A 57,671-nucleotide genomic window follows, 5' to 3' on the forward strand; every position below is an offset into this window, starting at 1 on the left:
GAAATGGAACTAAAATTAAAAGGATTTTTTAACAAAGCGGCCTAATAAAATTAGTCACAAAATTACTAGGAAGTCCAAATTTAATTAACTTTGTTAGATAACCAGAATCAGATGATACTATGTCTATGAATAATATTCCGAGTGTAGACCTTTCAGATTTTTTATCTAAAGACTCTAAACGCAAAGAAAAGTTTGTTAACGAAATTGGTAAAGCTTATGAAGAAATAGGTTTTGTCTCTTTAAAAAACCATTTTCTAAACGATGATCTTGTGGATGAACTTTATAAAGAAGTGAAAGCTTTTTTTGATCTCTCTATAGAGGAAAAGGAAAAGTATGAAATAGAAGGACTTGGCGGACAAAGAGGTTACATCTCCTTCGGAAAAGAACATGCCAAAGGAAAGAAAGAAGGAGATTTAAAAGAGTTTTGGCACTTTGGACAAGAACCTTCAGACGATGCTAATCTAACCGAAAACTATCCAAAAAACATTCATGTGGAAGAGTTAATGGACTTTAACAAAACAGGAATGGAAGCCTATAGAATGATAGAGAAAACCGGTATTTATGTACTCAGGGCGCTTGCTTTATACATTGGGCTAGAAGAACATTATTTTGACCATTGGGCAAGTAATGGAAACAGTATTTTAAGACCTATTCACTACCCTCCTATTACTGAAGAACCTAAAGGGGCGGTAAGAGCTGGGGCTCACGGCGATATTAATTTGATTACTTTATTAATGGGAGCTTCTTCTGGAGGTTTACAAGTGTTAAGAAAAGACGGAGAGTGGATTGATGCCATCCCAGCAGAAGACGAATTGGTGATTAATGTAGGTGACATGCTAGAGAGACTCACCAACAATAAATTAAAATCTACCATACACCGTGTAGCAAATCCGCCAAAAGAACAATGGGGTAAGCCTCGCTATTCTATACCATTTTTTCTACATCCTCGAAGTGAAATGAAATTAAATTGTTTAGAAGAATGTATCGATGAAGAAAACCCTAAACACTATGAAGATATTACGGCAGGTGAGTTTTTACACCAGCGTTTGGTGGAAATTGGTTTAATTAAAGAAGATAAAGCTTAATATTTATGGACTTAAAAGATCAATTAAAAGACCTGTTTCCCGATCACGAAACCAGTGAGGTTGAAACCAACGAGGAAGAAGACCAAGAAATTTGGTTACAAGATGATCCTCTTATATGTAAGTATGAGAAAAGAAAAGGGAAAGCCAATACCATCATTGAAGGCTATACTGGTGCCGATAGTGATTTTAAAATATTAGCAAAAGAGCTTAAAACTACACTTGGCGTTGGAGGATCCTCCAAAAATGAACAAATTATTATTCAGGGCGATTACCGGTCTGAAATCATGGATATTTTAAAAGAAAAAGGCTTTCAAGTAAAGCGTGTAGGTGGATAAGCGCGAGTGTTTACATATCATCAATGGAGATAGTGCCTTAACATCCTTAGAGAATTTAAACCTTGACGGAAAAATATTCGTTTGGAGAGAGATGCTTTGTGAAGGTCCTACCCATAAATACGTAAATTCTTCAGCGTTTAAAGAAGCACGTTCAAAATTTTTGTCTGATTATTATGATATTCCACCAGAGGAGTACGAAGATAAATTTTTAAACCAGTTTTCTATTTTTGAAGAACAGCAGTTTTCTGAAGTATATCTATGGTTTGAATATGATTTATTTTGCCACATTAATATGTTGGCTGCCATTCAGTTTTTATCAGAATTAGAAATTGATATTCCTATCTATTTAATTTGCAGCGGAAGAATTAAGGGAGAAAGTAAATTAAAAGGTTTAGCCGAATTAACTTCGGAAGAATTTAAAACAGCTTATGAAAATCGGGTTCTCCTTAATGAGGATGACATTGAACTTGCGCAATACATTTGGACGATTTACAACGAGAAAAATCCTAAGAGAATAGCTCCGCACATTAGCAAAAGTTCAAATTTCGAATACTTGTCTAATTGTTTAAGAGCTCATTTAGAACGCTTTCCCAATTCAGAAACAGGCTTAAATGCCCTAGAAGGAAACCTCTTACATTTAATAGAAAACAATGAAATTACCAGTATTAACCAATGGTTGGGCTATAGTTTACAATACCAAGGTTATTATGGATATGGCGATATGCAGATGCAAAAGATTCTAGATAAACTTACTTTTTTCACCACCTTAGAAAATAATAGACTCACTCTGAATGAAAAGGGAAAAGCCGTCATAGATCAAAGCGAAAATTTTTATAGAGAGATGAAAGACGACATGCTTTATGGAGCGGCCTATAAATACGATTTTCTTTACGATAAAGAATCTCACACGCTTTTAAAATTATAATACATGATTAAAGAATCAGAACTTATTTTAAATGCAGATGGTAGCGTTTACCACTTGAATTTAAAGCCAGAAAATATATCACACCTTATCATCACTGTTGGTGATCCAGATCGTATTGATAGCATTACCAAACATTTTGATTCGGTTGAATTTAAAACACAAAAAAGAGAGTTTCAAACCCAAACGGGAACCTACAAAAACAAAAGAATTACCGTGGTTTCTACGGGAATAGGAACCGATAATATTGATATTGTTTTTAATGAGCTTGACGCTTTAGCTAATATCGATCTAAAAAATAGGGAAGTAAAAGAAGAACACCAGCAGCTTACATTTGTAAGAATTGGGACTTCTGGATCTATACAGAAAGAGATTCCCGTAGATGCGTTTTTAGCTTCAGAAAAAGCGATTGGATTTGACGGACTCCTCTACTATTACCAAAGTGATGCTTTCTTAGAAAAAGAATTTGCAGAAAATCTTCATCAGCATTTAAGCTTACATCCGCATAAAGCAAAACCTTATGTAGTGAGTGCCGATCCAACACTTTTAGATCATTTTTCTCAAGATGACCGCGTTTTTAAAGGAGTTACAGGAACCAATGTAGGTTTTTATGCGCCGCAAGGACGTGTATTGAGAGCCGCTTTACAAGATCCTAATTTTATAGACCAATTGACGACTTTTACATACAAGGACTATAAAATCACCAATCTAGAGATGGAAACCAGCGGTATTTACGGTTTATCAAAACTTTTAGGACATAGAGCACTTTCTATGAATGCGATTATCGCCAATAGAGAAACTGGTGATTTTAGTCAGGATTCCTTGAAAGCTGTAGAGCAACTCATTCTTTATACGCTCGATAAAATTACCTCTTTATAAGACTTTTATTTAACAGAACTTTAGCCGACCAAGCTGCTCGTAATTTGTAGTTTTAACAAAATTATACTTCATGCTAGATCCAGAATTTAATCACTTAAAACACAGAGACCTTGATTGGTTAAATTTTAATAAACGTGTTTTACAAGAAGCGGATGATAGCGACAATCCAGTATATGAAAGGTTGAAATTCTTGGCTATTTTCTCTTCCAATCTAGATGAATATTTTAGAGTAAGAGTCTCGCAGCTTAGGCAGATTAAGAGAATTAAGAAGAGTCTTCGTAAAAAATTAGCCTTAAGACCTTCTAAGAAAGTTAAAGAAATTCTTCGAGAAGTTTCTCTGCAACAGCAAGAGTTTGGGGCTATCTTTCATGATCAGATTATTCCTGAATTAGCTAAAAACAACATTCACCTCATTAATGATGAGGATTTTACCAAGAAACAACAAAAAGAAGTAGATGAATTCTACCATGAAAATATTGAAAGCTACCTAGAGCCACAAATTGTGGACTTTGAAAAAGAGAAACGTATTTTTATAGAAAACAATACCATCTATTACTTTGTTACTTTTAAAGGAAGCAAAAAAGTGGCCTTTGTCAATATTCCTTTAAATGACCACGGGCGCTTTTATACTTTTAAGGAGACAGGAGATTTCTACATTACGTTTATCGATGACATTATTCGCTATAAAATGCCTTCTGTTTTTTCTAAGGAAGAGATTACAGGCATTTATGAAATAAAAATGTCTAGAGATGCAGAACTGTATATCGATGATCAATACGACGGAGTTTTAGCCGAAAAAATCTACGATTCGCTTGCGCAAAGAACCGACGGCCAGCCTACTCGTCTACTCTACGATGCAGATATGCCCAAAGACTTTCAGAAGAAATTGAGAAAGCATTTAGGCTTAGGAAAAATAGACATGATGCCTGGAGGAAGGTATCATAATTTTAGTGACTTTTTTAGTTTTCCAAATCCGGGCCATAATAAAGATCTAGTTTATGAAGCTTTAAAGCCTATTCCACATAGAGAATTAGAAAATTCTGATAACTATTTTGATTCCATTAGAGGGAAAGACATGCTGGTGCATTTTCCTTATATGTCATTTTCATACGTAGAAAAATTTATTAAAAAAGCAGCGAATGACCCTGATGTTTCCGCTATTAAAATATCTTTTTATCGCGTAGCAGATGAGTCAAATTTGACCACTTCCCTACTAAAAGCTTTAAAAAACGGAAAAGAAGTCACTGTTTTTATTGAAGCCAAAGCGCGCTTTGATGAAGAAAATAATATCACTTGGGGCAGAAAATTTGAAGAGAAAGGAGCAAAAGTGATTTATAGCTATCCTAAGATTAAAGTTCACTCTAAAGTATTTTTTGTAGAGCGTACAGAGAACGGAGAAAAACTTAGGTATGCATATATAGGAACAGGGAATTTTAACAGTGAAACCAGTAAGATTTACTGCGATCACGGGTTATTTACCGCCAGCAAAAAAATCACTAAAGAGCTAGAACGTGTTTTTAAAGTCTTAGAAGGTGATCTTATTATTCCAAGAGCAAAAAACTTATTAATTTCCCCTTTCAATACCAGAAGAGATTTCACCAAACTAATTTTGCAAGAAATAGATTATGCAAAAGAAGGTTTAGAGGCTAAGATCACGGCCAAAATGAATAGTCTCGAAGATCCTGAAATCATCAATCTCTTATATAAAGCGAGTCAAAGCGGTGTAAAAGTAAGGTTGATTATTAGAGGATTTACGTGTTTAACTGCTGGAATGCCAAAGATTAGCGAGAATATTTATATTACCAGTATTATCGATCGTTTTTTAGAACACGGGCGTATTTACCTCTTTCATAATAAAGGAGAGGAAAAAATGTATTTTGGGAGCGCAGATTGGATGACCCGGAATTTAGACCGACGAATTGAAGTTTTAGCACCCGTGATGCAAGAACATGTTTTTAATGAATTAAAAGATATTCTTGAAATACAATTAAACGATAATCAAAAAGCAAGAATACAAGATGCTTCCGAAGAAAATAAGTATGTAAAGCCTAAAGCGGGAGAAGAAAAGATTAGATCTCAGTATAAAATTTATGAATATTTAAAAGAAAAACATACCGCATGAAATCAATAAAAGTTGGTGGAGTACCAGAACATTTTAATTATCCCTGGCACATTTGTATGAGAAAAGGTCTATTTAAACACCAAGGTTTAGATGTCACTTGGAAAGACTTTGACGGAGGCACGGGAGAATTGAGCAGAGCCTTACACGATAAAGACATTGACGTAGCCTTAGTCTTAACAGAAGGTATTATCAAAGAAATTGAAGATGGAGCTCCGTTTAAAATATTGCAAGAATACATCGCGTCCCCTCTTATTTGGGGGATTCACGTGGCGGCAAATTCGAGCTATCAGCATATGAACGATTTAGAGAAAACCACTTCTGCCATTAGCAGGTATGGATCTGGTTCTCATCTCATGACCTATGTCAATGCTAAAAATCAGCAATGGGATCCTAAAAATTTAAAGTTTGAAGTGGTGAAAAATCTAGAGGGTGCTGTAGAAGCTCTACCAAAAGATGATGCCCAATATTTTATGTGGGAACATTTTACCACCAAACCTTTAGTAGATCAGGGTACGTTTAGAAGAATTGCAGATTGCCCAACCCCTTGGCCTTGTTTTGTGATTGTAAGTACTGATGAATTTATAGCCAATCATGCAGCAGAATTAAAAGAAATGCTACAAGTGATCAATAGCGTTTCTAAAGATTTTAAAGAGATTCCTAGGATTAGTCGTCTTCTTGCAGAAAGATACCAACAAAATGAAGAAGATATTTTAAAATGGTTAGACTTAACGGAATGGAGTCAAAAGCAAATCAGTTCAAAAGAAGTTCTAACGGTTCAAAACCAATTGCAGGACTTGAGTTTAATCACGCAAAAATCTGATTTTGAAGATATTTGTCAATCCTTAATTTAAATAAAACGCCGTTAAACCTATTTTTTTACTGAAAATAATAAAATAAACGCAACCTTTGCAACCTTTTTACATCTACAGAATAAAGGACGTAATTATGTTTGTATTTTTAATTGTTTTATTGAGTCTTCTTATTATCAATTTGGCCTTGTTTTTATTCAGTAGAAATAAAACCGAAACGGTGAATACCGATGACTACAAAGTGGAGTAATCACCAGGTTACGGGTGCCTTTCCTAGTTTTTTTAAGATGGCATTGGTTTTACTAAAGTGTTTATTTCCGAACCAATATCCTCTATTTGCACTCAATGGCGAAGGATGTCCCGAAGTTAAAACATCATGTTTGGACGTGTCAATCAATTTTATTTTCTTTTTAGCGAATCCTCCCCATAGTAAAAAAACAACATGCTCTTTGTTTTCTGAAATCGTCGAAATAACTTGATCTGTAAATTTCTCCCATCCTTGTTTTTGATGACTTCCCGCTTCGTGTGCTTTTACCGTTAATGTTGCATTTAGCAACAATACGCCCTGATTGGCCCAACGTTCTAGATTTCCAGTGTTAGGAAAAGGGAGTTTTAAATCTTGTTCTATTTCTTTAAAAATATTAATTAAAGAAGGGGGCATCTTTATATTATCCTGTACCGAAAAGCACAACCCATTGGCCTGCCCGGCACCGTGATAAGGATCTTGTCCCAAAATTACTACTTTTAAATCCTTAAAATCACAATACTCGAAAGCCGCAAAAATAGCATCTGCTTTAGGGTAGCACGTATCATTTTTATAGGCTGTTTTCACAAAAGAAACCAAGTTTTTAAAATAAACTTTATCAAATTCATCATTTAATTGATTTTTCCAAGCCTTAGGAATATTTACCTTCATAAAATTATCGTTAAATTTGCCCAACTACGAAAGTAGAAAATTGCTATGATAAAAATTACAGAAAAGACCCTAAAAGATTTAGAATTTACAACCGTTTGTAGTCAAGTGGAAGAATATTGCCTCACCTATATAGGCAAAGAAAAAGCGCTGCACTTAACCCCTTTTTCTTCCAAAGAGGAAGTTATTTTTTCCTTACATCAAACGCAAGAATACCTTTCCTCTGACTTACAAGAGGCTAAAATCCCTAACCACGGCTTTGATCCTATTGCTAATGAAATCAAATTCTTAGCCATAGAGAACACCACTTTAGAGCTTCTGGGGTTTCGGCGCATTTCTTCTATTTCACAGACAACCAATTCTCATATTTTATTTTTTAAGAAGTATAAAGAGATCTATCCTACCTTATTTAAAACTACGCAAGAGGTAGAATTCACCAAGGAGATTGTTGAAAATATAGAGTTAGTAATCGATAAGTTTGGAGAAATTAAAGACAATGCCTCTCCCCTTTTACAAAGTGTCCGCCGGTCCATCAATAGCGTGCGTTCACAGATCAACTCTAGTTTTGTAAGCGATTTATCTAAATATCAAGGCTACGGTTACTTAGACGAAATCAAAGAATCTGTCGTAGATAACATACGGGTTTTGGCGGTTAATGCGATGTATCGGAAGAAAGTAAAAGGTTCTATTCTAGGAACTTCAAAAACCGGAAGCATTATTTATATGCAGCCCGAAAAAACACTAAAATATGCGCGAGAACTCAACAACCTAGAATATGAAGAGAAAGAGGAAGTCAATCGTATTTTAAAACAACTCACCGAAATCATTAGACCTTACCGCGAATTGTTGATCGATTATCAAAATCTTTTGAGTGATATCGATCTTATTTCCGCTAAGACAAAATATGGGAAGTCTATGAATGCGGTGTTGCCAAAACTCAGCGATGATAAAGAACTAGACCTTAGAGATGCTTATCATCCGGTTTTATATTTAAATAATAAAAAGAAAAATCAGAAAACCTATCCGCAAAGCATTAAGCTGGCCAAAGACAATCGCATTATTGTCATTTCTGGTCCTAATGCAGGAGGGAAAAGTATTACCTTAAAAACTGTTGGATTATTGCAAGTGATGTTGCAGGCAGGTTTATTGATTCCTGTTCATGAATACTCAAGAGTTTGTTTTTTCAACAAGATTCTAACCGATATTGGCGACAATCAAAGTATTGAAAATCATTTAAGTACTTACTCCTATCGATTAAAAAATATGAAGCATTTCTTAAGGAAATGCGATGATAAAACCCTTTTCTTAATCGATGAGTTTGGTACCGGTAGTGATCCAGAATTAGGTGGCGCTTTGGCGGAAACCTTTCTCGAAGTATTCTACGAAAAAGAATCTTTCGGAATTATCACCACTCACTACGCTAACCTAAAAAAGATGGCGCAGGAAACGGAAGCCATTAGCAATGCCAATATGTTGTTTGATTCTCAGACTTTAGAACCTTTATTTAAGTTGCATCTAGGGGAAGCTGGTAGCTCTTTTACCTTTGAGGTCGCTCAAAAAAATGGAATTCCTTACAGTTTAATCAATCGCTCTAAAAAGAAAGTAGAGCGAGGAAAAATAAGGTTCGATAAAAGTATTGCCAAGTTACAGCAAGAACGTTCTAAACTGGCTAAGACCACTTCCAGCTTAAAAGAAAAGGAGCTCAAAGCTTCTGAAGAACAACAAAAGCTAGACGAGATCAATTCTAGGGTTCAACAAAAGTTGGAAGGCTTTCAAGAATTGTACGATGCCAATCAGAAGCACATTTACCTTGGACAAAAGTTAGATGATTTAGCCGATAAATTTTTCAGAAATAATAAAAAGAAAGATCTTATTGCAGAGTTCTTAAAGCTTGTCACCATAGAGAATTCCAAGAAAAAGAAAGAAAGCATCAAGAAAGCTCAAGAAAAGAAGAAGAAAGACGAAGCCATTCAAAAGGAGGCTGTAAATAAGATTAAAGTCATCCGACAAAAGAAGAAAGAGGAAAAGGTAAAGCAAGACATCGTTGAGAAAGAAGCAGCCGAAAAGAAAATAGTATCTTTTAAAATCGATGATCGCGTGCGTCTAGAAGGAAGTCGGTCTGTGGGTACGATTGATAAAATTGAAAAAGGCAAAGCCATTATAAATTATGGTATGTTTACATCATCGGTACCACTAGAACAAGTGGAATTGGTGCAAAGAGCTAAAAAATAATGGAGAATCTCCCAAAAGATAAAAAAATAATCCTTTTTGATGGCGTGTGTACGTTGTGCAATAACGCCATCGATTACATTATCAAAAAAGATCATAAAGATCAGTTTGTCTTTGCTTCTTTGCAAAGTGACATCGGTAAAAAACTCACCGAAGAACGAGGAATCGATACGTCTCAAATAGATTCGATGATATTAATCATTCCGGGAGAAGCCTATTATGTAAAATCCTCTGCCGCTTTACAAATCTTTAAACGTTTAAAAGGTGCGGTTTCGCTTTCGCGGATTTTTCTACCTCTACCCGAAAGTTTTAGAGATAGTATTTATGATCTCATTGCCAGAAACCGTTACCGATGGTTTGGCAAAAAAGAAACATGCAGAATGCCCACTCCTGAGGAGAAAGCGAAGTTTATTGAATAGAAAACTAAAAAAAGCTTTAAAAGTTCTTTTTAGTTTTCTCTAACTTACTTCTTATAATTATCGTCCCAATTCTTAACCAAAGGTTGGTCTCGTAATTTCCCTACGGCCTTAGCCACCAACATTGCAACTGAAGCATCTCCTGTTACGTTTACGGTGGTTCTACACATATCTAAAGGTCTATCTATCGCAAAGATTAAGGCTAATCCCGCTTCAGGAATTCCTGCTTGCGCCAAAACAATAACCAACATCACCATTCCTGCTCCTGGAACTGCAGCAGATCCTATAGATGCTAGTGTTGCTGTCGCGATAATTCCTAATTGGGTACCAAAAGAAAGGTCCATCCCAAAAGCTTGCGCAATAAATACAGCTGCTACGGCTTGATACAAACTCGTTCCGTCCATATTAATGGTAGCTCCAATAGGCAACACAAAACTAGAAACTTCTTTTTCTACTCCCAAATGCTCCTCTACGCGCTCCATGGTTACTGGCAAAGTAGCGGCACTCGAGCTGGTTGAAAAAGCTAACAATTGAGCTGGAGAAATTCCGTTCATAAAGAATTTGGGCGTTCTTTTAGTAAAGATCCACACAATTAGAATATAAACGCCTATCATCAATAATAATCCTGTGATAACACACAAAGCATACATAGCTAAAGCCGCAAATAAATCGGCGCTTGGAGATTCGACTACCAATGCCGCCAATAAAGCGAATACTCCATAGGGAGCCGCGAGCATGATCATATCAATCATTTTGAGTATGACTTCATTAAAGCCATCAAAGAAAACTTTTACAGGCTCTGCTGTTTTTTCAGGAATAAGAATAAGACCAATTCCGAAGAAAATAGCGAAGAAAATCACTTGTAACATATTGGCGTTGTTGGAAGAAGCGCCTATAATATTACTAGGAACAATATCTACCAAAGCTTGTAAGGGACCTGCATTTTTTTGCTTTTCAGCATCTTGTCGTTTTAAATCGGCTTCTCCTCCATAATTGGCTACCAATTCTTCTCGGGTTTCTTCTGAAATCGTGCTCCCAGGTTTCACTACATTTACTACCGTTAATCCTATAGAAACGGCGATTATGGTCGTTAGAATATACGTACCTATAGTTCTAATCCCCATTTGTGATAGCTTAGAAATATCTTTTAAATCTGAAACTCCCTTAATCAGGGAAGCTAAAATTAATGGAACGGCAATTAGTTTTAAAGAATTGATAAAAATGGTTCCGAAGGGTTTTATCCAATCACCAATAAAGTCTGCTCCCCATTCAAAATTACTTAAAATCAAGGCAAAAATAACCCCCAGGGCCATTCCTATTAATATTTGCCAGTGTAATGCTAACTTCTTCATGTAATGCTTTTATTGGGTTGAATTGAATCTTCGTTGTAATAATATAAAATCTGCCAAAACCAAGGCTGCCATCGCTTCTACAATAGGAACCGCTCTAGGTACCACACAAGGGTCGTGTCTTCCTTTTCCCTGCATTTCTATGGACTCTCCTTTCGTATTAATGGTAGTTTGTTTTTGGATGATAGTGGCGACGGGTTTAAAAGCAACGTTAAAATAAATAGGCATTCCATTAGAGATCCCTCCTTGAATACCACCGCTATAATTGGTTTTTGTTTTTTTATGCGTATCAAAAATATCGTTATGCGCGCTCCCCCTCATTTTGGTACCTTCAAAACCACTTCCATATTCAAAACCTTTTACAGCATTGATGGAAAGCATGGCTTTTCCTAAATTGGCATGAAGTTTATCAAAAACGGGTTCTCCTAAGCCTGTAGGAACATTTTCTATGACACATGAAATAATTCCGCCAAGGCTATCTCCTTCTTTCTTTACGGAAGTGATTAGTGTTTCCATTTTTGATGCCACCTCTGCATTGGGGCATCTCACCACATTCTGCTCAATTTCTTTAAAATTGATTGTATCTTCTTGGGTTAGCTGAATATTTCCCACGCTACTCGTATAGGCTGTAATAGTAATCTCTTTTAAAAAAAGTTTGGCAATTGCGCCAGCTACTACTCGGCATACCGTTTCTCGTGCGCTAGACCTACCTCCTCCTCTATAATCGCGGCTTCCATACTTCTCGTCGTAAGTAAAGTCTGCGTGACTGGGCCTATAGACGTCTTTAATATGATCGTAATCTTTGGTTTTTTGATTGGTGTTTTTAATCACAAAACCTATGGAAGTTCCAGTAGTTTTACCTTCAAAAATACCCGAATAAAACTCCACTTCATCGGCTTCCTTACGTTGAGTAACGATTTTGGATTGACCAGGTTTTCTTCTTTTTAGTTCTTGTTGTATAAAATTAAAGTCGATAGAAATTCCAGAAGGACACCCATCAATTATTCCTCCTAAGGCTTCCCCATGGGATTCTCCAAAGCTGGTGAGTTTAAATAAAGTGCCAAAAGAATTTCCTGCCATGAGTGATTTTCAACAAATGTAAATTTTTAGAAAGATAATTAAAAGTTCTAGTTAACTAAACTTTAATCTAATAAATACAAAATCAGCCTAAGATTTTGGTTTACAGATCTTTAGCTATTAGAAATAAACCCGCTCCTACTACGTTTATTTCTGTATTCTATGCATTTTAGGACTCTAACGACATCAGCTTAGTTTCTAGGAGATGAGGAAGCTTGAAGTGTTGATGTCTCAATTCCGTAAAGAAAATAAAACCCGCTTAGCTAAAGAGACAAAATAAAATGAGATTTTACTCGTTTTAAGTACGTTATGAGTTTTAAATAAAAAAATAATATCTTTGAAAAAATAATATTCTAATGAAACTACGTATTTTAAGTTTAGCTTTAGTGATGACAAGCCTTATTTCATGCTCGTCTGACGACACCTCTGTTAACGAAACCAACAGCAGTAACTACTTTCCTTTAACGACAGGAAATGAGTGGAATTACAACAATAGTTCTGTCGTAGAGGGAGAAAGCGAAAATACCAATAACGAGACCCTTACCGCTACTACCGAAAATAACAACGCTTATTCTTTTAGCTCTTCGGCAAATATGTTAGAAAGAGGAATTATTACGGGAATTTTGGTGAATGGAAATCTTTCCAAGCAAAATGGGAAATTAGTTTACAACGGTCAGTATATAATAGATCTTAGTTTTTATGGTATGGAGAATTTAAGTATTCCCATCAATAATCTAACGGTATATGATGTAAATGCCTCGGCTGGGGATCAGCTTTCTACCTTAAGCAATACAATTGATCAAACTTTTAATTTGCAAGGACAGGATATTCCTCTTACGATGACATATTCCTTAAACACTCAGCAAAATGAAATCTTAGAAAGTTATACGGTGAACAACGTTTCTTATGAAAATGTTTTAAAATCTACTCTTTCGGTAAATTTAGCGGTTGATGCCAGTGTTGCTATCATCACGCTTCCTTTATTAGAAGAGCAAGAAGTCTTGACTTCTTCTAATTATTATGCTGCAGACATCGGACTTATTTACAGTGAGAATTCAGTATCTTATAACTTTGAAGATTTATCGCAATTTGATATTCCTACGTTAAATCCTATTAACGTAAACACAACTCAATCTATTGATACCTATACAGTTCAATAAGAATAAACCAAGAACCTCGGGGCAGGCCTGCCCCGAGCTATGAATAAGAAAATACTTTTAAAAACCGAGGGGAACCTCGGGGAATTTAATCCTCTAGAGGGCTAAATCTTAGCTTTAATCAATGCGTTCTTTAAAATACTTATAGGATGCATTGATTTTTTTTGTGTTCCGTCGTAAATCTGATGCCTACAACTTGTTCCGTTGGCCGCAATAATCGTTTCTTTTGCAGCTCTTTTTACGGCAGGAAAAAGACTCTGATTTCCTATTTGCATACTCACTTCATAATGTTCTTTTTCGTAGCCAAAACTACCTGCCATTCCGCAACAGCCAGAAGAAATTATGGTGACTTTATAATTTTCTGGGAGATTCAAAATATCGAAAGTGGGTTTTATGGTGCTTAAGGCTTTCTGGTGGCAATGCCCATGAATTTTTATTGTTTGCTGCGTATTCTCAAACTGCGCGGAAGTGATATTTCCCTTTTTAATTTCTTCGGATAGAAATTCTTCTATTAAAAATACGTGTTTTGCGAGTTTTTTAGCCTTTGCTGGAGCATTAGCCAAACGCAAGTATTCATCCCGAAAGGACAAAATAGCGCTAGGTTCAATTCCTATCAGCGGACTTTCTTCTGAAACCAGAGCTTCAAAAATTTCTATATTTTTATTTGCTAACTGCTTGGCTTGAACTAAAAAGCCTTTAGAAACTTGTGCTCTTCCGCTTTCTTCGTGCGCTACCACTTTTATTTCATAACCTAAATGCGTCAAGACTTCTATGGCATCTAAACCTATGGGCGTATCCAATTGGTCTGTAAATTCGTCAATAAACAAGTATACTTTGTTGATGGGTTTCGCTTTCGCGGAAAGCAAATCGGGATTTTCTCGTATACTTTTCCGTAAAGATTTTTTAGAAAGTATTGGCAAACTGCGTTTTGGAGCAATTCCTAAGCTTTTCTTGATTAGCTTTGAGCTTAGAGTATTCGTAAACAAAGCATTGGTAAGCGATGTGCTGAATCTTCCCCTCTTATTCCACGTATAGTTTTCTGCAAAAAGCCGATCTCTAAAGCTATGAGAATTATGTTGATGGTATTGGTATAGAAATTCGGCTTTATAAGCTGCCATATCCACATTAGAAGGACATTCGCTCTTGCAACCTTTACAACTAATGCACAAATCTAATACTTCTTTGGTGGACTTATCATTAAATCGATCTTTAGAATGAGGCTGAGTCATCAATTCCCGCAACATATTAGCTCGCCCCCGAGTCGTATCTTTTTCATTTTTTGTGGCGCGGTAACTCGGACACATCGTTCCACCTGCAGCGACACTTTTGCGGCAATCTCCGCTTCCATTACAGTTTTCTACAGCGCGTAAAAAACCTTGAGTACCCTCAAAATTCATCAAGGTTTTTATTTGATGCTCTTTACGGTCTGTTTCATAACGCAAATCGGTTTCCATAGGAAGTGCTTCCACGATTTTACCAGGATTAAAGATGTTTTGAGGATCAAATATAGTTTTAGTCTCCTTAAAAAGTTGATAGTTTTTAGCACCCACTAGCATTTCAATAAAGGAAGCTCTCACTCTACCGTCACCGTGTTCACCGCTAAAAGAACCTTTATATTTTTTAACCAATAAGGCTACCTGATGTGTGATTTCCTTAAAAAGCACTACGTCTTCGCTCTTTTTTAAGTTTAAAATAGGTCGGAGGTGAAGTTCCCCCGCGCCAGCATGAGCGTAATACACCGCTTTTTGATCAAAGCCTTTCATCAATTGGGTAAACTCATTAATATAGTTCGACAGATCTTTTAAAGCCACCGCAGTATCTTCTATACAAGCCACGGCCTTCTTATCTCCTTTTAAATTTCCCAATAATCCCAAGCCTGCTTTTCGCAACTCTAGCGCTAGGTGAATTTCTTCTCCGTATAAGATTTTATTGGCGTAAGATTTTGACTTCGTCTGTAAAATATGCTCTAAAGTCTTTATTTTTTGTTGTAATGCTTCGGGCTGATCTGCTTTTAACTCCAGCATCAAAATCCCGATAGGATCTCCCTCAATAAAAAACCTGTTTTCTTTATATTTTAAGCTGTCTTGGGTACAATCTAAAATGACTTTATCCATCATCTCACAAGTAAACAAATCTTCTTCCATCACTGGCGCTACCGCTTCCAAACAATCTTCAATACTATAGAAATGCGCCGCAATCATCGCCGATTCCTTCGGAGGCAATGGGTCTAATTCCAGTTTAATTTTGGTAGTAAATGCCAAAGTACCTTCGCACCCGCATAATAACTTACAAAAATTAAAAGTCTTTGTTGACGAAGAAAAAATTTCAGTATCGATGAGAGCATCCAAGGCATAGCCTGTATTTCTTCGGTGTATCTCTGGCAGTGGAAATTGCTCTCTGATTTCCTCTTGCACTTCTTTGGGAAGCAACATCTGGTAGAATTTCTTGTAAATATCTCCTTCAAAATCATCTTGTTCTAGCTTTCGCTGAAATTCTTCCGCGTTAAGCGAACCGAAAGTAGCTATACTTCCATCAGAAAGAATGACTTCCATTTCTAAGACCTTATCTCTGGTCACTCCATATTGAATGGATGTGGTGCCGCTAGAATTGTTTCCCACCATTCCGCCAAGGGTACAGCGGTTAGACGTGGAAGTATTGGGCCCAAAAAACAACCCATGAGGTGCTAGATACCGATTCAGATCATCCCGAATAATTCCGGGTTCTACAGTTACGCTGCGCTCGGCTTCATTAAACTCAATTACCGAATTTAAATATTTTGAAATATCCACCACCAAACCTTCTCCCACACATTGCCCCGCCAACGAAGTTCCTGCAGCTCTAGGAATAAGTCCTAAATTATGCTTGCCTGCAAATGCTATAATGTGTTGAAGATCTTCCACTGTTTTGGGAATTACCACGCCCATAGGTAGTTTCCGGTAAACAGAAGCATCTGTAGCATATAATTTCTTATAGGTGTCATCTATAAAAAGTTCACCTTGTATTTGTTGCTTTAAGGATTCGATTAGAGATAAATTCAATGTTATTAACAGTTTTTAAGTAAGATTAACAAAAGATTGTCCGGCAATAATCGTAAGGTATTAAATTTGAAAATATATTTGACATTAATTAAAAAATTAAATAAAATGAAAAAAATTGCTTTGACCCTCAGCCTTGTTTTAGGAGCATTATTAACCATGAATGCTCAAGAAATTTCTAAAAATGCCATTGGTCTTCGCTTAGGAGGGGGAGATGGTTTTGGTGCAGAAGTATCTTATCAACGTGCACTTGGTAATAACAACAATAGATTAGAGTTAGACTTAGGATGGAGAAACGATAAGCATTTTGATGCTTTTAAACTTGCTGGACTATACCAATGGGTTTGGAATATAGAAGGCGGATTTAATTGGTATGCTGGTGCTGGTGCTGGTATTGGTAGTGTTGATGACAATAGAGTTTACAGAGATGATTTTCATCATGATGATGGTGCATTTCTATTTGTTGCCGGTAATATTGGTATCGAATACAACTTTGACATTCCTCTACTAGTATCGTTAGATTTTAGACCAGAAATTGGTTTTTCTGACTATGATGTAATTGATGATTTTGCTCCAGATATTGCGATTGGGGTACGTTACCAATTCTAAAATAAGGTATTATTTACTTAGTCTTGGCATTAAGATTTGAGGCGGCTTTCTTATAAATTTCTTCATACATAGGAATTACAGAGTCGGTATCAAATTTTAATGCCATTTCTTTTGCGTTCAATTTAAATTGATCTAAGCGCTGCTCATCGCTTAAAATATAAATCGCATTCTCAGCCATACTATCTACATCCCCCACCTCGCTTAAGTAACCAGAGAAACCTTGTTTGTTCACTTCGGGTAAACCGCCAGTATTAGAAGAAATCACAGGAACTCCATTGACCATAGCTTCCAAGGCTGCCAATCCAAAACTTTCTTTCTCTGAAGGAAGTAAAAACAAATCTGAAAAGCATAAAATCTTATCCACATCATTGCTTTCTCCTAAGAATATAATCTTATCTGAAATTCCCAAGGTATCGGCTAAGTTTTTAGCGGGTTGCACCTCTGGTCCTTCCCCCACCATAATTAACTTAGACTTTACTTTTTTCTGAATTTGATTAAAAATCTTTACCACATCATCAATACGCTTTACCTTTCTAAAGTTACTCACGTGGGTGACAATCTTTTCATCATCTTCGGCCATTAATTCCCGTTGACAATCTGTAAACTGATTCTTCTCTCTATGGGTATCTATAAAATTTGGAATTACGCAGATAGGAGATTTTACATTAAACAAGCGTAAGGTATCATCTTTTAAACTTTGTGAAACCGAAGTAACATAATCACTTTTATTGATACTAAAGGTCACTGCCGGCTTATAAAAAGGATGATTTCCTACCAAAGTGATATCAGTGCCATGGAGCGTGGTCACCATAGGAATGTAAACCCCTTCTTCCTCCAGCATTTTCTTTGCCATATAACCTGCGTAGGCGTGAGGAATCGCATAATGCACGTGCAGCAATTCTATTTCATGCAACAAAACCATATCTACCAATTTACTAGATAGTGCCAGCTCGTAGGGTTGGTAATGAAATAAAGGATATTCGGGAACATTCACCTCGTGGTAATGAATATTTTTAGAAAGTTGTTCTAAACGAACCGGTTGCTTGTAGGTTATAAAATGGACTTCATGACCTCGTTTGGCTAGTCCCATTCCTAATTCGGTGGCGACTACTCCACTTCCTCCAAAAGTGGGATAACATACAATTCCTATTTTCATGATTTTTTGCTTAAAGGTAAAACTTTTGGCAACAAAAAAACTTTAATACATAATCGATTCATAGATTAACTGCTGTATTTTAGTTCTTATGTCTTCGCTTATCAACTTTCTATTGGTAGCATCTGGGAAGGTTCTATTGGATAAAAACACATATACAATTTCTTCTTCGGGATCTGCCCAAGCATAGGTTCCTGTGAAACCGCTATGTCCAAAGCTTTTCATAGAAATACAACCGCAAGTAGGACCAAGCGTCCCCAATTGAGGTTTATCAAAACCAACTCCTCTTCTTACATCTTCTTCACAATAGTAACACTTATTAAAGGTCTCTAAAGTTTCTTGAGTAAAAAAACGTTTGCCGCCATAGTAACCATTATTCAAATACATTTGCATGATTTTAGCTACGTCATTGCTATTGCTAAAAAGACCCGCATGACCTCCCACTCCGTCTTGCATTGCCGCACCTTGGTCATGAACATAACCTTGTATCTTTTGCTTTCTCCAATAATCGTCTATCTCTGTAGGCGGAATTTGATCTTTGTCAAATCGCTCTAGCGGAAGATATCCCATATGATTAGCTCCTAAATCTTTATAAAATTTCTCTTGAGTAAGTTGGTCTAAAGAGCTGTCGTAATAAGTTTCTAGGTATTTTTTTAAGATGTAATACGGCAAATCACTATACTTATATTGCTTTCTTTTACGCAGATCGCTATCTACAATCTGCTTAAATATAGAGTCATTAATATCCTTACGCATGTAGAATTGATCGGCTACTTTTACATTAAATAATTCATCGGGTTGTGGTCTAAAATACTTTACGGAAGCCTTTTTTGTTTCCGCGTCAAGCGTACCAATATAAAAAGGGATCCAAGCTTTAAGTCGGGCATAATGACTTAACATTTCCTTCAAGGTAATATTGGCTTTATTGGTTCCTTCTAATTCGGGTAAAATCTCTTTTAGCTTCGTATTTAGCTGAATAACTCCTTTTTCTTTTAGCTCCATGATTAAAGGCAGACTGGCCAATATCTTGGTTAAAGAAGCTAAATCATAAATGGTAGTATCACTAACTGGGATTTTATTTTCATAGGTGTGATACCCAAAATTCTTTTGATAAATCACTTTCCCTTTTCGTGCTACTAAAAGCTGAGTTCCAGGCGCCATTTTCTCGTCAATTACCTTTTGAGCCAAAGCGCTTATCTTATTTAAATTAGCTGAATTCATTCCTACCGTTTCGGGCAAACCGTAAGACAAGCGTTTTAAAGGTTTGGTAATGTATTTGGTGCCTTCAGGGAAGTCATCTCCTACCGTTACGGGTAATCGACCTTCGGCTCCAATCGCCCCAAAAAGCATCTGCGCTACTTTCTCTTGAGCAATTTTACTGTTTTGATATCCCAAAACAATTCCTTCTAGATTGGTAGTTGTCTTTAAATCTAAAATAGAATAAGGTCTGGCAAAAGAAGCGAGCACCGTCGTATTTAGACGAGAGATCTCATACAACCAAACCAATTCTTTTTGTGTAAACTTATAAGATTTCCAAGGATTATCATTAGAAGTATGATGCCCTACAATCACATAATTGTAATCTTTTAAAGTTGTCAATAAAGATCCAAGGTGTTGTTTTTGAATATGATCTACTTGCGTATATTTTTGAAGCTGATTATAAAAATCTTCTCCTTTGTCATCACCAAGACTCACATAAGCTATTTTTTTATGTTTTAAATCTTTAATAGGCATAATCGCCTTGTCATTCTTGATCACGGTGATTGCTTTTTCTATCACTTGCTCGTACAATGCATCGTCAAGAACGGTATTCAATTCTTCTACCAAATAAGCAGTTTCAACCGGCTGGTAATGGCTTAAGCCGACTTTATATTTTGCTTGTAAAATTTTCTTTACGGAAAATGCTAAACGTTCTTCAGAAATCACGTCTTCTTGATACGCTTCAACAAGTAGAGCATGCGCTTTAGGAATATTTTCTGAAATTAATAAAATATCGTTTCCGGCAAGAAAAGCTGCTAAATCAATTTCTCCAGGTTCATCAAAATCTGCTACTCCTCTCATATTTAAAGCATCTGTAAATACTAATCCTTTATAATGAAGGCTGTCCCGCAATAATTCTGTAATGATCTTTTTAGATAAAGAGGAAGGAAAATTCTTTCTAGGCTCTAAAGCTGGAACATTTAAATGTCCCACCATAATGCTCGAAACTCCTTCTTGAATCATCTTATAATATGGGTATAACTCTAAACTGTCTAATCGTTTTTTAGTAAAATTGAGCGTGGGTAAAGCTTTGTGAGAGTCAGTATCTGTATCTCCGTGTCCAGGAAAGTGCTTGGCACTACTCAATACATTTTCTTTGTGCATCCCTTTCATAAAAGCAAGCGCTTTTTGGGTTACACGTTCTTTATTCTCCCCAAAAGAACGGTTTCCTATAATTGGATTTTCAGGATTGGTATTGATATCTACTACAGGAGCAAAATTAATATGCACTCCTAAACGCTTGGAATGTTTTGCTATTCGCTGACCCACTCTTTCTATGAGTTGATTGTCTTCTAACGCTCCCAAGGTCATATTCCAAGGAAAAGCATAAGTAGAGTCTAATCGCATCGCCAATCCCCATTCTGCATCCATTCCTATAAGTAAAGGAATACGAGAAAGCTTTTGAAACTCATTATTCATTTTGGCTTGTTGCTGTGGTCCTCCTTTAGAGAAAATCACGCCTCCAATATGATAATCATCAATAAGTTTTTTAATGTTATCCGCGGCAGCGTCACCTTTACTAGAGAAAATATCGACCATAAATAACTGGCCTATTTTTTCTTCTAAGCTCATATCTGCATAAAGACTATCCACCCACTTCTTTTGATCTACAGTGTCTTCTGACAACAACGGACTCACTTTTTGAGCGAATATGTTGGGAATTACCAATAATATGAAAAGGGTTCTTAAAAGGAATTTCATAGACTTTACAGAATTAAAAACAGGGTATAAAAGAAACGAAAAGAGCGCTTAAAAGTTGTGCTACAAAAACCTCTTGTGCCAACTTTCTTCTAAGGGAATCTCCCAATCGTGTAAGTATTCATCTTTGGTATTTACCAAGTTATTGAATACGATGGTTTTAGGAGAAACCGATCTATTTTTAACAATCTTCTTAAAATCTATAAGTGTTTTATAAGCGATAAATTCACCTTGCTTAAAAGTCACGTTCATCTTATCTAGTAAGTCTACCTTATATTTTTTCTCCAAATCTTGGATAAAATGTACCGAAGCATCGATAGAACATCCAGAAGCTCCTTGTAGGGATTGGTCTAAACCAATAATAATAAAACGTCTATATTTTATTTCATATCCGGCTTTTAAAGTGGAGCCATGTGCGGCCCATTGTCCTATAAACTGGGTAAGTTCTTTTTCTAATTCCTGAATTTCTTCAGGAGTAAAAGGTCTATTTGATTGGTAAATCCAAATTTTGGATTCTAATGGTAATTCTTTAAAATCTACATGCATATCAAGGCTACATCTTCAGTATTAAAATTATAATTCATCTGCTTGAGCAATCATCTCGGCCACATCCATGACTTCAATCTCTCCCTCTTTATTTTTACTTTTAACACCATCGTTCATCATCGTATTACAAAAAGGACATCCTGCTGCAATCATATCTGGTTTAGTTTCCATAGCTTGCTCAGTACGTAAAACATTAATATCTTTATCACCAGCTTCTGGCTCTTTAAACATTTGTCCGCCTCCTGCACCACAGCAAAGTCCTTTCTTCTTACAATTCTTCATCTCTACCAATTCTACTTCTAACTTGCGAAGTAAATCTCTTGGTGCTTCATATTCATTGTTGGCCCTTCCTAAATAACAAGGGTCATGAAAGGTTATTCTCTTTCCTTTAAATTTTCCCCCTTCAACTTTTAACTTTCCTTCCTCTAGAAGAGATTTTAAAAATTGGGTATGATGCATTACTTTATAGTTTCCACCAAGTTCTGGGTATTCATTTTTAATCGTATTAAAACAATGCGGACAGGCGGTTACAATTTTTTCGATCTCATAACCATTAAGCACTTCTATATTTTGTGCAGCTTGCATTTGAAACAAGAACTCATTCCCCGCTCTTTTTGCAGGGTCTCCTGTGCAACTTTCTTCGGTTCCTAGCACTGCAAAATCTACTCCCGCTTTAGTCAGTAACTTTACAAGAGCTTTAGTTACTTTTTTTGCTCGATCGTCAAAGCTTCCCATGCAGCCCACCCAAAATAAAACTTCAGGTTTTTTACCTTCTGCCATATATTCAGCCATTGTTGGTACTTTAATCGCCTCTTCCATAATCCGTATATCTTTTTCTCTTTTTTTAAGAGTAATTTTTAAAATTTATTTTTCTTCTGCCCAATTCAACCGGTCCATTTGATTGTAAGGCCAAGGTGCACCGTTATTTTCAATATTCCCCATGGCAATATTAAGTTCATTTGGCGCAGCACTTTCTTCCATTACCAAATACCTTCTCATCTCTACAATGATTGATAAAGGGTCTATTCCTATAGGACAAGCTTCTACACAAGCATTACAAGTAGTACAAGCCCAAAGCTCTTCTTTACTAATGTAATCGTTTAAAAGTTGTTTCCCGTCGTCTTTAAATTCTCCTTTATTCGCATCTATATTGGCTCCCACTTCCTCTAAACGATCTCTCGTATCCATCATAATTTTACGCGGAGAAAGTTTTTTTCCGGTTTGATTTGCCGGACATTCAGAAGTACAACGTCCACATTCTGTACACGTATAGGAGTTTAGCAATTGCACCCAGTTTAAGTCTTTCACATCGCTGGCACCAAATTTCTCTGGCTCTTCTGCTTCTACGGAAGGATCTGGTGCAGCAAAAGGATCTGCATCGGGATCCATCATTAAATCCACTTCTTTTTTTACAGATTCTAAGTTATCAAATTTTCCTTGCGGAGTTAATTTCGCAAAATAAGTATTGGGAAAAGCTAAAAGAATATGTAAATGCTTTGAATAATATAGGTAATTAAGGAAGAATAATATTCCTAAAATATGTAGCCACCAAGCAGCTCTTTCTACAATAATTAGAGATGAAATACTTAAACCATCAATAAGTGGTACTAAAAACTGACTGATAGGAAAAGCTCCAACTATACCAGCTTCATTGGTATAATGATCGGCTCCTAGAGATTGTAATTGAAAGTCGGTTGCATTCATTAATAAGAATAGAACCATTAAAATCATTTCGAAATATAAGATATTGTTCCCATCATTTTTAGGCCAACCTTTCATTTCATTAGCCCAAAAACGCTTAATTCGAATCACATTTCTACGGATCCAAAATACAACAACACCTATAAAAACTAGTAAGGCTAAAATTTCAAAAGAACCAATAAGCACATCATAAGTAGCTCCTAAAAAAGAAAAAATTCTATGGGTTCCAAAAATACCATCAATGATAATTTCTAATACCTCTATATTTATAATGACAAAACCTACATAAACAATAATATGTAAAAATCCTGCGATAGGTCTTTTTACCATTTTAGACTGTCCTAAAGCTACTCTTGCCATATTGGCAAAACGCTCATTAGGTTTGTCGTTCCTATTTACCTCTTTTCCTAAACGTATATTTCTTACTAACTTCTTTACGTTTCTAGCAAAAAAGCCAAAACCAAAAAGTAAAGCAATAACAAATAGAATTTGTCCTACTAATGCCATAGTTTATTGTGATTATTTAAGGGAGTCTTTGGGTTCTTTGTATTTACCTCCATTTTTTCCGAATACAGAAAAATGAACATAACGTTTTGGATTAAGCTTTATGTCTTGCAGTAATTCTTCTAACTGCTTGGTTGCTCTATCCATATTATCGTAAACTTTATCGTCTTTTAAAAGTTTACCAGCGGTACCTTTCCCATCGTTTAAATCATCTGATATTTTCTGAAAGTCTGCAATGACACCTTCAAAATCACCAACCATTTTATTCAAGTCAATTTTAGCGATAGAATCTGAAAACTTATTAAAATTACCAGACATTTCGTCCAGATTGGTAAAAGTTCTATTTAATTTCTGCTCGTTATTGCCAAGAATATTATTTGCTTTATCGGCTACTCCATTAAAAGAAGCTACCGTGGTGTTTAGGTTAGCAAAAGTTTCTTTAAGGTCTTCTCTAGTCTCCTCATTTAAAACATCATTAATCGCATACAATAAGGAATCTGCACTTACAATGGCGCTTTCTATTTTCATTTGAAGCGGCGTTAACCGATCGTTTACTAACTCTAAAAGTCCTTCTTCTATATCGCCTACCAATGTGTCACCAGACTCTGCTCTCTCTCCTTTATAATGTGGAAGAATAGCCATGGTTTTACCTCCAATTAAGCTTCCCCCATATATTCTAGCGATACTTTTCGTGGTAAATTCAAAATCATCCTCTATACTCATGGTTACTAAAACTCTTCCTTTTTTATTCAGAAAAGAAATATCTGTTACCGAACCAACTTTTATTCCGTTAATGGTTACGGCAGATGATTTGGCCAAACCTTCTACTTCATTATACGTAGCATAAAATGTTCTATCGTTCTTGAGTATATTATTTCCTTTTAGAAAATTATATCCAAAAATTAATAATGCAATAGCTACAATAGCTAATAAAGCTGTTTTTACTTCTTTAGTAATCTTCAAATGAGTGCGTTTTTATAGGTTAGCAAATTTAATGATTAAATATAGAAAAGTCCGTCTATTTCTTCGGACTTTTTAACGCCTCATTAACGCTAATTTTATTTCCTTTCTTAAAAGCGACTAAATAGCTGCTTTTATACCCTGTTGTTTTTGCTTTGATAAGCAAATCTTTAGCTTTACTATAACTAGAAGTCTTTCCGTAATAATACTTATAAAGTTGAGCTTCTTTATTTCGCTCTACCCCTTTTAAACCTTTAAAATTGTAAGGCGCGGTTTCAATGATTGTAGAACCTGCAGCGATTTGTACTTTAAAGGAAATCCCTTGATAGTGATCGCCATATTCTCTTTCTTCTACAGACTTTGGTTCTAATAGTGCTGACGTTTCAGAAAAATGTAAGTTAATGCTGTTTTTATAATTTACAATCCCCTTCTCTATAGACTTCGCGACTTGAGCTTTCGCTTTAGTTGAATTTAAATAAGTTCCTTCAGTCTTATTAGTAAGAAAACCTACCTCTGTAAGTACGCTTGGCATATAGGTCTCTCTCAACACTAAAAGCCCCGCTTGCTTCACCCCTCTATCTCTTCTTTTTAATGTATTGGTGTATTCTGTTTGAATAAAATCTGCCAACAAAATACTTTGATCTAAATATTCTTCCTGCATCAAAGTCATTCCTATATAAGACGAAGGATCCTTTGGATCAAAACCATCATAAGTCACCTCATAATTTTCCTCTAAATAGATCACTGAGTTCTCCTTCATCGCTATCTCTAGGTTAGCTTTATTGTTATGAAGTCCTAATACAAATGTCTCTGTTCCATGAGCGCTAGAGGCACTTGCGGCATTACAGTGGACAGATACAAACAAGTCGGCTTGCGCGTCATTTGCAATATCTGCTCGTTGGTGTAAGGGAATAAAAACATCAGTTTTACGCGTGTATATTACTTTAATTTCCTTATTTTTTTCTAAAAGCTTACCCACCTGCAACACAATATCTAATGCGATATGTTTTTCATAAAACCCGTTTCCGCGATTACCAGGATCTTTTCCGCCGTGTCCAGCATCCAAAACTACTATAAAAGGTTTAGGCGGGGTTATCTCTTTGGAATAACTATTGATACTAAAAAAGCAACAAAATAAGAGAATATAAACAATATTGTTTTTCATAATGAGGGAGTTAGTTTTTTAAAATTAACACTTGGTTTTTAATTTTTAAAAAATCTACATATACCTTTAAAAAATATATGTAATTTTGAAGTTTCAAAAAGCGAGCCAAAATCATACAAAAATAGCACTCTAAGCATTGCAAACAAACTTACTCTACATACTTTTCACGTGTTTTTTTGTGTTCCTAGGTTCTACGGTAACCGTGGCCCAAGAAATTGACAGCATTACAAAAGTAAATATTCCTGCGGAAAGAGAAGCAATTTTTCCCTTAAGTGATAGTCTTACCCCAAAATTAATCACTCAAGTTGATACTGTTAAAACAGATACAATCAAACCTAAAAGTGATTCTTTCTTAACGGCAAACATTGTAGCCACTGCAAAAGACTATATGCGCTACGATCGAAAAAACGGTCAAGCCTACCTATATAATGAAGCAAAAATCGTGTATGGTGATCTAATTATTGAAGCTGGTCTTATTATCTTAAACAATAAGAACAACGAGATTTACGCTTACGGAATCAAAGATTCTACAGGTACATACACCCAAAGCCCTGTTTTCACCCAAGGTGAAAGTGTGGTGAAACCAGATAGTATTCGGTTTAATACGGTTAGTAAAAAAGCATTGATACACAATTCTAGGACCAAGCAAGGTGAATTTAATGTTTTAGGGGAAAGGACCAAAAGAGAAAATGATTCGGTGTACTTTATTAAGAATGTAAAATTCACCACTTCTAAAGATATTGATAATCCCGAATATTATTTTTACGCGCGAAAAATCAAATTGGTTCCTGAAAAAAAGATTGTCACGGGTCTCGTCAATATGTATATCGCCGATGTCCCTACTCCGCTTGGTTTACCTTTTGGATATTTTCCATTAACGAGTGAAAGGGCATCTGGATTTATAATTCCGTCTTTTGGAGACAACCAAAATAGGGGGTACTTCTTGCAAAATGGAGGCTATTACTTTAATATTAATGATTATGTAGATTTAGCAGTCTTAGGAGATTACTATACCAACGGAAGCTACGGTTTCCGATTAGAATCCAGCTACGCATTGCGTTATCGCTTTAATGGTAATGTAAGTTTCAGGTATGAGAAATTATTAAATAGTGAACGCGGTTTCCCCGATTTTTCTGAAAGTTCTATTTATAATTTACGTTGGAGCCATACTCAGGATCCAAAATCAAATCCGGCAAGTAGATTCCAAGCTTCTGTCAACTTAGGAAGTAGTAAGTATTATCAAGAAACCATCAACCAAACTAATACCGGTAACTTTTTAAATAACAGCTTAAGCTCTTCAGTCTCTTATTCCAAAACTTTCGATGGCAAGCCACAAGTAAACCTAAGTATAGCAGCCACCCAAAATCAAAACACCAATACCCAAGAAGTTAATATGACCTTGCCTACAGTGCAAGCTAGTATGGCTAGAATATTTCCTTTTGAACCCAAAAATGGAACCAAAAAGGGAGTGTTTCAAAACATTAATTTTCAATACAATGTAAAAGGAGAAAATAGAATTAGAACCACAGATTCATTACTCTTTAAGCCGCAAATGTTTAAAGATATGCAATCGGGAATCCAGCATACTATTCCCATAAATACCAACTTTAAACTCTTTAATTACTTTAGCGTTAGTGCGGGAACTTCTTTTCAAGAAAACTGGGTATTTAAAACCATAGAGCGGTCTTATAACGATAACCTTCAAAGAGCAGTGACAGATACCGTTAATGGATTTGATGCCTATAGAACCTATAACTTCTCCTCGAGTATAGGAACTACTATTTATGGATTATTCAATTTTAAAAAAGAAGGAAAAATACAAGCCATTAGGCATGTAGTACGACCTTCCATAAGCTACAGTATTAATCCTGCTTTTGATGAGTTTTACGATACCTATTTAATTCCCGAAACTTCCGGTTTACCCGAAGAAGTTGTAGAATATTCAAGATTTGAAGGCGGACTTTTTGGTGCTCCAGGAAATAATTATAGTAGTAACATAGGATTTTCTCTTACCAACGACTTTGAAGCTAAAATACGCTCTAAAGACACTACGATCACCGAGCCCATCAAACGTAAGTTATTAAGTAATTTATCCTTTTCCACTTCCTACAATTTGGCCGCAGATTCTTTACATTTTCAGCCTGTTACGGTGAGAGGAGTTTTGCCTATCATAGAAAATAAGTTAGACATCAATTTTAATGGAGCGTTAGATCCTTATGCATTAAACAGCAATAATCAACGTATAAATACTTATAATATCAACAACGGTGGAAGTTTATTTAGACTTACCAGAGCTAATCTAAGCTTTGGGTACAGCCTTTCTAACAAAGATTTTGAAAAAGACGAAAAAGACAAGAACAAAGATAATCCAGATAATGAAACCTTTAGAAATGGAGGAAGACCAGATGATTTATTTGGTAGATCTACTAATCTTGATGGTCGGCTTTATGATGAGGATGAAGAAGAAGAAATCGTAGAAAACGAAACTCAGAGATACCGCTATGCTATTCCGTGGCAAATTAGATTTGCGTATACGGCAACCTACAACAACCTGAGACGCGAAAATGAAATCTCTTCCCACTCCTTGATGTTTTCTGGAGATGTAGAACTTTCTCCACGCTGGACAGTGGGTGCTTCTTCGGGTTACGATTTAAAAAACCCCGGTTTCACCTTTACCCAACTTCGTTTTCAGCGAGATTTAGAAAGCTGGAGACTATCTTTTAACTGGACTCCCTTTGGAAACCGAGAATCTTGGTATTTCTTTATCGGAATTAAGGCTAACGTCTTGAGCGATATCAAATACGACAAAAATAGAGAACGAGACAGAAGCTTATAAACTATGAAAAAAATTATTAAAACCCCTCATGCCCCCGCTCCTATTGGACCTTACAATCAGGCTGTTTTAACAGGAAATACGCTTTACACTAGCGGACAAATTGCGATCGATCCCAACACCAATGAATTGGTCACCAACGACCTTGAGAAAGAAACGCATTTGGTGATGAAAAACTTAAAAGCAGTTCTAGAAGCAGCTGAAATGACTTTTGAAAACGTCATTAAAACCTCCATCTTTATCAGTGATATGAATAGCTTTCAGCAAATCAATAAAGTTTACGCCACTTATTTTGACGAAGAAACTGCGCCAGCCCGAGAAACCGTAGAAGTAGCCAATCTTCCTAAATTTGTGAACGTAGAAATAAGTGCCATTGCGATAAAATAAATCGGTTTTAAGCTGAACTTATTTCTAATTATCCTTCGCCGAAAAAGTAAAATTTTTTAAGTAGTTTTATTTTTTTCTAAAAATCATCCTATGGCATTATCTACATTAGACTGGTTACTTATCATTTCTTTTTTTGTCATCAGTCTTTTGGTCGGCGTTCTCGTCTATAGAAAAAGTAGTAAAAATGTGGATAGTTTTTTCCTTAGCGGAAGAAATATGCCGTGGTGGCTCTTAGGAGTTTCTATGGTGGCCACCACTTTTGCTGCCGATACTCCCGGTCTCGTTGCCGGAATTGTAAGAAAAGATGGCGTTTACGGAAACTGGATTTGGTGGTCTTTCCTCCTTACCGGAATGCTTACCGTTTTCTTTTATGCTAAACTTTGGCGAAGAAGTAACATCACCACCGATTTAGAGTTTTATGAAATCCGTTACAGCGGAAGAAGTGCTGCTTTACTGCGAGGATTTAGAGCCCTTTATCTAGGCGTATTTTTTAATGTAGTTATTATGGCCACCGTATGTTTGGCCGCCATCAAAATAGGACATGTTTTATTTGGCTTCTCTGAAGTGCAAACTTTAGTCATTGCCTCTTTGGTAACCGTTTTTTATTCGCTCCTTGGCGGATTAAGAGGCGTCCTCATCACCGATTTTATTCAGTTTATCATTGCGATGGTGGGAAGCGTTTGGGCTAGTTATTATATCATTAACCTCCCACAAATCGGCGGACTAGAGAACTTATTAACCCACGAGCTGGTTCAAGATAAAACCGCTTTCTTTCCAGATTTCTCTCAACCAGAAATTATTATTCCGTTACTGATTATTCCACTTTCTGTACAGTGGTGGAGCGTTTGGTATCCTGGCGCTGAACCTGGCGGAGGTGGTTATATTGCACAACGAATGCTCGCTGCAAAAGATGAGAAAAATGCGGTATTAGCTACGTTGTTTTTTAATGTGGCTCACTATGCCTTGCGTCCTTGGCCTTGGATTATCATTGGTTTGGCTTCGCTTATCATTTATCCAGATCTACAAAGCTTACAAACCGCTTTTCCCAATCTAAATGCTTCTTTTGTAAAAGACGATTTATCCTATTCGGCGATGTTGGTGTTTTTGCCCTCTGGCTTATTGGGAATTGTGATCACTTCGCTTATCGCTGCTTTTATGAGCACAATTTCCACACACCTTAACTGGGGAAGCAGTTATGTGGTGAACGATTTTTATGCGCGCTTTGTCAACAAGAATGCTTCTGAAAAGTCTAAAGTAAGAGTCGGGAGAATTTCTACCATTTGCATGATGATTCTTGCGGGTTTACTTTCTTTAATTCTCGAAGAAGCGAGAGACGCTTTCAACCTTTTATTGCAAATTGGCGCAGGAACAGGTTTGCTGTTTATCCTGCGTTGGTTTTGGTATAAAATAAATCCGTATAGCGAAATTGCAGCGATGGTTTCCTCGTTCCTCATTGCTATTCTTTTCTTTGTCAACAGTAAATTAGAGACACCTTGGTTTGAAATTGCTTCGCATTGGCAGTTGGTAATCGGAGTGATAATTACTACCATAGCTTGGGTAAGTGTCACTTTATTAACGCAACCTAGCGATCAAAAAACTCTAGATAAATTTGAAGAATTGGTATTTAGTGAAGGGAAGTTTAAACACATCAATTATAAAATAGGTGCTTTTCTCTTAGGGACTCTTGGAGTTTATGCGAGTCTCTTTGGAACGGGATTTATCATCTACGGAGATTATTTAGAAGCAGGAATCTCTTTTGTGATTGCCCTTATTGGTTTTCTCTACCTCGTTAAAAACTGGAATAAGATTGTTTAAAAGATTAACTCTGAGTAAAGATTCAGTTTGCTTATTCAATTCATAATCCATGAGTAATTTCAAGCTAAGCTCGTAGAGTAAAAGGTAAAAACAAACGTTAAGTATTGAATTTAAACACCTTACACTCTATGCGGTCTTTGCGAGTTGCTTTGCTAGAAACACAACTTATATAAATAGGAATCTAAACTGATCAGTTATAACTTCTTATTCTTTAAGCATATTTTTTGATTCAAAAAAGGCCCTTAAACACACCCTTATAGGAGAAAAAGCAACGCGACATTTCAATATTAAATCTTTTAATCTAGTCCTGGAAATTGAATATAATCTGGAGCTAAAGATTTAGGATTCTCTTCCACCTCTTCTGGTACTTGTTCTTTTTTCTCCACTTCCTTATTCAGCATTTTTCTAATGAGCTCTTTAAAGGTATCAAAATCTACAGAATAAGAAAGTCCTACTCCTTGTGTATATCCTAATTGCTCTCCTATATATTGTATGTTATTTTCTCTATTAAAAAGCTTTGCTCTAAGCGTTCCATCTTCGTTTAACAGCAAATCTATTTCTACGTTTCCTACCACCACAGATTCGGTTACTCCGCCTACAGGAACCCCAACTCTTCCGTTAAGTAGTATGCGTTTACTGATTTGTGTACTTAGCGTTACTCCAAAACGATCGGCTACATCTTGATCCTGTGTTCTTGCGCCTTGAACGTAGTTGATTCCCACTTTAAATTTCCCATCTTCATCACTAAAAATATCATCAAATAAACCAGAAGCTCTTTCGAGTAATAAATTTCCTGGGGCTGCATTTTGACCCGGTGCATTCTGACTGTAGAAACTACCTTGAGTAATTAAAGATAAAGCTTGTAGCTCTGTACTTTGTTTGTCGCTTATTCTATACTCTAACTCCGATTTCACCACAGAACTCAAATTGGGATATTCAATATCAAAACTTAAATCGGCTTCTGTTAATTCTCCATTTAAATTAATGAAAACTTCTATCGGAATATTTCTATTTATTGTTGGATTTTCTAGTAAAATAGCAGGATTGGCAGAAGTTTCATACAATGCTCTTACGTTAAGATTAGCCCGAGTTGGGCTCCCGTCCCAAGTAAGGTTTCCTCCAGAAACTACCTGAAATTCCTTTTGCACCAAACCACCATACTTAAAGTTATAAACCCCTTCATACGCCACAAAATCTCCCCACATATTAAACTTCCCATTGGTGTTGATCTCTATCAATAAAGTTCCGGCCCCGCGTCCGCGTAGCGAACTTCCACTATTTTGATCTACTACCACTTCTACTTCCGCATCATTGGTAACATCCAAATCAAACACCAGCTCTAAACCTTTTACGGGCTTTGTCTCAATTTCTTTTCCTTGTTCCCGCGCTATTTTTTCTTCTCTCGTTAAGAAGTAGATAAACGAATTATCTCCAATCGTTTCGGTATCGCTTAACGGAATTTTAAAAATTGTTCCCTTCTCTGTCTTCGCATTTACCGTAATCTTTAAAGCATCTGTTGGGCCTTTAATAGAAGCGTTTCCATTGATGAAAGCAGTTCCATAATAGAGTGATTCTTCGGTAGCTTCTGTATCTAAAACAAGTAATCTATCAGGTGCATTGATTTCTAAATCGAGTTCCCATTTAGAAAATTTTTGATGAGAGATTGTTCCGTTAAGGACACCTTTAGTTTTATATTTAATATCAGTAACATCAATTTTATTGAACAAAAATTCTTGGTTAGAAAGATCTACAATAGCTTCTTGTTCAAAATCTAAATCTACGTTTAGGTAAGGGATTTTAGCTCCGGCTTCATCTAGCGTTAATCGCCCCGAAATATCTGGATTGCTATAATCTCCCGATATTTTTGCCTGTCCTGAAGCCTCTCCCCTAATGTTCGTAATCACATCGCCTCCCAAAGCGCTAAAAGCATCTAGTTTAAATTTATCTAAATCGACAGTCAAATCGATGTTAGAGTCGTCTGAACTTACATTAATTCCGCCTTTGGCCTTTAAAAACTCATATTCCTCATTCTTTAAGATGGCATCAATCTGGTAGGAAGTAAGCGATTTATTTCCTTCTATAGAAAGGTCTAAATCTCCATAATCTGTCTCATTAATCGACACATTTTTAATGCCTAGAGAACTACTGGGGTAATAAACTCCTTCTTTTTGAAGAAAATTGAGCTCTCCGTTTACAATTCCGCCCAGATTTAAACTGTCAATGGAAGGCGTAATCTTTTTTAAGTCTACATTTAAAAAATCTGCATGAAAGTTTTTATAGGTGGAATCTGTGAGTTCTCCACTTAATTTTATGAGTTCATCCTGATGAGAAATTAATAAAGTATCTAATTCAAATGTCTTAAATTCATTATCAAAGACCAATTTCTGATTTTTAAGATTCTCTTTATTTAAATACCATTTGGCTTCTTTAAACTTAAAGTTTGACTTTCTAAATCCAACCACCGATTTATTGTCTTCATTAATCGTATGGTAAAAACTCAAGTTAAAAGCGTCATCATTATAGTCTCCTCCCCTAAATTCTGTTCGTACAAATAAGGTATCACGTAAGGTGACATTAATCAAGTTGAATTTAGATGCATTATAGAATTTGGTAGAAATACTATCTACCTCTATATAGGCATTAAACAACGGGTTAGAATTGTCTATTTGCAGGTCAATTTCTTGTAATTTGTTCTTAAAAACTTCCATTTCTGGAGACTTGAATGTCAGTTTAAAATCATCCTCTTCAGATTCTACGCTTCCGCGGATAAAAGTATTCGGCGAAAGCTTTATATCTGGTAAAACCACTTCTATAATCTTGTTATAGATATCAAAATTAAAATCTAAATACTGATTGGATTCAATGGGAATAGGCTCATAATTGGCATATAAATTACCGATAGAATTTTTAAATAAAGCAGGAACCTCTCCTAGATTAAACTTTCCTACTACTTCCCCATTAATAATATCTGGAGAGCTTACCGTAATTTTCCTTACTTCGTCTTTAAAACTAGAGGTCACGGTAAACTCCTCGAACTCATAAACGTTGGTTTGGTTTTGATAAGAAGCTCCAGTCAAAATAATTTCCCCTTCGGCATTATCTATGGTGGTTCCTCTCATATTCATCATCACTTTCCCCTTAAATATGGAAAGCGTATCCCGATTCACAAAGTTGAGTCGGTGTAAGTCTGCGTAAGTGACATTGGCATTAAAATCATACACGTTTTGCTTATCGGAAACATCGATCAAGCCATCAAAGTCAAATTGTAGGTTGGGATCATTAATGACTAATTTTCCGTTAAAGTATGGATTTCTCAAAATCCCAGATACATTTATATCATGGTAGGTGTAGTTATTAAAACGTAACTTCTCAATACTTCCATTAAGCTTTGTATTTAAGGTATTTTGACTAAATCCTGTTCCGTCTACTTTTAGATTAAAGCTGGTTTTTCCCAATTGGTCATTTCCTAAAAGTTTTCCCAGGTTAAAATCTTTAAAAACTACATCTCCCTTATAGGTGGTAAAATCGGGGTCGTTTAAAGTACCTAAATCTACTTTTAAAATGGCGTTTCCTAATTGGCTATTCACTTTAGAATTGGTGGAAACTGTGGTAGGAGTCGCTTTTAAATATCCGCTAAGATTAATATTTCCTATTTCAATAAGCTCTTTAGGCAAAGTGTTTCCAAGAACGCGAGGAAGAAGGTTGACCAAATCATAATAATTGGTCGTTAACTGATTAAAATTTCCCTCTAAGCTAAAATTACTGGGATCTTCTGCCAGCATATTTTTTAAATTGAGGTTTCCGTCAATGAGGCTTCGATCCATTCCGTGCATTTGCCAGTTGTCTAAATTCAGGTCGTTAAGGGTTCCTGAAAGATCTCCTTCAAATTTAAAAGTTTCATTATTTCCAAACTCTTCGTAAAATACTTTTAAATCATTAGTATTGACTGAAGAAGCTCCAAATTTACCTGCTAATTGCACCTTATTTTCAAAATCGTTAAAATCTTCAGGGTCATTGTAATTAAATTTTATATCCCCTAGAATTGACGATTCTTCTGTCTCCAAGAGAAGATCTTTTAGATTCATCAACTTGGAGGTGTATGAAAATTTAGTTTGAAGATTTTTAATAGGAATACCTCTTCCCTCGATTCCGTTTAAACTATTTACATCCACATAAACATCGCTATTGTCTACTAAAAGATTGAAAGCATTGATGTTGAGCTCACTTAAACTAACCAGGTTAGGATGAGAATTATTTTCATCTACAAAAGTGAAGGTTCCATTGAGGACTTGAATATGGTCGATGGTTAAAGAAAAATCCTTGGTTTTGGGTTTTCCGCTATCAAATTTTTGTGCAAAAATATTAAGATTGTCTTCTTCTTCTCCTTTATAACGTTTTATATGAAGCTTTAGCTGATCCACTTCCGCATTAGCGAAATCCAAATCATAACCGGTAAGCAATCCAGGAATATTTATTAAAGAGGTCTTCAATTCATTAGCACTAATCAATGTATCTTGATGATGATCTGCTATAAAAACATGCTCTAAAACCACCCTGCCATCGTAAGAAATACTTAGATTCTTTACATCTATTTTGGCATCATATTTTTCATAAAGAAGTTGAGTCACCTTATTCGCTGTAAAAGTTTGCACACTGGGAATGGAAAACACCAATACCAACAACAAGAATAGCAGCAAAATAGCTACGATAATCCGCCCTAATATTTTGAAAAATTTTTTAATGGAGTTTCTTATTGAATTGGTTTACATGAAAAAGAATAATCCTAAATTTGTTTGCTTTTGCTTAAGCCCGTAACTTCGTAAATACACGATTACAAAAATAGGTAGCTTTAGCAACAATATTAACAATTTTTGTGCCTAATATTTCATAATGAACACACAAAATATCTATATTCTTGGCATTGAGTCTTCTTGCGATGATACCGCGGCGGCTGTGCTGCATAATGCTAGTATTCTTAGCAATGTAGTTGCCACCCAAGAAGTGCATCAAAAATACGGTGGCGTGGTGCCTGAGTTGGCTTCTAGAGCCCATCAACAAAACATTGTGCCGGTTATTGATCAAGCTATAAAAGAAGCTGGAATTACCAAAGATCAAATTTCTGCGATTGCGTTTACTCGAGGTCCTGGTTTAATGGGTTCTTTATTGGTAGGAACTTCTTTTGCTAAATCTATGGTCATGGCTATGCAAATTCCTTTGATTGAAGTCAACCACATGCAAGCGCATATTTTAGCTCATTTTATTGACGATGCCAGCGAGCGCAAGCCTAATTTTCCCTTTTTGGGGATGACCATTAGTGGCGGACATACGCAAATTGTTAGGGTTGATGATTACTTTAAGATGGAAGTTATTGGTGAAACGCTAGATGATGCCGTTGGAGAAGCTTATGATAAATGCGGAAAAATGCTAGGACTTCCCTATCCTGGTGGTCCTCTAATCGACAAATACGCCCACGAAGGAAATCCCAAAGCCTTTGCGTTTACAAAACCTAAAGTAGACGGACTTAATTTTAGCTTTAGCGGATTAAAAACTGCGGTGTTGTATTTTTTACAACGAGAAGAAAAGAAAAATCCTCATTTTATTGAAGAGAATCTAAAAGACATTTGTGCTTCTTTTCAATATACGGTGGTGAACATTTTACTTGATAAGCTTAAAAAAGCGGTGAAAGAAACCAGAATTAAAGAGATCGCTATTGGCGGAGGTGTTTCTGCGAATAAAGGAATTAGAGCGATGCTGAAAGAGCAAGAACAAAAAAGAAATTGGATTGCCCACATTCCTAAATTTGAGTATACGACAGATAATGCTGCTATGATTGCCATTGTGGGACACTATAAATTTTTACAACAAGACTTTACAGATTCTTCCATATCTGCCAAAGCAAGGTACCGTATTTAATATGCAGCTATTCTATCAAGAACATATTCGACCCGAAGACAAAAACATTGTTTTTACTAAAGATGAAAGCAGGCACATTGCTAAAGTACTTCGTAAGCAAGAAGGCGATATATTGCACGTAACCAATGGAAAAGGTTATCTTTTTATAGCCGAAATCCTTCAGGCAAGTTCGAGTCAATGTTTGGCGAGCATTCAAGAAACAAAACAAGAAACGCCCAAACCTTATGGCTTGCATTTGGCGGTTGCACCTACCAAAATGAACGATAGATTTGAATGGTTTCTAGAGAAAGCCACCGAAATTGGTATTGATAGCATCACCCCCATTTTATGTGATCACAGCGAACGCAAAAGAATAAAACCAGAGCGTTACGAACGGGTTTTACAAAGCGCGATGAAACAATCGCTTCATTATCGTTTACCTCAATTGAATCCGTTAATTTCTTTTTCTGAATTTGTCGAAAAAAATGCAGGCGAAAACTGTTTTATTGCTCATTGCGAAGAAACGAATAAGAAATTATTGTCTAAATCAATTCCGCTTCAGCAAAATTATACGCTTTTAATTGGTCCTGAAGGAGATTTTTCTACTTCAGAAATTGAGTTGGCCTTAGAAAAAAAATTTCTTCCCGTAAGCTTAGGAAATACACGTTTAAGAACCGAAACCGCTGCCATTGTCGCGGCACATACTTTTGCGATGTTACACGAATCATAAAATAATTTCTATCTTTAAATTCTAAATCCTTTTATGCGCTATCTTTTCGTCTTAGTCATTTTAATTTCCGGAAGCCTTCAAGCACAAAGTGTAGCGGTTTTAAAATACAATGGTGGTGGCGATTGGTATGGGAATCCCACATCCTTGCCCAATTTGGTGAAGTTTTGCAATACGAATATCCAAACCAACATCAACACTCAAATCCTCAATGTAGAACCCGCTTCTCCAGAGCTTTTTGAATATCCTTTTATTCATATGACAGGACACGGAAATGTTTATTTTAATGCTGAAGAAGCGCAGAATCTAAGAAATTATCTACTGAGTGGAGGCTTTTTACACATTGATGATAACTACGGAATGAATCAATACCTAAGAAAAGAATTGGTGAAAATTTTCCCCGATAAAGAGCTGCAAGAAATTCCGGCTACGCATCCTATTTTCTCTATCGCTTTTCCTTTCCCTGACGGCTTGCCGAAAATTCATGAACACGATGGAAAAAGACCTCAAGCTTTCGGACTTTTTGAAAATAAGCGTCTGGTATTATTATTTACGTATGAAAGTGATTTAGGAAATGGTTGGGAAAACCCCGAAATTCATAACGACCCTAAAGAAGTGCGATTAAAAGCTTTAAAAATGGGAGCTAATATCGTTAAATACGCTTTTGAACATTAATATGTCTAAACAACTCACACATACCGAAATAGATTTTAAAAAAGAGAAATTTCCTATTGTATTGATTACAGACCGAATTTCGAGTCCGGCAAATTTGGGTAGTTTACTAAGAATAGCCGATGCTTTTCATATCGAAAAAATTATGGTACTCGATTCGGTAATCGACCTGAATAGCAATCGTCTTAAAAGAACCGCGCGATCTACTGAAAAAATGGTGTGTATTGATTTTTATGAAAATTTGGAAGAAATTCTGCAAGAATTAAGTGAAGAAGAATACCAATGGATTAGTTTAGAAATTACTGAAGATAGTTTTCCTGTTTCAGAATTAAAACTAGATCCTAGCAAAAAAATAGCTTTAATTGTGGGGGAAGAACGCAGCGGCGTGCATGAAGACTTATTGGCATTAAGTAAAAACGTGGTACATATTCCCATGTTTGGCAACAATAGCAGCATGAATGTAGCACAAGCTGCTGGGATTTGTTTGTACGAGATGACCAAAAAAATAATAGACCATCGCTAATAAATAATATATTTACGCTATGAGAGCAAAAACAATTACGGTTGGTATTTTAAGAGCATTAGGAGTCATCGTCGCGATTTTCCTATTTTGCGTATTTATCTACATGATCCAATCGGTAATTGTATATATAGCCATTGCCGCTGTGATTTCTTTAATTGGAAGACCTATTGTTTGGTTTCTAAAACACCGACTTAGAATTCCCAATAAACTTGCCGTTATCATGGTTTTGCTTTTGGTCTCCGCTATATTTGTAGGGATTATAGCACTTTTCATTCCTATTATCGTTCAACAAAGTGAAAACTTGGGGCAAATTGATTTTGATGCTTTTAAAACCGACTTGAACGAACTAAATATTCAAATAAAAGATTATTTGGGAATAGAGCAGATTGATATTATTCAAGGCTTACAACAAACCAGTTTTGTTCGAAATTTTGATTTAAAAGTAATCCCCAACTTTATGAATCATATTTTTGGAGGTTTAGGAACTGCTTTAATCGGTATTTTCTCGATTATTTTTATCTCCTTTTTCCTTTTAAAAGATAGTAAACTGATGCTTAATAGTATCTTGGTTTTTGCCAATCGTGGTGATGAAGCCCGTTTTAAAAGAGTGTTCGAAAAAATAAAAGCTTTGCTGTCTAGGTACTTCGTAGGACTTACGCTTCAAATCTTTGTCTTATTTGTCCTCTACTCTTCTTTATTGATGATTTACGATGTAGACAATCCCATTGCCATTGCTTTTATTTGTGCTTTTTTAAATATCGTTCCTTATTTAGGACCTCTAGTTGCTGGAATTCTTATGATGCTTTTCGTGATTTCTAGTAATCTAGGAGCCGATTTTTCTACCGTAATTCTTCCTAAATTGGCCTATGTAATGACGGGTTATGGAATAGCCCAACTCATCGATAATTTTATCAACCAGCCTTTAATTTTTGGAAAAAGTGTAAAGTCACATCCTTTAGAGATTTTCTTAGCCATTCTTATTGCAGGACTTTTATTTAATGTGATTGGGATGATCGTTGCCATTCCCGTTTATACCGCTCTTAAAGTGATTGCGAAAGAAGCTTTTAGCGAATATAAAATTGTGAAGAACCTTACCAAAGACCTTTAACTTTATGAATTTTGCCGTATTGGATTCCAAAGTGCAGGGTTATATCCGTCAAAACGAGCATACCAATATTGCACAATTGATTTTAAAAGGAAGTCCGTTTGCCGGAATTACTCCTGCTGAGATTGCGCAACAAATAGAAGCTAGAAAAAAAACCAAAAAGAAACTCCCTACTTGGCACACTACAAAGCAAATTTATTTTCCTCCTGGCCTTAATTTAGAACAAACTTCTTCTGAAATTACCGCTCAATACAAAGCTTCTTTGGTTACAGGCCAAAAGCTTATAGATTTAACAGGCGGCTTTGGGATTGATAGCTTTTTCTTTGCGGAAGTCTTAGAACATGTGACCCACGTAGAGCAAAACGAAGAGTTATCGAAGATTGCTAAACATAATTTCCAGCAGCTTTCTAATAAAGAGAACACTACTTTTATCTGCGGAGATAGTCTCAATTATCTTGCTAAATCTTCTCATCACTACGATGCTATTTTTATAGATCCCGCGAGAAGAGATGAGCTTGGAAGTAAAGTTTTTCGCTTACAAGACTGTGAACCCGATGTGCTTTCTCACCTCAAGCTTCTCACAGAAAAATCTGACCTATTATTAATTAAAACTGCTCCCCTGCTGGATATTCAATTGGGATTAAAAGAACTTGGTTCGGTAAAAGAAATTCACATCGTGGGCGTAAATAATGAAGTCAAAGAATTGCTTTGGCTTATCGATAAAAATACTCCTCAAGCTCCTGTCAAGCTGATTTGTAAAAACTTCACGAAAGAAAATATAGAAACATTTGAAGCCTTCATTGAAGAAGAATCAAAAGCTAAAGCGGAATATTCTTCTCCACAACAATTTTTATACGAACCCAATGCTACGCTTTTAAAAGCGGGTTTTTTTCAACTTTTAGCAGAAAAACTACAGCTGAAGAAAATCGCGCAGCACAGTCATCTTTATACGTCAGAAAAACTTATTTCTTTCCCCGGAAGAAGTTTTAAAATCTTAGAAACGTTTCCGTTTTCCAAAAAAGAAATGAGATCTTGGAGCAATAAAAAAGCTAATATTACCACCCGAAACTTTCCTATTTCCGTAGAAAGTATTAGAAAAAAGTTTAAAATTAAAGATGGCGGCGCAGACTACTTATTTTTTACAACCACTCAAGAAGGAGAAAAAATAGCCATTCATACTCAAAAAGTCTAAGCTTTTCTTAGGTCTAGAAAACGGACTGGTTTTCGACTTCCTTCAGGAAAAATACTCGCTTTGATTTCCGCTAAGGGAAGCAATTCCAACACCGGAGTTACCCTTAAATTCGCTTTTAAAATTTCTTTTAATTTGTGTTGTAGACTTTCTGAAGCTTCCTTCGGAATTACAATCGTAAGCTTATCGGTATCCAATTCATTGGAAGTTACTTGAATTTGATATTCTTCAATTTCTGGCAGCTCCATCATTAACTGTACAATTTGCTGCGGATAAATACTGGTTCCTTTATACTTAATCAACTGCTGTTTTCTTCCCAATACTGAAGAAATTAATGCAGAACCTTTCCCGCAATCGCAAGACGTTTTCATTTTCTTTACCAAATCTCCTGTAGCGTACCTTACCAAAGGCATCGTTTCTACTCCTAAAGTCGTCACCACCAACTCTCCTACTTCTCCAGGCTTTACTTCTTCTCCGTCTTCATCTAAGATTTCAGTAAAAATTAAATTTTCCGGAACGTGTAATCCAAGATGTTCTTTACATTCGGTAAAGGCGGTACACATTTCGGTACTCGCATAGGTGGAGAAAAGTTCTAGATCCCAAAGTGATTTAATTTTCTTCCCAAGCGTATTGAATTGATTATTTTCATCACGTAAAGCTTCTCCGATGCAAATGGCGCCTTTTATAGATGACTTATGAATATCGATTTCGTTGGCTTCTGCATATTTCGCCAATTGAATCAAAAAAGAAGGCACCACCACTAAATAGGTGGGTTTAAAACGCTGTATAGAATCCCATTGCAAGGCAGGAGATCCTGCCCCAACCCGAATAATTCCTGCTCCAATTTTTCTTAGTCCTAGAAAATAAGCCAATCCAGCAATAAAACGTTTATCTAGGGTTGTGGTAATTTGAACGACATCTTTCTTATCTACGCCCACTAAGTTGAACGACTGCTCCTCATTAATTGCAAGACGCTGCAAGTCGGACTCATTTAAAGCAAAAGTAACAGGATTTCCCAAGGTTCCAGAAGTGGTCACATATTCTATAATATCTTGGGATTCTACAGCAATAAAATCATCATTAGATGTGGCTAAATTCTTTTTATGAGTTAATGGTAAGTTTAAAAAAGTGAATGCGTTTGCTTGATGCGTATCAAAACCTACTTCTTTAAATAAACGCTGGTAGTAAGGAGAGTTTGCTTGTACATAAACTAGTTGCACAAGTAATTTCTCCCAAGTTTCGTTGCTGATATGTGATTGCTTTTCTTGCATTAAGATTTACGCTTGCTTTTTTTGATGAGTTTTTCTAGTTTTTCTTTATCGGGAACCGTCGTAACTTCTAAATCTAAAGCCTTTTCAAAATAAGGCAATGCTAAATCATATTTTTTTTGCTCGTAATAGTACATCCCCACCAATTGATAGGCTTGCCAATACTTGGAATTTAAAGCTACAAATTCTTCTAAATCTTCCGTTGATTTTGTAAAGTTCTCTTTCGTTATAGCTGTTTCTAGCTTCCGTTCTTCTATCCGGTATTGTTCATAATTTTGATAGGCTTCTGTTTCCAAAAAAGGATCGGCTGCTACTTTTAAACTGTCAATTCCTTTCAACGAGAAATCACCTTGCTCAAATTCCGCGAAAGCGTTCTTGATATCATAAGCGACAAAAGCACCCAGTTGATAAGGATTGGAAGAAACCCACACCAAATTACTTTGCGGCTGAAAAACAATTCCGTGATGAGCTAAAAGCTGATTGATGGCCAGTTCATTTCCATAACCCAAAGCCGTATTATTTAGACCTTTTCTATTCCGTAAAATTTCTATCGCTTTACGCGTATTAACTTGCTCTTCCTGTTGAAGCAGCTGCTTCATCCGGTTAAACCTAGCTTGCGTGTGACTGTTTTCTATGGTTTTTAGATTTCGTTTATCTTGAGAAAAAGCTTCACTTTGAAAATGGTTGGAACATACCAATTGGGAAGAATTCTTTACATCATAAACCCCAAAGTTATGAGGAGAAACTTCAATCAAAATCGCTTTCTTTTCTTTAGCGCTCCCTACCATAATCGATTCTGAAACAAACACTTCCCTACTTTTAGCGATTTCTATAGCCTCTTGGGTCGTGGTGGCATATTGCAAAATTTCTCTGGTTAGTAAAGCAATAGGCGTTTTGGCCACCAATGGAATTTTAGATTTTCCAGCATTGATGGTCACGGTAATTCCGTTAGCGTTCATTCCGCTCACCACGCCAATAAAGCCTGGCCAAGTGTACATCATAAACTTCTGCCCTTCATCTGGGTTAATAAAAGCAATGATTTTTTCTTCGGCAAACTCATCGCCTACATAAAAATCGAAGTTTCTCCCTATCAGTAATTCTCCATCTTGGGTATGTTCACCCCAAGTAGCAAAAGATGTACAGCCCACCAACATCAAATCTTTGAGCGCATGACCAATATCGTGAGCCCCGTGTAAATACAGTTTTAAAATATAAGGATCTGCAAAAGATTCATAGGTCGATGAACTGAACCTAGAAATTCCGTAAATTTCTTCCTTATATTCTTCTTTAATATGTTTATAAAGCTTCCGGTTGTACCAGTTTACCAGTTTGATCAAAAAATTAAAATAGGAAGGAGAAGAGACCATACCCTCTACTTTATCCATAAAAATCTTTTCTTGCTTATTGATGAGTTCTCTGGTGAGGCTTCCTATCGCCACCCCGCGCTCTAACGCATCGCCTTCTACATACATTTCCCAAAGGCCTTCTTTATTTTTGCGTAAAGAATTATTTCCTAAACTATAAAAATCTGTAGCTTGTTGAATCCGAACGCTATCGATAGAAGAAATATCGATATCTTGTGGTCTATTAGATAAAGATTTTTTAGTTCCGCAGGAAGCGAAAACCAAGAGAATTCCGAAAAGGTAGCAGCACTTTCTCATGAATTAGATTTCTCTTTAGGTTCTATATGAGACTGAATCTTTTCCATAATATACTCCAAACCTAAAATTTCTGAGGCCGTTAATACCGCTCCAATAGTCACTCCTAAAATTCCGTGCATATTGACACTTTGCCCGGTTAACAACAAGTTAGAAATCTTTGTTCTTGGTGCTAAAAAAGATTTCATAGGATGAGCAGCGTCTTTTACATAACCGTACATAGAGCCATCTTCACTGCCTATATAATCCCGATATGAAAGAGGCGTTGTCGTGTGAATGGAATAAATAGAGGCTCGTAAATTAGGGAACTTCTCTTCTAATTTATCTAAATAAGCTTCTACTTTTGTTGCTTTAAAAGCTTCATAACTTTCCCCACGATCGTGTTTTTCGGCCACGGTATTAAAGCTTGTTTCCCAAGGCTGCATTTCTTCAAAATGCATATAGGAGATAGAAGTTAAACTCTCTGCAAAGCCTTTATTTTTTTGATCTTCAACCATTCCCATCATATAGGCTTCAGGCCAAGATTCTTGAGAGTAATTTTGTCCGTCCCACACCTTCTCCAAGGATTCACTATAATACATATTGTAATTATGATAGGGAACAGTTCTCTTTTTAAACACTAAAAAGATGCTAAAGGAAGAGATAATATTTTCTTGGGCTTTGATTCGTTTATAATAGGCTTTTCGCAAATTATCTTTCCCAATAAGATCTACCGTGGTTTTAGGCTCCATATTGGAAATAAAATAACTCGCTTTATAGGTTTCTCCTGAAGTGGTCGAAATCGTTTCTAATTGCTTGTCTTCTGAAATATAAAACTGATCAACTTCTTTGTATTTAAGCACTTTCCCGCCATGGTTTCTAATCTCTTTCACCAAATGTTTGGCAATCTGACTTCCCCCGCGAATACAGCGCCAAGCACTTTGCATATAAGAGTTGACCGACAGCGCGTGCACGTAAAGTGGTGATTTTTCATTCCCCGCATATAAGAAATTGGTACCTGCTAAAACGGCTTGTAATTTTTTATTATTAGTGACAGATTCAATGTATTCTTTGGCGTTAACCGAAAGTAATTCGGGTTCGTTAGCGTAGGGTTTTCCTAGTTTTAAATTATACATCGGGAAGTTTTCACACACCTCCTGAAGCTTTTTAGTATACGCGATTAGGGCTTCTTTTTCTTCTGGAAAATAGACCGATAATTGCTTTATAAAATTATCATAACCTTGCGCGTGTGGGTATTCTATTTCATCATCGCCAATGCAAACCGTGTCATAATGGTCCATATGCATACGCTCAATATGAAGCTTATCCATAATTCCCAAATACTTAAAATAGGTATATAAATTCTCCCCTTTGGCCAAGCCGCCAATGTAATGAACGCCCGTATCAAATATTTTTTTATCCCGAACAAAAGTCTGCAGATTACCTCCAAACTGATTATTCTTTTCGAGCACGCAAACCTTGTAGCCTTCTTTGGCTAAAATGAGGGCAGAAACCAATCCGCCAAGACCACTTCCCATCACGACCACATCGTAGGTATTATTCTTCATCGCTTGCATTTTCTCTCCTCAAAATTAATAATCCTTCTTCCTTTTTCTGATTTGTGAATCTGTTTAGTTCAGGAAAATCCTTGGTCTCTTCCGCTCCCACCACATAAATGTTGTCTACTTGCGTTATGTTCAAATTAGTCAACTCTCTTAGATTTTTTCGATCTACAATAAGGTGAACCGACTTGTTTACAGCAGCTTCCGTAAGCTCACTTAAATTTAGGTGTAGATGTTTGGCAGAAAAACGGGTTGTGGCTATGTTTTTATCTGCTTCTTCCAAAAATAAGGCATTTACTTTTAAGAACGGACGTCTTATCTGATGATAAAAAGACCACATCCCGTAAGAAGAATCTATGATGTTCACTGTTTTCTCGTCTTTTAAATACTGTGATATTTTAAGATGAGCTTCTATATGCGTCTTATATTCTTTGTTTATTTCAGTAAAATAAGAAGTATAACGGTAATTAGAAAGCAAATACTTTCTAAAATAGTTTTCTTGCTCTATTTGATCTTTCAATTCTTGGTATTCTTTACGGAAATAAGCGCTTATATTCTTGGTTCTCGCCCGGTAGCCTATACCAAATTCCTGAGAATCTGGCTGAATTTGAGGAAGGCATTTTAAAGTAATCTTTCCATCGTGAATCACAAAATCTCCTTTAGGAAGTACTTCAGAATTACCGTGAATTAAAATAGGCGTGATAGGAATATTTAGTTTTTCGGCCAGGTAAAAAGCACCTTTATGGAAGCGTTTCATTTTATTATTGAAAGACCTGCTGCCTTCCGGAAAAGCAATTAAAGAGTAACCTTCCTCTACTTTTTGCTGTAAGTGCTCTACGCCGTCATCAATCCCATTACTTACCGGGAAAAATCCAGCTAGACGAACTGCTTTTCCAAAAACGGGCGAGTTGTACACCCAGTCATTCACTAAAAAAACCATTTTAGGATGCAGTTTTCCTAAAGATAAAATATCTAAAAAAGAACTATGATTGGCGATGAGAATGCTGGGTTGCTTCCAAATTTCATCAGAAAACTGAAGCTGTTTTTTTTCTACAAAAGGATTACTTCCTAATACAGAGCTCATTAAAGAAGCCACTACTTTATGAAAGGCTAACATCTTTTTCTCTTTACGGAAAGGCAAAATAGGAATTAATAACACGCTCAACACACTTACTAAAAACGCGCCTACTCCAAAATAAACAAAACTTAAAACTGCCATTAAAAAGCTTCTCCATTGCAAAGGCGTAAGTCCGTTTTGAGTTCTATAATTAATCGCTAATCGAAACAACCAAGGCTGAATGGTAAAAGAAACCAAAGCTGCGGTAAGTACGCCAATAATAGAAACGGTAGCAATAGAAGTCAAGGCGGGATGTTTAGCGAATATGAGTACGCCCATTCCCAACAACGTAGTGATCACCGATAAAACAATAGAACTTCTATAAGTGGTTAACTTGGCTTTAGTCTCCTCGTATTCTTGGCGTAAACCGTGGGTAATGAAAATACTATAATCGATTCCCAATCCAAAGATAAAAGTAGAAATGATAATATTGAGAATATTGAACTGAATTCCCAACAAATACATACAAAATAAAGCGATGACCCAAGTAATACCAATGGGTAAAAGTGTAATGATGACCAATTCAATTTTTCGAAAAGAAAACCATAAAATGAGAAAAATAGCCATAAAGGAATAACTAATCAGCTGACTAAAATCTGATTGTAAACTCCCTAATAAAGATTCATTGAGGGCCTTTTTATCAATGCTAAGTACATTTTTTTCTTGGTCAATAAAGTTTCTAAATTCTTCTTGTTGAGCATCTGTCACCTGCACTATTGAGACTACGGTACTCCATTTTTCTTTTTCAGAATCAGTTAAAAATTCGTCTAGGAATAAATTTGAAACTTTCTTGTACTTGTTTAAGTAAATGGTTTTAAAATCTTTATTTACAGCTGTATAGAATTTATTAAACGTAGAAGTTTTAAAGCCCACTTCCTTTCCTTGGGCTTTTAGATTTTCGGTTAAAGAATCTTTTCTTTCTGCGTTCCAAAAATTTTTCCAAGCATTAATTTTTTGTTGTTGATCTTCTTCAGAAATCACAATTCCGCCTAAACTACTAAAGTGTTTTATCTCGTGATTGGACTCTAGTGTTTCTAGTTTTTTAAATAAAGAATGATTGGTTTGTAAAGCCTCATCTATTCCCTCTCCGTAAGAAACCACATAAAGTGATGCTGCAGAAGACTGAGTGGTTTCTTCCAATCGTTGTTCCGCTTTTACCAATTCTTGAGGTTGGAAATTTAAACTCGATAGATCATCATCAAAGTCTACTTTTTGAAAGAAAAATAAACCGACTACAAAAAAAGCAAGCACGACACCCACTAGCCATTTATTGTTTTCTAAGGAAATAGCCGAAAATTGGTCCAACCAATTTGATTTTAAATTTTCCTTTACTTTAGGTTGATACAGTTGCGGAATAATTACCAGCGCCGCAATCGCAGATATGAGTACACTTATCGCTGCGAAAACCCCCAAATCGTTTAGTGCTTCACTCTTTACAAAAAGCAAGCAGAAAAAGGCTGTAGCTGTAGTAGCGCTACTCATTAAAATGGAAGAAGAGATTTCTTTATACAAGCTTTTAGTACTGCCGTGTTCGCGAGCATGCGTAAGAATATGCAAGGCATAATCTAAGGTGATGCCCAATAGAATAGATCCAATTCCAAGAGAAATTAGGGATATTTCAGTCTTAAACATTCCCAGAATCCCAATGGCAAGCGTTCCACCAATCAACGTAGGAATAAATAAAATGATTGGAATGTATAATTTTCGGTAGAATGAAATAAGAATCACCAGCAATAAAACCAAGGCAAAACCTATGGTGTATTGTATGTCTTGCTTAATCTGTTGCGCATTGGCGGCTGCGTACAACATAGAACCAAAAAGACTGGCGCTCACCTCGTCGTGAGTCGCATTTAGCTTTTGGGTGACTTTATATAAATTTTTGGAAAGGATTTCGCTTTTCGCGGAATTAGCTGCCGTAAAATTAGGCGTAATAAAGAGAAGTATATTTTTTCTATTATTGGTAAGCAAATAGCCTTTGTAGATATCAAAATCATCACCTATTTGCAAGCGTTTTAATTTCTCCAAGCCTAATGCCGTCAAGTTTAAAGGATCTTTTACGATGTATTTCTTAGTAATAATCCCTGCAGGAGAAAGCAAACTTTTATAACTGGAATTAAGCGTTGCTCGAATAGAATCTTGAAGTAGCTTTTTCTCTATCGTTTTATAATCCTTCTCCTCTAAAAACAACGGAAGGTTCTCATAAATAAAATCATAGGTTTGTAGCATTTCAGCATCAGCTACTTTTCCTTGTATTTTACTGATATCAAAAGCAGTAGCATCTTGAAGACTTCCTAAAAACTCTTCCGCGTAAGCGACTAACTTCTCCTCTTTCGCTTCCCCATCTACGCCAATATTTACAATAATCTTATCGGTAAAGTCTACGGTATTCAGTACTTTTTGGGTAATCAAAGACTGATCATTTTTGGGAATAAGCTGCGTAATGTCTTCTTTAAACTCCATTTTAGTTATGGAGAACAAACTGATGGCCAAAAGACATAAAACGCCTAGCCACAGCAGCCAAGGCTGTCGCTTAAAAAACTGATAAATATGAGTTAAAAAATTAGACATCTAGGCTTTTTCCGCTTGCTTGTTTTGACGCATCGAAAATATAAAATAAAACACAATTCCCACCAAAAGACTACTGGCAGTTGCAAACACAAAAGCACCAATCACATACTGCTTCATGCCATTTACCATATCTAAGGCATTGTCTACCTCAAAAATCTCTAACCCGGTATCTAGTTCATTCCCCAAAATAAAGCCTCCTACTTGGTAACTCAGGTAAATAATAAAGGGAATAAAAGGTGGTAAACTCACATTAGAGGCTAAAAAAGCCAGTGCTTTATTGAGTTTAGTGATTTGCGCTATAAATAAAACAAGCAAGGTATGGAATCCCCATAACGGAGCTATTCCTATAAAAACTCCAAGAGCAATCGCCAATGCTTTCTTTTGCGGAGATTCATTCACTTTTAAAACTTTCTCTCTCCAAATTTTGGAAAGTTTACGGCTATTGGTATTTCTCAATTCTCTATAACCACGTTTAGGCAAGAAATAAACTAAGGAGGCAGCTAACAAAAAAGTATTTAGAATGCTAATGCGCGTAAAATCTTGAAATGGTCTAAAATGACTCACCCGCTCATGCGGATCGTAAAACACTTTTACAGGCACATTTTTAACTTCAATATCGCGCCAAGCCGCTTTTACAATCGCTTCAATTTCAAACTCAAACTTGTTGGTGAACAAATACATTTGATTCATTTGCTGAATCGGATAAAGTCTATACCCACATTGGGTGTCGGTAAGTTTGATTCCCGTTTCTATCCAAAACCAAAAATTAGAAAATTTGTTTCCAAAACTACTTTTAGAAGGAATATCTGGACCAGTCATCGTCCTCGCACCTATTAAAAGCATTTCCTTTTCGGGTTCTTTTTCTAATGCGTCTAGAAACACGGGGAGATCGTCTGCAAAATGTTGCCCGTCTGAATCTATACTAATTCCGTAATGATATCCCAATTCCTCTGCTTTAAGAAATGTTTGTCGCAAGGCAAATCCTTTTCCTTTATTTTTAGGAAGGTTAATTTGGGTAAGAAATTCGTATTCTTTAAGCAAGGCTGCCGTGCGATCTGTAGAACCGTCATTGACGATAATTACGTTGCTAGTGAAGCTTAACACATCGTCAATCACTTTAGTTAACGTCAGTTCATTATTATACGTAGGAATAATCACTACGGCTTTATGCAACTGAAAACGAGACTGAAGTGAGGCTAATGCCATAGGTTATACCGCTTTTAAAATCAATTTTAACTTAAGAACAACCTCATGGCTTTGCAACGCTTTTCCTAGTAATTGAATGCGATCGTCATCTTCTGTGAAAACAGACTGAAGTTCTAATTCATTATCAATATCAGGGTTTACAACTGCTAGAAATTTTACCTGATGTACTTTTTCAATCCTTAGGGTTTTTTTATAAAAACGCTCTGCCTCCTCTTTAAATAGCTGTATCAATACCACTCCCGGAGTTACCGATTGCTCTGGGAAATGACCTTGAAAAACTTCATGAGCTGCATTAATTTGTATACTTGAAGTAAGGCTATTTTCTTCTTTTTTTTCTGAAATAATAGAGGTGAAATTCTTTAAAAGCATCTTCGTCTAATCTATAGGTCTAAGCTGAATGTTTAAGGCTATGCCTTCATGTGCTAAGTTAATTAAATTTAATTGTCCCACTTCATCAAATGAAAACTGAATCTTCAGTTTTTCCTTATTTTTAGTGGTTTTTAAGATTTGTTTGAGTCTACCAAGCTTAAAGAAGTAATACAACTGAAACTTATTTAAATTCCCCATCAACACTTCCTTTTCTCCTTGGCGGAAAGCTTTTTTAGCTGTTAAATCATTCGCTGTTAAGGCCCGTATGTCTTTAGCTAGGGTTTTTAAAATCACCTTTCTGTCTAATTTTTGGATAGCAAAATGCTTTTCATAACCTGTTGGGGTTATTGTCATATCGAGAAGTGTATTTCCAAACTCGGTGGTGAAGGCGACTCGGCAAGATGTATTGGATAATTTTTTAATCACTAAAATTCCGCTCAAGTCATGGCTATAAATAGAAATGGAGCTTTTAAAAATGTAAGAATCTAAGTCTTTAAAATAAGGGTTCTCGATGCTTTCAGGAGCATTTACTAAACTTACTTCCTCCATGTTTTTTAACATAGGCAACCCGCAAGAAAACAATAGAAAGCAACTACTAATGAGTAAAAACCGACGCATCTAAAGAGGGATTTTGTTGTAAATTTTGAAGCTTAATCAACGTAAAGTCACCAGACTTCTCGATTAACTTCACTTGTACTACTAAAAAAGTAACTGAATTAAAATGAAGTTCGATAGCTTTAAAGAATTCGGCTAATTGTTTTTGCTCGGGAATTAATATTGCCATTACTTCCCCGTTTTCCGTAAAGAAACTTGTAGAGAAATCGGTATCGGTGAGCATTTTACCGTTCATACTGTTGACAATTAAATCGCTTAACTTTTCAAAGAGTTTATTGGAAGCTAAATCTACATCTTGTTTTTTGCCGTTGTCGTTAATCAGCAGGCTTCCATCTTTAAAGATAACGCCATATAAATAAGGTTCTTTATATTCCCACTTCACCAAATTAGGCGTTTGGTAATAAAAATTACCGCTACTTTCTATGCTTTTTTCTAAAAAACTAAGTTGTTTGGTTTGTAGAAACTGTCCTTTTAAGGTTTCTGTATGTTCAGAAGTTTGTTTTACTTGCTTTAAAAAATCAAGCTCTTCTTTCTTAGAAAGCGGCTGTTGTGACCATCCTAAAAAACAAGTAAAGAATAAAACAAAGAAAGTAGATTTAAGAATAGGCATGACTTTTAAATAATTGATCGATGGTTACCAAGTTATAATTTTTTTCTTTCAAGAATATCAATAACCGCTCCAAAACTTCTTGAGTCAACACGCGATCATCGTGTAAAAGAATCACGTCCCCAGATTTCACCTGACGAATAATGTTTTTATAAATAAGATCTTTTGAAGTAAGCAAAGCGTCAAAAGAGCGAACACTCCAACCTATAGGCTGCATTTCTGTGATTTGTATCGCTTTTTTTATTTTAGGATTACTAATTCCAAAGGGAGGTCTATAAAAAAAAGGCGTTTTCCCCGTTGCTGCAGTAATGGCATTATTACAAGATTCTATTTCTCGCAACATAGTTTTACTGCTAAAAAAACCCATGTTTTGAGCGTGAGAATAGGTATGATTTCCAATCGTATGTCCTTCTTCAATTATTTTTTTTGCGATATTGGGGTGTTTATCTACGCGATGTCCTATGCAAAAAAAAGTAGCTTTCACTTGATGCTTTTTTAGAATCTCTAAGATTTGTAAGGAATTGGGGTTAGGGCCGTCATCAAAAGTAAGCGCTATTTGATTAAAATTATTTTCTTCCGCGTGCCAAGATTTAAAAAAGTAATTCATTTTTATGTTCGTGGCCCCTATAAAAGTAACCAACATCCATACGCCTACCAGAATTAAAATCGCATAAATAGGAAGCATCGCTTTTGTCATTCCCACCAAAACGAGAATCCCCAAAAGAAAGAAAATAATATTGACGGTTTTAAACTTTAGCATGATTCTAGCAAGATAAGGCTATGATCTTTTCCTCGATATTGATTGTAGAGAAGAATTTTTGTTATTTTTTGAGGTTGGCATTCGTTTAATCGACAGACTGGAGGAATTTCCTGTAGTTTTAAGGTTTTACAAGCAAGCCAAAAGCCAAATCCGCTTGACGTATAAAACTCGCCCACCAAATGTTTATAGTACGTCTGAGCGGTTTTCTTAAAAACCCCCTCTTGTAAAATATGGTAATACTTATCGTAATTTACATCGCCATTATTTCCTAAAACGACCACATCAATTTCTTCTAAAGTGCTATTATTGCGCTCTAAAAAGGAATGTATCGTTGATTCTAATTCTTCTTCTTTTAACTGATTATAAAGCTGAATATCCTTAACCGAAGCATAACAAGAATCACTTTTTTGAGCAGAGGTCACAAAAAAGGAAGCTCCTTCTCCTTGAATACTTCCTGGAGATTTATAGGCTAAGAGTTGTAAATTATGAACCTCTGGCTCTTCTTTTAACTGTGCATCCAATACATGCAAGTCGCTGGTATACGTAGAGATTTCATCTACTCCTCCAACCAGATAATTTTTGTTTTTGGCCGTTGCAGCCTGTAAAAAAGCATCCAACAAAGCACTCTCAAAAGAAGCTGAACCTTGCACATAAGTCATATTATAAGCTTTGCATTGTAACTGCAAAGCAATTTGCCCTGCCACCGTATTGTGGGTAGATTGTATAAATTTTGTGGGCGATAATAAACCTTCATTACTGGCTAAAAGCTCTTCCAAAAATACATCAGAGTCGGTTTTACATCCCATTCCCGTTCCTGTAATGATGGCATCGGGTTGCTCTATTTTTGCATTTTCTAAGGCTTGTAAGGCTGCCACTACGCCCATTTTTATAGACGAAGACATTCTTCGCATCGCCGAGGGTTTGATGTAGGTCTTAAAATCAGAAAAGTAAAGCTTTAAATTTCTAGTGTTGTAGGTCTGAATCTCTTCAAAAACTGCATCCTCTTTTAAGGAAATAGCTTGGGCATTAAGACTCGATATTCCGTTGACAAACATAAACTAAGCTTTAGAAAAAATTAAACTAGAACAATTTCCTCCAAAACCAAAAGAATTAGAAAGTACATAATTTACTTTCTGTTTCGTAAACGTGGTGTGCGGAGAAAATTTTAAGTCCTTCATCTGTTCCTTTAAGTTCAAATTAGGAAAAACACATTGATTTTGTAAACTTAAAATAGAATACACGGCTTCTATCGCTCCGGCAGCAGCTAAGGTATGTCCTGTAAAAGCTTTGGTGCTACTTACTCGCGGAATCTCTTCAAAAAGTCGTTGAATTGCCATTCCTTCCGAAAGATCATTATTAGGTGTTGCCGTTCCGTGAGCGTTGATGTAATCAATTTGCTTCGGAAGTAACTCTGCTGCATTCAAGGCTTCTTGCATCGCTAGAAAAGAACCTTCACCTGTTGCCGAAGATGCGGTTTGATGATGTGCATCGTTTGCATTCGCATAAGATTCTAGGTAAGCCAAAATAGGTTGTCCCCGTTTATGAGCTTCTTCTTCGGTTTCTAAGACCAAATAAGCTGCGGCTTCTCCTAAATTGAGCCCTTTTCGCTGTTCATCAAAAGGCTGACAAAGTTCTGAAGATAAAATTCGTAACGAATGAAATCCGTTTAAGGTAAATTTAGAAAGACAGTCGGTTGCGCCCACCAATACCTGTTTTAATCGCTTTTGTTTTAAAAGTCTGGCGCCCATCATAATGGCATTCGCACCAGAAGAACAGGCGGTACTTATGGTAGAAACCGTTCCGTTAATTCCCAAATAATTTGCCATCTCATTGGTGGTAAAACCGGGATGTTGTGCTTCTATAAAAGGAAAATTGTCTGGGTGGTCCTTAAATTGATGATAAAGCTGTTCGGTTTTATCCATTCCGCCAACGCTGGTTCCATTTACAAAACCTACATCCTTTAGATGAGATGTTAAATTCGCTTGTTGTAAAGCCTGTTTCGCTGCATAGGCTCCCAATAAGGCAGCACGTGTAAAATGATGTTTTTTAGGAAGTTGTAAGAAATCAGCAATCTCTGCGTTCTTCCATTTAACCTCTCCTGCAGGAAATTCTTGCTGGTGAAGCGTATCTAAAATTTCGATAGTTCCTATTCCCGATTGAGCTTGTTTTAGGGCACTAAAATTCTCTTCCACATCTTTTCCAATAGCGGAGATTATTCCCATTCCCGTAACGACAATCTTGGGCGATTTCATCTATGCGTTCTTTTCAATAAATTGCGCCAAGGTTTCTATGCTGGTAAAAACTTCTTTTCCTTGTGCCGGATCGGTTAATTTAATGCCGAAATCTTTCTCCAACATCACGATTAATTCGAGTGCATCAATAGAATCTAAGCCTATTTCATCTCCAAATAAAAAGTCGTCATTTTGTATATCTTCCACACTTAAATCTTCCAAATTAAGTTGTTTTATAATCTTTTCTTTTAGTTCTAAACGTAAATCACTCATTGGGTATATTTTTCTAATAGCGTTTCTGCGGAAAAAATATGCATTCCGCGGGGCTCAATATAATTTAAAAATAGGTAATAATCATCCAAATTCGCTTCTAACCATCCGCAAATGGCTGCTGAAGCTTTTTTTTGCTCTAATAAAGACTGCGTATAATTCTGTATAAATTGCGCCTGAAAATCTTCTGCTACAAAGAACGCATTTTCGCTTTGCAATTCGTGTTTAATACTTAGTTCTCCCATCACAATATTGGGCAAGGTGTACACAAAAGTCGCTGGAGATGGGAAATTATGAATACTTTCTTGATGTTGAGTATCACTCACTTCACTGCTCGAAGCATTTTGAAAAACCAAAGCGGTATCCTTAGGATATTCTTCTTTTAAAACACAACTCGCAATCATTCCCAGCTTACATAACACATCCATTTTATGAAATTTCGGATAATTGATTCCAAAAAAACGATAGGCTTCTTTTAAAAAATCTTGCGTAGAAATATGGGGTTCTGTTTTAAAAATAAGCTCGTCATCTTTAAAAATTTGATGCTTTTTTAGCTTTACGGAAGAAGTGATGTACCAGTCTCTTTTCATTCCGTTTCCTTTTTTAGAAGCATGGCAAAATTACAACCCCCAAAACCTGAAGCGGTTTTTAAAGCGATTTGTAAAGACTTATGCTCTGTGGTTGTAATCATATTAAGGGCTTTGCTAGTCCCCTGATTTTTATAACCTAAAGATTTAAAAACTCTATTTTCCTGCAAACTTACTTGACTAAAAATAAGCTCTAATAAAGCGGAAGCACCCAAAGTGTGACCGTAATAAGCTTTTAGACTATTCAACGGAGTATGTTGTAATCCCAAACGATGAAAAGCTATAGATTCCATTTCGTCATTAAAAAGCGTCGCCGTTCCGTGAGCCGAAATGTAATCAATTTCACTCGCTAAAATACCAGCTTCTTGAAGCGCTTTTTGAACGCTTAGATATAAACCTTCTCCGGTTCGTGACGGCCCCGAAATGTGATTCGCATCGTTGGCGGTGGCTTCTCCTATAATCTCAATTGCTTCTTCTTTTGGCTTTACGGAAGTCACCCAAACTGCTGCTGCAGCTTCTCCAATATTGATTCCTGTTCTATCTTTTGAAAAAGGCTCACAAACTCCTTTCGCCAAAGCTTGAAAAGAATTAAATCCCGTTAAGGTAAATTCGCTTACCAAATCTCCTCCCACTACCACTGCGTGATCATAGGTTTTATTCTGAATTAATTTTTTAGCAACACTAACTGCAAGTCCGCCAGAGATACAGGCATTGGAAACCACAATTGGAGTTTCAGGCAATTTAAAATAGTGCTGAAGTCTTTTTGCAAGTTGAGGAAGCTTTGCTCTTTCTTTTGAAAACGGATTTTCTTCCGCCAAGGCATCTACATTTCCTTTGGTGGTGGCAATAATAAAAACTATTTTTTCTTTCGGAATTTCTTGGTGCGCTTGAAGCACTTCAGCAACTGCCAAGATCATCATTTTCTCTAATTTGGTATAAGCTTCTGCATTTTCCAGCCTTTTAAAACGCTCTTGAAGTTTAATTTCAGAAATCTTTCCTGCTACATAATCTCCCATAAACGGAGAATGATAGCTTTGCATGGCAGATTTGCCCTGAGTTACTGCTTCTATATTTTCTTGGGAAGTGGAACCTAGCGGAGATACAATTTGGTGATTCTCTAAGTAAACTTTTCTCATTCCAGCCCATGTTTTTCTTTCCACTTTCTAAAAAAGTCGGGAATGCTTAATGAAAGTTGTCCTTCTTTATCGGTAAACACCTGAACGGTTTCTCCTGTACAAACCAATTCTTTCCGCTGATTAAAAACTTCGTATTTAAAATGAATTTTAGCCGCTGGTGTATTGTAAAATGTAGTTTTTACGGTAGCTACATCTTCATATTTTAAAAAGAGCTTATGCTCACAATAGGATTTTACGACTGGAGTTGCAAAACCTTCTTCGTACATTTTCATATAAGGAATGCCGTACGAGCGATTAAAAGCTTCTCTCCCATCTTCAAAATAAGTGATGTAATTGCCATGCCAAACCACCTGCAAAGGATCGCAGTCCTTAAAACGAACCCGCACTTGGTATTCATTTACCAAGTTGGTAGGCTGGGAATTAAATCTTTCTTTGATCATGAAGAAGGAGCTATTGCTGTTTTTATTTCCGCGGAGGCGATCATATTTCCCGCTGCATCTAATACTTCAGCTTTAGATAATTTAATACCCATAAACTCTTGTATGAAGTTGACTTTTGTGAAAATTTCTTCACCTACTTTAGGAATACGGTAAATATGCGCTGTTTTAATCGCCCCAATAAAACCTATTTCTATTTTGGTCTCTTGGGCGAGGTAATCGAGATAGCCTTTT

The 57,671-nt window shown here is 36.1% G+C and carries 47 protein-coding genes (1 of these 47 running past the window's edge); 19 read left to right on the top strand and 28 right to left on the bottom strand.

From position 1 onward, the window contains the following. The first annotated feature begins 125 nt into the window (after positions 1 to 125). The 6 genes from RBU60_RS06730 to RBU60_RS06755 all read left to right on the top strand — a co-directional run bounded on the left by RBU60_RS06730 (position 126) and on the right by RBU60_RS06755 (position 6,194). Positions 126 to 1,085 (top strand): isopenicillin N synthase family dioxygenase, encoded by a 960-nt coding sequence (locus tag RBU60_RS06730; protein ID WP_308864041.1) that lies wholly within the window; start codon positions 126 to 128, stop codon positions 1,083 to 1,085. A 5-nt stretch (positions 1,086 to 1,090) separates the two neighbouring features. Continuing rightward, entirely contained in the window at positions 1,091 to 1,420 is a 330-nt protein-coding gene (locus tag RBU60_RS06735) for a translation initiation factor (protein ID WP_308863973.1), read from the top strand. Further along, positions 1,413 to 2,345: a DUF1835 domain-containing protein gene (locus RBU60_RS06740; RefSeq protein ID WP_308863974.1), complete on the top strand. Its 933-nt coding sequence runs from the start codon at positions 1,413 to 1,415 to the stop codon at positions 2,343 to 2,345. The genes RBU60_RS06735 and RBU60_RS06740 overlap by 8 nt, the downstream gene beginning before the upstream one ends. A 3-nt stretch (positions 2,346 to 2,348) precedes the next feature. Then, positions 2,349 to 3,221 (top strand): nucleoside phosphorylase, encoded by an 873-nt coding sequence (locus RBU60_RS06745; protein ID WP_308863975.1) that lies wholly within the window; start codon positions 2,349 to 2,351, stop codon positions 3,219 to 3,221. A 70-nt stretch (positions 3,222 to 3,291) separates the two neighbouring features. Continuing rightward, entirely contained in the window at positions 3,292 to 5,343 is a 2,052-nt protein-coding gene (ppk1, locus tag RBU60_RS06750; RefSeq protein ID WP_308863976.1) for a polyphosphate kinase 1, read from the top strand. Then, positions 5,340 to 6,194, top strand: coding sequence for a substrate-binding domain-containing protein (locus RBU60_RS06755; RefSeq protein WP_308863977.1), 855 nt, complete (start codon positions 5,340 to 5,342; stop codon positions 6,192 to 6,194). The genes ppk1 and RBU60_RS06755 overlap by 4 nt, the downstream gene beginning before the upstream one ends. Positions 6,195 to 6,402: 208 nt before the next feature. Here RBU60_RS06755 and RBU60_RS06760 read toward each other — a convergent pair whose 3' ends face one another. Further along, on the bottom strand, positions 6,403 to 7,068 hold the full coding sequence (locus RBU60_RS06760) for a uracil-DNA glycosylase (protein ID WP_308863978.1): 666 nt from the start codon (positions 7,066 to 7,068) through the stop codon (positions 6,403 to 6,405). A 45-nt stretch (positions 7,069 to 7,113) separates the two neighbouring features. Between RBU60_RS06760 and RBU60_RS06765 the strand changes: the two genes are divergently transcribed. Next, complete coding sequence (locus RBU60_RS06765) at positions 7,114 to 9,297, top strand: endonuclease MutS2 (protein ID WP_308863979.1); 2,184 nt, start codon at positions 7,114 to 7,116, stop codon at positions 9,295 to 9,297. Continuing rightward, the gene (locus RBU60_RS06770) at positions 9,297 to 9,713 is read left to right on the top strand and encodes a thiol-disulfide oxidoreductase DCC family protein (RefSeq protein ID WP_308863980.1); all 417 of its coding nucleotides are present in this window, start codon (positions 9,297 to 9,299) and stop codon (positions 9,711 to 9,713) included. Before RBU60_RS06765 ends, RBU60_RS06770 begins: the two co-directional genes overlap by 1 nt. 44 nt (positions 9,714 to 9,757) lie before the next feature. On the opposite strand, the gene RBU60_RS06775 is transcribed toward RBU60_RS06770, so the two are convergent. Both RBU60_RS06775 and aroC read right to left on the bottom strand, forming a co-directional pair. Further along, positions 9,758 to 11,062, bottom strand: a complete 1,305-nt coding sequence (locus RBU60_RS06775; RefSeq protein ID WP_308863982.1) for a dicarboxylate/amino acid:cation symporter — start codon at positions 11,060 to 11,062, stop codon at positions 9,758 to 9,760. A gap of 9 nt (positions 11,063 to 11,071) precedes the next feature. Next, positions 11,072 to 12,139, bottom strand: a complete 1,068-nt coding sequence (gene aroC / locus RBU60_RS06780) for a chorismate synthase (RefSeq protein ID WP_308863984.1) — start codon at positions 12,137 to 12,139, stop codon at positions 11,072 to 11,074. A 353-nt stretch (positions 12,140 to 12,492) separates the two neighbouring features. Between aroC and RBU60_RS06785 the strand changes: the two genes are divergently transcribed. Beyond that, positions 12,493 to 13,296, top strand: a complete 804-nt coding sequence (locus tag RBU60_RS06785; protein WP_308863985.1) for a hypothetical protein — start codon at positions 12,493 to 12,495, stop codon at positions 13,294 to 13,296. 101 nt (positions 13,297 to 13,397) lie between these two features. Here the strand turns inward: RBU60_RS06785 and RBU60_RS06790 are convergent, their stop codons facing one another. Beyond that, complete coding sequence (locus RBU60_RS06790) at positions 13,398 to 16,331, bottom strand: FAD-binding and (Fe-S)-binding domain-containing protein (protein WP_308863987.1); 2,934 nt, start codon at positions 16,329 to 16,331, stop codon at positions 13,398 to 13,400. Positions 16,332 to 16,436: 105 nt separating this feature from the next. Here RBU60_RS06790 and RBU60_RS06795 point away from each other — a divergent pair, with 105 nt between their 5' ends. Next, on the top strand, positions 16,437 to 16,937 hold the full coding sequence (locus RBU60_RS06795; RefSeq protein WP_308863988.1) for a hypothetical protein: 501 nt from the start codon (positions 16,437 to 16,439) through the stop codon (positions 16,935 to 16,937). 13 nt (positions 16,938 to 16,950) lie between these two features. On the opposite strand, the gene bshA is transcribed toward RBU60_RS06795, so the two are convergent. The 7 genes from bshA to RBU60_RS06830 are packed head-to-tail and all read right to left on the bottom strand — an operon-like array spanning position 16,951 to position 25,924. Further along, positions 16,951 to 18,093, bottom strand: a complete 1,143-nt coding sequence (bshA, locus tag RBU60_RS06800) for an N-acetyl-alpha-D-glucosaminyl L-malate synthase BshA (RefSeq protein WP_308863989.1) — start codon at positions 18,091 to 18,093, stop codon at positions 16,951 to 16,953. Positions 18,094 to 18,135: 42 nt separating this feature from the next. Then, entirely contained in the window at positions 18,136 to 21,051 is a 2,916-nt protein-coding gene (locus tag RBU60_RS06805) for a glycoside hydrolase family 3 N-terminal domain-containing protein (RefSeq protein ID WP_308863990.1), read from the bottom strand. A 60-nt stretch (positions 21,052 to 21,111) separates the two neighbouring features. Beyond that, the gene (locus tag RBU60_RS06810) at positions 21,112 to 21,594 is read right to left on the bottom strand and encodes an ABC transporter ATPase (RefSeq protein WP_308863991.1); all 483 of its coding nucleotides are present in this window, start codon (positions 21,592 to 21,594) and stop codon (positions 21,112 to 21,114) included. A 27-nt stretch (positions 21,595 to 21,621) separates the two neighbouring features. Then, positions 21,622 to 22,413, bottom strand: a complete 792-nt coding sequence (locus RBU60_RS06815) for a (Fe-S)-binding protein (RefSeq protein ID WP_308863992.1) — start codon at positions 22,411 to 22,413, stop codon at positions 21,622 to 21,624. A gap of 45 nt (positions 22,414 to 22,458) precedes the next feature. Next, positions 22,459 to 23,802, bottom strand: a complete 1,344-nt coding sequence (locus RBU60_RS06820; protein WP_308863993.1) for a (Fe-S)-binding protein — start codon at positions 23,800 to 23,802, stop codon at positions 22,459 to 22,461. Between the two features lie 12 nt (positions 23,803 to 23,814). Continuing rightward, entirely contained in the window at positions 23,815 to 24,762 is a 948-nt protein-coding gene (locus RBU60_RS06825; RefSeq protein ID WP_308863994.1) for an MlaD family protein, read from the bottom strand. Between the two features lie 55 nt (positions 24,763 to 24,817). Continuing rightward, positions 24,818 to 25,924, bottom strand: coding sequence for an N-acetylmuramoyl-L-alanine amidase family protein (locus tag RBU60_RS06830; protein WP_308863995.1), 1,107 nt, complete (start codon positions 25,922 to 25,924; stop codon positions 24,818 to 24,820). A 136-nt stretch (positions 25,925 to 26,060) separates the two neighbouring features. Here RBU60_RS06830 and RBU60_RS06835 point away from each other — a divergent pair, with 136 nt between their 5' ends. The 3 genes from RBU60_RS06835 (at position 26,061) to RBU60_RS06845 (ending at position 30,959) form a co-directional block, all read left to right on the top strand. Further along, entirely contained in the window at positions 26,061 to 28,760 is a 2,700-nt protein-coding gene (locus RBU60_RS06835) for a putative LPS assembly protein LptD (RefSeq protein ID WP_308863996.1), read from the top strand. Between the two features lie 3 nt (positions 28,761 to 28,763). Next, complete coding sequence (locus RBU60_RS06840) at positions 28,764 to 29,144, top strand: RidA family protein (RefSeq protein WP_308863997.1); 381 nt, start codon at positions 28,764 to 28,766, stop codon at positions 29,142 to 29,144. Positions 29,145 to 29,234: 90 nt separating this feature from the next. Next, positions 29,235 to 30,959, top strand: coding sequence for a sodium:solute symporter family protein (locus tag RBU60_RS06845; protein WP_308863998.1), 1,725 nt, complete (start codon positions 29,235 to 29,237; stop codon positions 30,957 to 30,959). Between the two features lie 296 nt (positions 30,960 to 31,255). On the opposite strand, the gene RBU60_RS06850 is transcribed toward RBU60_RS06845, so the two are convergent. Further along, positions 31,256 to 35,656, bottom strand: coding sequence for a translocation/assembly module TamB domain-containing protein (locus RBU60_RS06850; protein WP_308863999.1), 4,401 nt, complete (start codon positions 35,654 to 35,656; stop codon positions 31,256 to 31,258). A gap of 193 nt (positions 35,657 to 35,849) precedes the next feature. Here RBU60_RS06850 and tsaD point away from each other — a divergent pair, with 193 nt between their 5' ends. From tsaD to RBU60_RS06880, 6 genes are read left to right on the top strand one after another with little or no spacing between them, the layout of a single operon-like run. After that, positions 35,850 to 36,872 carry a tRNA (adenosine(37)-N6)-threonylcarbamoyltransferase complex transferase subunit TsaD gene (gene tsaD / locus RBU60_RS06855; RefSeq protein WP_308864000.1) on the top strand — a complete coding sequence of 341 codons (1,023 nt, stop codon included), beginning with the start codon at positions 35,850 to 35,852 and terminating at the stop codon, positions 36,870 to 36,872. Position 36,873: 1 nt separating this feature from the next. After that, complete coding sequence (locus RBU60_RS06860; RefSeq protein WP_308864001.1) at positions 36,874 to 37,581, top strand: 16S rRNA (uracil(1498)-N(3))-methyltransferase; 708 nt, start codon at positions 36,874 to 36,876, stop codon at positions 37,579 to 37,581. Between the two features lie 33 nt (positions 37,582 to 37,614). Further along, entirely contained in the window at positions 37,615 to 38,253 is a 639-nt protein-coding gene (locus RBU60_RS06865; RefSeq protein WP_308864002.1) for a DUF4159 domain-containing protein, read from the top strand. Position 38,254: 1 nt separating this feature from the next. Then, a complete protein-coding gene (locus RBU60_RS06870; protein ID WP_308864003.1) occupies positions 38,255 to 38,773 on the top strand; it encodes a TrmH family RNA methyltransferase in 519 nt (172 codons plus the stop codon). Positions 38,774 to 38,792: 19 nt separating this feature from the next. Continuing rightward, the gene (locus RBU60_RS06875) at positions 38,793 to 39,881 is read left to right on the top strand and encodes an AI-2E family transporter (protein ID WP_308864004.1); all 1,089 of its coding nucleotides are present in this window, start codon (positions 38,793 to 38,795) and stop codon (positions 39,879 to 39,881) included. Between the two features lie 4 nt (positions 39,882 to 39,885). Further along, positions 39,886 to 41,070 carry a class I SAM-dependent methyltransferase gene (locus RBU60_RS06880; protein ID WP_308864005.1) on the top strand — a complete coding sequence of 395 codons (1,185 nt, stop codon included), beginning with the start codon at positions 39,886 to 39,888 and terminating at the stop codon, positions 41,068 to 41,070. On the opposite strand, the gene RBU60_RS06885 is transcribed toward RBU60_RS06880, so the two are convergent. The 16 genes in view from RBU60_RS06885 to RBU60_RS06960 are tightly spaced (at most 46 nt apart) and all read right to left on the bottom strand, a layout consistent with a single transcriptional unit that may run on beyond the window. Further along, complete coding sequence (locus tag RBU60_RS06885) at positions 41,067 to 42,338, bottom strand: phenylacetate--CoA ligase family protein (protein ID WP_308864006.1); 1,272 nt, start codon at positions 42,336 to 42,338, stop codon at positions 41,067 to 41,069. The genes RBU60_RS06880 and RBU60_RS06885 overlap by 4 nt on opposite strands. Next, the gene (locus RBU60_RS06890; protein ID WP_308864007.1) at positions 42,338 to 43,996 is read right to left on the bottom strand and encodes a C45 family autoproteolytic acyltransferase/hydolase; all 1,659 of its coding nucleotides are present in this window, start codon (positions 43,994 to 43,996) and stop codon (positions 42,338 to 42,340) included. Before RBU60_RS06890 ends, RBU60_RS06885 begins: the two co-directional genes overlap by 1 nt. Further along, positions 43,993 to 45,540: a phytoene desaturase family protein gene (locus tag RBU60_RS06895; RefSeq protein WP_308864008.1), complete on the bottom strand. Its 1,548-nt coding sequence runs from the start codon at positions 45,538 to 45,540 to the stop codon at positions 43,993 to 43,995. Before RBU60_RS06895 ends, RBU60_RS06890 begins: the two co-directional genes overlap by 4 nt. Next, positions 45,530 to 49,219 (bottom strand): MMPL family transporter, encoded by a 3,690-nt coding sequence (locus RBU60_RS06900; protein WP_308864009.1) that lies wholly within the window; start codon positions 49,217 to 49,219, stop codon positions 45,530 to 45,532. The genes RBU60_RS06895 and RBU60_RS06900 overlap by 11 nt, the downstream gene beginning before the upstream one ends. Beyond that, complete coding sequence (locus RBU60_RS06905; protein WP_308864010.1) at positions 49,220 to 50,425, bottom strand: DUF2062 domain-containing protein; 1,206 nt, start codon at positions 50,423 to 50,425, stop codon at positions 49,220 to 49,222. It lies immediately after the preceding gene. Between the two features lie 3 nt (positions 50,426 to 50,428). Further along, positions 50,429 to 50,794, bottom strand: coding sequence for a hydroxymyristoyl-ACP dehydratase (locus RBU60_RS06910; protein WP_308864011.1), 366 nt, complete (start codon positions 50,792 to 50,794; stop codon positions 50,429 to 50,431). Between the two features lie 6 nt (positions 50,795 to 50,800). Beyond that, positions 50,801 to 51,343 (bottom strand): hypothetical protein, encoded by a 543-nt coding sequence (locus RBU60_RS06915; RefSeq protein WP_308864012.1) that lies wholly within the window; start codon positions 51,341 to 51,343, stop codon positions 50,801 to 50,803. Positions 51,344 to 51,389: 46 nt separating this feature from the next. Beyond that, positions 51,390 to 52,019 (bottom strand): outer membrane lipoprotein carrier protein LolA, encoded by a 630-nt coding sequence (locus tag RBU60_RS06920; RefSeq protein WP_308864013.1) that lies wholly within the window; start codon positions 52,017 to 52,019, stop codon positions 51,390 to 51,392. Continuing rightward, positions 52,006 to 52,776, bottom strand: a complete 771-nt coding sequence (locus RBU60_RS06925; RefSeq protein ID WP_308864015.1) for a polysaccharide deacetylase family protein — start codon at positions 52,774 to 52,776, stop codon at positions 52,006 to 52,008. Before RBU60_RS06925 ends, RBU60_RS06920 begins: the two co-directional genes overlap by 14 nt. Next, on the bottom strand, positions 52,770 to 53,831 hold the full coding sequence (locus RBU60_RS06930) for a beta-ketoacyl synthase chain length factor (protein ID WP_308864016.1): 1,062 nt from the start codon (positions 53,829 to 53,831) through the stop codon (positions 52,770 to 52,772). The genes RBU60_RS06925 and RBU60_RS06930 overlap by 7 nt, the downstream gene beginning before the upstream one ends. A gap of 3 nt (positions 53,832 to 53,834) precedes the next feature. Continuing rightward, entirely contained in the window at positions 53,835 to 55,028 is a 1,194-nt protein-coding gene (locus tag RBU60_RS06935) for a beta-ketoacyl-[acyl-carrier-protein] synthase family protein (RefSeq protein ID WP_308864017.1), read from the bottom strand. After that, entirely contained in the window at positions 55,029 to 55,280 is a 252-nt protein-coding gene (locus tag RBU60_RS06940) for a phosphopantetheine-binding protein (RefSeq protein ID WP_308864019.1), read from the bottom strand. Further along, positions 55,277 to 55,867, bottom strand: a complete 591-nt coding sequence (locus RBU60_RS06945) for a hypothetical protein (RefSeq protein WP_308864020.1) — start codon at positions 55,865 to 55,867, stop codon at positions 55,277 to 55,279. Before RBU60_RS06945 ends, RBU60_RS06940 begins: the two co-directional genes overlap by 4 nt. Then, positions 55,864 to 57,000, bottom strand: a complete 1,137-nt coding sequence (locus tag RBU60_RS06950) for a beta-ketoacyl synthase N-terminal-like domain-containing protein (protein WP_308864021.1) — start codon at positions 56,998 to 57,000, stop codon at positions 55,864 to 55,866. The genes RBU60_RS06945 and RBU60_RS06950 overlap by 4 nt, the downstream gene beginning before the upstream one ends. After that, complete coding sequence (locus RBU60_RS06955; RefSeq protein WP_308864023.1) at positions 56,997 to 57,440, bottom strand: acyl-CoA thioesterase; 444 nt, start codon at positions 57,438 to 57,440, stop codon at positions 56,997 to 56,999. Before RBU60_RS06955 ends, RBU60_RS06950 begins: the two co-directional genes overlap by 4 nt. After that, positions 57,437 to 57,671 carry the 3' portion of a hypothetical protein gene (locus tag RBU60_RS06960; protein WP_308864024.1) on the bottom strand. Its footprint extends 209 nt past the window's final position, so only the last 235 of its 444 coding nucleotides appear in the window; its start codon lies beyond the right edge, outside the window; the stop codon is at positions 57,437 to 57,439. The genes RBU60_RS06955 and RBU60_RS06960 overlap by 4 nt, the downstream gene beginning before the upstream one ends.

The sequence above is a fragment of the Mesonia profundi genome (genome assembly GCF_031085155.1).
Classification (GTDB): Bacteria; Bacteroidota; Bacteroidia; order Flavobacteriales; family Flavobacteriaceae; genus Mesonia; species Mesonia profundi.

Coding starts and splice junctions, on each gene's coding strand:
- RBU60_RS06730 (WP_308864041.1), top strand. CDS start 126: ATGAATAATATTCCGAGTGTAGACCTTTCAGATTTTTTATCTAAAGAC.
- RBU60_RS06735 (WP_308863973.1), top strand. CDS start 1,091: ATGGACTTAAAAGATCAATTAAAAGACCTGTTTCCCGATCACGAAACC.
- RBU60_RS06745 (WP_308863975.1), top strand. CDS start 2,349: ATGATTAAAGAATCAGAACTTATTTTAAATGCAGATGGTAGCGTTTAC.
- ppk1 (WP_308863976.1), top strand. CDS start 3,292: ATGCTAGATCCAGAATTTAATCACTTAAAACACAGAGACCTTGATTGG.
- RBU60_RS06755 (WP_308863977.1), top strand. CDS start 5,340: ATGAAATCAATAAAAGTTGGTGGAGTACCAGAACATTTTAATTATCCC.
- RBU60_RS06760 (WP_308863978.1), bottom strand. CDS start 7,068: ATGAAGGTAAATATTCCTAAGGCTTGGAAAAATCAATTAAATGATGAA.
- RBU60_RS06765 (WP_308863979.1), top strand. CDS start 7,114: ATGATAAAAATTACAGAAAAGACCCTAAAAGATTTAGAATTTACAACC.
- RBU60_RS06770 (WP_308863980.1), top strand. CDS start 9,297: ATGGAGAATCTCCCAAAAGATAAAAAAATAATCCTTTTTGATGGCGTG.
- RBU60_RS06775 (WP_308863982.1), bottom strand. CDS start 11,062: ATGAAGAAGTTAGCATTACACTGGCAAATATTAATAGGAATGGCCCTG.
- aroC (WP_308863984.1), bottom strand. CDS start 12,139: ATGGCAGGAAATTCTTTTGGCACTTTATTTAAACTCACCAGCTTTGGA.
- RBU60_RS06785 (WP_308863985.1), top strand. CDS start 12,493: ATGAAACTACGTATTTTAAGTTTAGCTTTAGTGATGACAAGCCTTATT.
- RBU60_RS06795 (WP_308863988.1), top strand. CDS start 16,437: ATGAAAAAAATTGCTTTGACCCTCAGCCTTGTTTTAGGAGCATTATTA.
- bshA (WP_308863989.1), bottom strand. CDS start 18,093: ATGAAAATAGGAATTGTATGTTATCCCACTTTTGGAGGAAGTGGAGTA.
- RBU60_RS06805 (WP_308863990.1), bottom strand. CDS start 21,051: ATGAAATTCCTTTTAAGAACCCTTTTCATATTATTGGTAATTCCCAAC.
- RBU60_RS06810 (WP_308863991.1), bottom strand. CDS start 21,594: ATGCATGTAGATTTTAAAGAATTACCATTAGAATCCAAAATTTGGATT.
- RBU60_RS06815 (WP_308863992.1), bottom strand. CDS start 22,413: ATGGAAGAGGCGATTAAAGTACCAACAATGGCTGAATATATGGCAGAA.
- RBU60_RS06820 (WP_308863993.1), bottom strand. CDS start 23,802: ATGGCATTAGTAGGACAAATTCTATTTGTTATTGCTTTACTTTTTGGT.
- RBU60_RS06830 (WP_308863995.1), bottom strand. CDS start 25,924: ATGAAAAACAATATTGTTTATATTCTCTTATTTTGTTGCTTTTTTAGT.
- RBU60_RS06840 (WP_308863997.1), top strand. CDS start 28,764: ATGAAAAAAATTATTAAAACCCCTCATGCCCCCGCTCCTATTGGACCT.
- RBU60_RS06845 (WP_308863998.1), top strand. CDS start 29,235: ATGGCATTATCTACATTAGACTGGTTACTTATCATTTCTTTTTTTGTC.
- tsaD (WP_308864000.1), top strand. CDS start 35,850: ATGAACACACAAAATATCTATATTCTTGGCATTGAGTCTTCTTGCGAT.
- RBU60_RS06860 (WP_308864001.1), top strand. CDS start 36,874: ATGCAGCTATTCTATCAAGAACATATTCGACCCGAAGACAAAAACATT.
- RBU60_RS06865 (WP_308864002.1), top strand. CDS start 37,615: ATGCGCTATCTTTTCGTCTTAGTCATTTTAATTTCCGGAAGCCTTCAA.
- RBU60_RS06870 (WP_308864003.1), top strand. CDS start 38,255: ATGTCTAAACAACTCACACATACCGAAATAGATTTTAAAAAAGAGAAA.
- RBU60_RS06875 (WP_308864004.1), top strand. CDS start 38,793: ATGAGAGCAAAAACAATTACGGTTGGTATTTTAAGAGCATTAGGAGTC.
- RBU60_RS06880 (WP_308864005.1), top strand. CDS start 39,886: ATGAATTTTGCCGTATTGGATTCCAAAGTGCAGGGTTATATCCGTCAA.
- RBU60_RS06885 (WP_308864006.1), bottom strand. CDS start 42,338: ATGCAAGAAAAGCAATCACATATCAGCAACGAAACTTGGGAGAAATTA.
- RBU60_RS06890 (WP_308864007.1), bottom strand. CDS start 43,996: ATGAGAAAGTGCTGCTACCTTTTCGGAATTCTCTTGGTTTTCGCTTCC.
- RBU60_RS06895 (WP_308864008.1), bottom strand. CDS start 45,540: ATGAAGAATAATACCTACGATGTGGTCGTGATGGGAAGTGGTCTTGGC.
- RBU60_RS06900 (WP_308864009.1), bottom strand. CDS start 49,219: ATGTCTAATTTTTTAACTCATATTTATCAGTTTTTTAAGCGACAGCCT.
- RBU60_RS06905 (WP_308864010.1), bottom strand. CDS start 50,425: ATGGCATTAGCCTCACTTCAGTCTCGTTTTCAGTTGCATAAAGCCGTA.
- RBU60_RS06910 (WP_308864011.1), bottom strand. CDS start 50,794: ATGCTTTTAAAGAATTTCACCTCTATTATTTCAGAAAAAAAAGAAGAA.
- RBU60_RS06915 (WP_308864012.1), bottom strand. CDS start 51,343: ATGGAGGAAGTAAGTTTAGTAAATGCTCCTGAAAGCATCGAGAACCCT.
- RBU60_RS06920 (WP_308864013.1), bottom strand. CDS start 52,019: ATGCCTATTCTTAAATCTACTTTCTTTGTTTTATTCTTTACTTGTTTT.
- RBU60_RS06925 (WP_308864015.1), bottom strand. CDS start 52,776: ATGCTAAAGTTTAAAACCGTCAATATTATTTTCTTTCTTTTGGGGATT.
- RBU60_RS06930 (WP_308864016.1), bottom strand. CDS start 53,831: ATGTTTGTCAACGGAATATCGAGTCTTAATGCCCAAGCTATTTCCTTA.
- RBU60_RS06935 (WP_308864017.1), bottom strand. CDS start 55,028: ATGAAATCGCCCAAGATTGTCGTTACGGGAATGGGAATAATCTCCGCT.
- RBU60_RS06940 (WP_308864019.1), bottom strand. CDS start 55,280: ATGAGTGATTTACGTTTAGAACTAAAAGAAAAGATTATAAAACAACTT.
- RBU60_RS06945 (WP_308864020.1), bottom strand. CDS start 55,867: ATGAAAAGAGACTGGTACATCACTTCTTCCGTAAAGCTAAAAAAGCAT.
- RBU60_RS06950 (WP_308864021.1), bottom strand. CDS start 57,000: ATGAGAAAAGTTTACTTAGAGAATCACCAAATTGTATCTCCGCTAGGT.
- RBU60_RS06955 (WP_308864023.1), bottom strand. CDS start 57,440: ATGATCAAAGAAAGATTTAATTCCCAGCCTACCAACTTGGTAAATGAA.